Origin of the sequence: Zhongshania guokunii (assembly GCF_040892635.1) — a bacterium.
Taxonomy (GTDB): Bacteria; Pseudomonadota; Gammaproteobacteria; order Pseudomonadales; family Spongiibacteraceae; genus Spongiibacter; species Spongiibacter guokunii.
In genome coordinates this window covers 170,229-216,845 of the sequence record NZ_JBFRYA010000007.1, presented here as the reverse complement: position 1 = coordinate 216,845, position 46,617 = coordinate 170,229, and the positions used below count along the sequence as shown (strand labels likewise).

The 46,617-nt window shown below is 50.9% G+C and carries 38 protein-coding genes (1 of these 38 cut by a window edge); 8 read left to right on the top strand and 30 right to left on the bottom strand.

What is annotated here, in order from left to right; all coding sequences use genetic code 11:
- Positions 1-131 precede the first annotated feature (131 nt).
- From AB4876_RS10235 to ttcA, 26 genes are all read right to left on the bottom strand, one after another.
- On the bottom strand, positions 132-2,099 hold the full coding sequence (locus AB4876_RS10235; protein ID WP_368381562.1) for a helix-hairpin-helix domain-containing protein: 1,968 nt from the start codon (positions 2,097-2,099) through the stop codon (positions 132-134).
- Positions 2,100-2,476: 377 nt separating this feature from the next.
- Positions 2,477-3,508: a hypothetical protein gene (locus AB4876_RS10230; protein WP_368381561.1), complete on the bottom strand. Its 1,032-nt coding sequence runs from the start codon at positions 3,506-3,508 to the stop codon at positions 2,477-2,479.
- Positions 3,505-5,553 carry a tyrosine-type recombinase/integrase gene (locus AB4876_RS10225; RefSeq protein ID WP_368381560.1) on the bottom strand — a complete coding sequence of 683 codons (2,049 nt, stop codon included), beginning with the start codon at positions 5,551-5,553 and terminating at the stop codon, positions 3,505-3,507. Before AB4876_RS10225 ends, AB4876_RS10230 begins: the two co-directional genes overlap by 4 nt.
- Entirely contained in the window at positions 5,550-7,817 is a 2,268-nt protein-coding gene (locus AB4876_RS10220; protein ID WP_368381559.1) for a hypothetical protein, read from the bottom strand. The genes AB4876_RS10225 and AB4876_RS10220 overlap by 4 nt, the downstream gene beginning before the upstream one ends.
- Positions 7,700-8,914, bottom strand: a complete 1,215-nt coding sequence (ligA, locus tag AB4876_RS10215) for an NAD-dependent DNA ligase LigA (protein ID WP_368381558.1) — start codon at positions 8,912-8,914, stop codon at positions 7,700-7,702. The genes AB4876_RS10220 and ligA overlap by 118 nt, the downstream gene beginning before the upstream one ends.
- 47 nt (positions 8,915-8,961) lie before the next feature.
- Entirely contained in the window at positions 8,962-9,912 is a 951-nt protein-coding gene (gene zipA, locus AB4876_RS10210; RefSeq protein ID WP_368381556.1) for a cell division protein ZipA, read from the bottom strand.
- A 153-nt stretch (positions 9,913-10,065) separates the two neighbouring features.
- Positions 10,066-13,578, bottom strand: coding sequence for a chromosome segregation protein SMC (gene smc, locus AB4876_RS10205; RefSeq protein WP_368381555.1), 3,513 nt, complete (start codon positions 13,576-13,578; stop codon positions 10,066-10,068).
- 143 nt (positions 13,579-13,721) lie between these two features.
- The gene (ccmI, locus tag AB4876_RS10200) at positions 13,722-14,945 is read right to left on the bottom strand and encodes a c-type cytochrome biogenesis protein CcmI (protein ID WP_368381554.1); all 1,224 of its coding nucleotides are present in this window, start codon (positions 14,943-14,945) and stop codon (positions 13,722-13,724) included.
- The gene (locus AB4876_RS10195; RefSeq protein ID WP_368381553.1) at positions 14,942-15,445 is read right to left on the bottom strand and encodes a cytochrome c-type biogenesis protein; all 504 of its coding nucleotides are present in this window, start codon (positions 15,443-15,445) and stop codon (positions 14,942-14,944) included. Before AB4876_RS10195 ends, ccmI begins: the two co-directional genes overlap by 4 nt.
- A complete protein-coding gene (locus AB4876_RS10190; RefSeq protein ID WP_368381552.1) occupies positions 15,442-16,011 on the bottom strand; it encodes a DsbE family thiol:disulfide interchange protein in 570 nt (189 codons plus the stop codon). The genes AB4876_RS10195 and AB4876_RS10190 overlap by 4 nt, the downstream gene beginning before the upstream one ends.
- Positions 15,998-17,974 carry a heme lyase CcmF/NrfE family subunit gene (locus tag AB4876_RS10185; protein WP_368381551.1) on the bottom strand — a complete coding sequence of 659 codons (1,977 nt, stop codon included), beginning with the start codon at positions 17,972-17,974 and terminating at the stop codon, positions 15,998-16,000. Before AB4876_RS10185 ends, AB4876_RS10190 begins: the two co-directional genes overlap by 14 nt.
- Positions 17,971-18,474, bottom strand: a complete 504-nt coding sequence (gene ccmE, locus AB4876_RS10180; RefSeq protein ID WP_368381567.1) for a cytochrome c maturation protein CcmE — start codon at positions 18,472-18,474, stop codon at positions 17,971-17,973. Before ccmE ends, AB4876_RS10185 begins: the two co-directional genes overlap by 4 nt.
- 14 nt (positions 18,475-18,488) lie before the next feature.
- The gene (gene ccmD, locus AB4876_RS10175) at positions 18,489-18,677 is read right to left on the bottom strand and encodes a heme exporter protein CcmD (RefSeq protein WP_368381550.1); all 189 of its coding nucleotides are present in this window, start codon (positions 18,675-18,677) and stop codon (positions 18,489-18,491) included.
- 12 nt (positions 18,678-18,689) lie between these two features.
- Entirely contained in the window at positions 18,690-19,457 is a 768-nt protein-coding gene (locus tag AB4876_RS10170; RefSeq protein ID WP_368381566.1) for a heme ABC transporter permease, read from the bottom strand.
- Positions 19,458-19,545: 88 nt separating this feature from the next.
- Positions 19,546-20,232, bottom strand: a complete 687-nt coding sequence (ccmB, locus tag AB4876_RS10165) for a heme exporter protein CcmB (RefSeq protein ID WP_368381549.1) — start codon at positions 20,230-20,232, stop codon at positions 19,546-19,548.
- Entirely contained in the window at positions 20,232-20,909 is a 678-nt protein-coding gene (gene ccmA, locus AB4876_RS10160; RefSeq protein WP_368381548.1) for a cytochrome c biogenesis heme-transporting ATPase CcmA, read from the bottom strand. Before ccmA ends, ccmB begins: the two co-directional genes overlap by 1 nt.
- A gap of 108 nt (positions 20,910-21,017) precedes the next feature.
- On the bottom strand, positions 21,018-21,881 hold the full coding sequence (locus tag AB4876_RS10155; RefSeq protein WP_368381547.1) for an Hpt domain-containing protein: 864 nt from the start codon (positions 21,879-21,881) through the stop codon (positions 21,018-21,020).
- 122 nt (positions 21,882-22,003) lie between these two features.
- Positions 22,004-22,381: a response regulator gene (locus AB4876_RS10150; RefSeq protein ID WP_438273410.1), complete on the bottom strand. Its 378-nt coding sequence runs from the start codon at positions 22,379-22,381 to the stop codon at positions 22,004-22,006.
- Between the two features lie 98 nt (positions 22,382-22,479).
- Entirely contained in the window at positions 22,480-23,325 is an 846-nt protein-coding gene (locus AB4876_RS10145; RefSeq protein ID WP_368381545.1) for a MinD/ParA family protein, read from the bottom strand.
- Positions 23,322-23,876, bottom strand: a complete 555-nt coding sequence (locus AB4876_RS10140; RefSeq protein ID WP_368381544.1) for a hypothetical protein — start codon at positions 23,874-23,876, stop codon at positions 23,322-23,324. Before AB4876_RS10140 ends, AB4876_RS10145 begins: the two co-directional genes overlap by 4 nt.
- A gap of 28 nt (positions 23,877-23,904) precedes the next feature.
- Positions 23,905-24,318 carry a flagellar motor switch protein FliN gene (gene fliN / locus AB4876_RS10135; protein WP_368381542.1) on the bottom strand — a complete coding sequence of 138 codons (414 nt, stop codon included), beginning with the start codon at positions 24,316-24,318 and terminating at the stop codon, positions 23,905-23,907.
- 42 nt (positions 24,319-24,360) lie between these two features.
- The gene (gene fliM / locus AB4876_RS10130) at positions 24,361-25,308 is read right to left on the bottom strand and encodes a flagellar motor switch protein FliM (RefSeq protein ID WP_368381541.1); all 948 of its coding nucleotides are present in this window, start codon (positions 25,306-25,308) and stop codon (positions 24,361-24,363) included.
- Positions 25,309-25,445: 137 nt separating this feature from the next.
- Positions 25,446-25,787, bottom strand: coding sequence for an Hpt domain-containing protein (locus AB4876_RS10125; protein ID WP_368381540.1), 342 nt, complete (start codon positions 25,785-25,787; stop codon positions 25,446-25,448).
- Positions 25,788-25,848: 61 nt separating this feature from the next.
- A complete protein-coding gene (locus AB4876_RS10120; RefSeq protein ID WP_368381539.1) occupies positions 25,849-26,850 on the bottom strand; it encodes a FliG C-terminal domain-containing protein in 1,002 nt (333 codons plus the stop codon).
- The gene (locus AB4876_RS10115; protein ID WP_368381538.1) at positions 26,850-27,500 is read right to left on the bottom strand and encodes a hypothetical protein; all 651 of its coding nucleotides are present in this window, start codon (positions 27,498-27,500) and stop codon (positions 26,850-26,852) included. Before AB4876_RS10115 ends, AB4876_RS10120 begins: the two co-directional genes overlap by 1 nt.
- A gap of 323 nt (positions 27,501-27,823) precedes the next feature.
- Positions 27,824-28,726 (bottom strand): tRNA 2-thiocytidine(32) synthetase TtcA, encoded by a 903-nt coding sequence (gene ttcA, locus AB4876_RS10110; protein WP_368381537.1) that lies wholly within the window; start codon positions 28,724-28,726, stop codon positions 27,824-27,826.
- Positions 28,727-29,057: 331 nt separating this feature from the next.
- Between ttcA and AB4876_RS10105 the strand changes: the two genes are divergently transcribed.
- Entirely contained in the window at positions 29,058-30,038 is a 981-nt protein-coding gene (locus AB4876_RS10105) for a malate dehydrogenase (RefSeq protein WP_368381536.1), read from the top strand.
- Positions 30,039-30,152: 114 nt separating this feature from the next.
- Here AB4876_RS10105 and AB4876_RS10100 read toward each other — a convergent pair whose 3' ends face one another.
- From AB4876_RS10100 to AB4876_RS10085, 4 genes are read right to left on the bottom strand one after another with little or no spacing between them, the layout of a single operon-like run.
- Positions 30,153-31,502, bottom strand: a complete 1,350-nt coding sequence (locus AB4876_RS10100; RefSeq protein ID WP_368381535.1) for an HlyD family secretion protein — start codon at positions 31,500-31,502, stop codon at positions 30,153-30,155.
- Positions 31,503-31,507: 5 nt separating this feature from the next.
- Positions 31,508-32,827 carry a glycosyltransferase family 2 protein gene (locus AB4876_RS10095; protein ID WP_368381534.1) on the bottom strand — a complete coding sequence of 440 codons (1,320 nt, stop codon included), beginning with the start codon at positions 32,825-32,827 and terminating at the stop codon, positions 31,508-31,510.
- A 48-nt stretch (positions 32,828-32,875) separates the two neighbouring features.
- Positions 32,876-34,300, bottom strand: a complete 1,425-nt coding sequence (locus tag AB4876_RS10090) for a TackOD1 domain-containing metal-binding protein (protein WP_368381533.1) — start codon at positions 34,298-34,300, stop codon at positions 32,876-32,878.
- A 28-nt stretch (positions 34,301-34,328) separates the two neighbouring features.
- Positions 34,329-35,735, bottom strand: coding sequence for a TolC family protein (locus AB4876_RS10085; RefSeq protein WP_368381532.1), 1,407 nt, complete (start codon positions 35,733-35,735; stop codon positions 34,329-34,331).
- 587 nt (positions 35,736-36,322) lie between these two features.
- Here AB4876_RS10085 and AB4876_RS10080 point away from each other — a divergent pair.
- The 7 genes from AB4876_RS10080 to AB4876_RS10050 form a co-directional block, all read left to right on the top strand.
- The gene (locus AB4876_RS10080; RefSeq protein ID WP_368381531.1) at positions 36,323-37,072 is read left to right on the top strand and encodes a hypothetical protein; all 750 of its coding nucleotides are present in this window, start codon (positions 36,323-36,325) and stop codon (positions 37,070-37,072) included.
- 231 nt (positions 37,073-37,303) lie between these two features.
- Positions 37,304-39,136 (top strand): glutamine--fructose-6-phosphate transaminase (isomerizing), encoded by a 1,833-nt coding sequence (glmS, locus tag AB4876_RS10075; protein WP_368381530.1) that lies wholly within the window; start codon positions 37,304-37,306, stop codon positions 39,134-39,136.
- A 9-nt stretch (positions 39,137-39,145) separates the two neighbouring features.
- On the top strand, positions 39,146-40,348 hold the full coding sequence (locus AB4876_RS10070) for a hypothetical protein (RefSeq protein ID WP_368381529.1): 1,203 nt from the start codon (positions 39,146-39,148) through the stop codon (positions 40,346-40,348).
- Positions 40,349-40,474: 126 nt separating this feature from the next.
- A complete protein-coding gene (locus AB4876_RS10065) occupies positions 40,475-42,025 on the top strand; it encodes a sensor histidine kinase (RefSeq protein ID WP_368381528.1) in 1,551 nt (516 codons plus the stop codon).
- A gap of 58 nt (positions 42,026-42,083) precedes the next feature.
- Positions 42,084-42,566, top strand: a complete 483-nt coding sequence (locus AB4876_RS10060; RefSeq protein WP_368381527.1) for a hypothetical protein — start codon at positions 42,084-42,086, stop codon at positions 42,564-42,566.
- Between the two features lie 76 nt (positions 42,567-42,642).
- Positions 42,643-44,025, top strand: coding sequence for a sigma 54-interacting transcriptional regulator (locus AB4876_RS10055; RefSeq protein WP_368381526.1), 1,383 nt, complete (start codon positions 42,643-42,645; stop codon positions 44,023-44,025).
- Positions 44,026-44,606: 581 nt separating this feature from the next.
- Positions 44,607-46,617: the 5' portion of an aminotransferase class V-fold PLP-dependent enzyme gene (locus tag AB4876_RS10050; RefSeq protein ID WP_368381525.1), read on the top strand. It continues 464 nt past the right edge of the window; 2,011 of the gene's 2,475 nt are visible here — the first part of the coding sequence; its start codon is at positions 44,607-44,609; the stop codon falls past the right edge of the window.

Here is a 46,617-nt window from a genome sequence, read left to right as displayed (position 1 = left end):
CTGCGGGCAGTCAGGCTCATTAATTTAATCATCTAAATCCCCTAGCTTATCCGTCATAAGTAGTGTGATTTTAAATGAGGCAACGACCCCAAAGTAGTGTGATTTTTAGTGAGTCAATGCGACCGGTCATCCTAATTGTCGCCGAACAGTGGCTTTTTCGACGCTATGTACGTCAAATATTCTAACTCCGATAGTACCTTTACTCCCTTTTTCTTCGCATCATAAATCTTATTCTCACCAACATTTTCACCCGCAATCAAATAAGTTGTATTACCAGATACTGATTTAGCCACCTTTGCGCCGAGAGTTTTAGCCTGTGCTTCCATATCGGTCCGTTTCCCCATTTCCATAGAACCGGTAAATACGAGCACATCGCCGTCTAGTACTGCACTGCCCGCATCTTTTGAACGTGTCGTAACCTTAATATTAAAGCCCAAACCGTATATCTGCCAAAACTGATTTCGTATGCTTTTCAACCCCTCAAAAATACTTGTAGCACTAATCAATGCAAACCCATCCAACTCGGTCATTGCTGAAACGGTTAGATCAAATATTTCAGTAAGGTCATGGTACTGTAATAGTTTTTCGCAATTGCCTTCTCCCAACCGGGGAATGCCAAACGCTGCTAAAAATCGCCAATCATCAATCTCAATAGATCTGCTAGCTCGTAATTGATCTACTAAATTTTCAGCGGTCTTCTCACCAAATCCATATTCAACCAACCGACTAACATCCAACCCATAGATATCATGAAGAGATTTAATACCAAATCCATAAATTTTACTTATGACTTTTGGACCGAATCCATCAACATTTCCTAATGTCTTAAAAAAATGTATTAATGTATTCTCTGCTTGCGCCGAGCATTCAGTCGTATTTGGACAAAATAGGTTATCTCCATCCCAGACAACGTGCGACTTACAGCTTGGACATTCAGCTGGAATCTCAGGTTCCACACGTTCAATTACTCTTTCTATTTTAGGTATTACCAAACCACTTCTAACTAACTCTACTAAGGCACCCTTACCCACCCCAGTTGATTTAACCATACCGTAGTGATGTACAGTTGCTCGACTAATTGTAGCCCCACTTAATTTAGTAGGATTTAATATTGCAACAGGCGTCAACCGCCCTGTTCTAGAGGTTTGCGGGATCACCTCTAACACCCTTACGGTGGCTATTTCTGCATTAACCTTGTATGCAATTTGCCAACGATGGTGCTTCCGGGTTGACCCCATATAATCTTTTAAAACGTCATCAGTAGCTTCAGCAATAATGCCATCGATCTCGTAATCTACCGAGTTCCAAACTCTATCAATTACCTTTTTAAAGTCATTTAAAAAAACATCATAATGGCCAACCCAGTCATCTAATAAGGTAAATGGGTAAAATACACATGCTTCATTAGCGATGGCCTCTGTTATTTTTTCATCGACGTTTTTTTCGGCAATTATTGATGCTTGAATATTCCTCGAGTTTTCATAAAAATCACTTAAATGCTCATCAAAATAGCTTTTTTTAATAACTATCTCTCCTGCACCGGACCCTCGATTCCCATTCTTTACAACTTTAACACCCCGCTCAAAAACGCGAGATATATCTTGCCCTTTTACTCCATCCCCTCGCGTATAAAGCCTCTCGCCGTCATCATAAGCTGCATATCCATCTAACTTTGGTGTAACTCGAACATTCAATTCAGACAAAGCTAGGCCAACCTCACCAGCAGCCTTAACAAGCCGACTCACCCACTTTTCTATTTCTTCATAACTGTAAGCCTTCTCTGTGGAAAGCATTCTTACAGGTAACTTTACAGTCTTAGAATCAAGAATCGGTTCCGGCTCAACTGATTCAAGAAACTCATTTCCAGGGTCTTGACTTTCAAGTTCTCTGACATAAACAAGGTCATATTTAGCGTCAGACATTATTGGGACACCAGCCCTATATGTGGCATTTAACAGACGCAAGATTAAGGCCAAATCTTCTGAAGAAAAAGCCCATAGTTCTTCATTACCTAGTAGTTTCTGGGCCTCTTTTTTATCAATTATAATGCCTGCCGCTTTAATTGCAGTCATCTGTGCTTTATTTAACGCAACTTCCATCTAAACACCTACAAGAACATTAAGAGACAACCAAATCTATTCGATCCGAATATAGCTGACTCATTAAATATAAAATCAATCATCGGGCGGAACCCATTTTCAATCACCCCAAAATGAGAGATTCGGGAATTTACAGCTTTCTAGACAAATTACTTATAAAAAATAGTCTCACCCGATCCATTTTGAACGCGCTATTTCTGAGACAGAAGTTCTTAATAACACATTCACTATTCTACTACGTTCTATAAATTCGCATTTACTAAGCCAAACAATACAGTAAGTCATTTGGCCGATTAAAGCAGCTTCATCTAAACCTTTTGATCCATAGTTTCATACAGCGTCTTTAACCGATACGCTACTTAAGCGCATCCGGGTTCCTACTCAGCTGCGGTACCAGCACCGCTACCTGAGGATTGCCCTGAGCGAATGAGGTGAATTTCATCGAAGCCCTCATCAACAGTGATCTCTTCAAAAACATTAAATACAGTACGAACCAACTTTTCTTGGACATGACGTTCAGGTTCTCGCAACGTACAATTTTTGATGCATTGTTCAAGCGGGGTTAGAAAGCGAATGCAAACAACCTTTACTCCTACTCGACGAGCACGTACGACGAGCGCCGAACGGTCTGCAGAAAAAGGCAACGTCGCATCGAAGTAAAGGCTAATGCCTGGTACCGAGGGACGGTGTTGGGCAGCCCAAGTAGACTTACCAGCGCCCTGAGGCCCGACAAGTACAAGTATAGTTGATGGGACGCGCAATCTCAGTTGTTCATCAACTTCAAGGATTGCCTTCTGCCACGCCTCATTCGCTCGGTGCTTCGAAAAGGTATAAACGCCATTCTCGTCAAGCATGTACGTGTCGGGGGAAATGATAATTTTTTTGCTTAGATGACTCACTTTATAATTATCTTGTCTAGGCTCGTGTCCAGCAGAAAGTAGGCGAAGTGTCGTTTCTAACTCTTTATTGTGTCGTCTACTAGCAGTAACTTCTTCGAGTAGCGCAGCAAGTTGAGATTTTTCCTCACACCGATCCCGATCCTTCTTCCAAAACTGTATGTAATTGTCTAGCAAGCTCCTAAATGTTTTGCTAGACAATTTTTCCAATCGGAGCAACGTATCATCAAACCGCGCGATACGATCATGTAGCTCTTTCAACTCAGCGTCTCGACCCCGAACCCTTGAAAACACCGCCGGTGCACTTGAATTTTCGCTAGCTATTGTCATCGCCCTGACTACCTTGCTCCATCCGTCATTTCGAGCGCCCTCCCGGTGATACAAATTTGACCTCGATATACTTGCACCACGTGCGACCGAACTAGGTGTTACGGAAAGACCAGCAGCATGTAAGCGAGCTACCTCAGCAAGAGCAGCAGATACTGCTTCTGAATGGCTTTTGCGACTTTTCATGACGCCCCGGATAAAGTTAGTCTCTCTGGGCGCAGCTCCGACAAGATTTCATTTCCTCGGTTAATGATTCGTTTCGAAATTTTCCGTTGCGATTCCGATAAGGATTGGCGCTGCAGTAGCCTTACATGAAAATCAATATCCACTCGTACTGACGCTTCATCAGCCGGGGTAAATGCGGCGAAGTTACAATCCCAAGGAGTGCACATTTCAATTCGCGGATGCAATTGCGATTGAACGCTAGGAATCACAGGGTCACACGGTGCCTTCTGCGTTAAACTAGGGGTCTTTGTACAAATGCATAGAGGGGTACGATGGAGCATCGCGACTCCACTATCTAGAAGTGCTTCTACATAGGTTTCCGCGCTCTCCATTACATCCTCTTCACTCAACCCTTTAAAACCTTCGCGGACGATTCTACTGATCTTGTTCCCACCGCGCCCACCTAAACACCCATCCAGAGCACTTTGAAAGAGATCCCCAAGAAGTTCTCGGTTGTTGATAGAGATGTATTCTTTAATTTCGCGCGAGATTGTCTTAATTGACGTTATGTATTTCATTGTCATTCTTAAAGAAGCGTGTGAAAAAAGCCTCTTCAGAAGATATATGTTTTGTGGGTTCTGGTATACGAAGAAGGAAGCGATAGTCTTTCGAAATTGGTGGGAATGGGGCACGTCAGGAATTTCGAGAAATGTGCACAATAAGTCGAGATCATCAATGATATTACCTACGTAACGTTGTCTTCCATGGCGAAGGTTAGTGAAAAGTTTGGTCTCCCCAGGTGCCCGCGTAAAAGACGTAAGACGCTCCAGCGTCTTAACGGCCAAATGTGTGACCGCAGGGCACGGCAACTCCACAGGATCGCCACTAGAGCCTTCTGACGTTTTGAAGATAGTAGCTTTAATCCGGTACTCGTCCATCTGCTCATTTGCTAGGCGAGTGCAGCCGACTTCGAGTTCACACACCTCCGACCTACGGAACCCCATAGGAAATATGATCAGAACCCAGCACGCGGCACTTAGTGCTCTAGCGATTTCGTAAACCCATGCCACCCGAAAATTGCCATAGTGATCCTCCTGTGGAACATCAAGCCAGCGTCGACCGTCTTTATCTTTGAATAGCAGGTCTACTTCCTTTTTTTGCGTCCACTTTTTAACTTCCAAACTTTGGCAGTAACTTCGCGACTTTGCATCGCTGCCTCTTTCTCGCCCGATGGCCCATGCCTCTACGACACTAACGATATCCTCAGCCCGTTCCTCCATGAATCTGAGACTCCCCGTGACTAATGGATAAAGCACATCTGCGGCTATTGGTTGCCACCCCATCGATTGTTCATAGTCCGGTAAAATATCGAAAATACTACGTCCCTTCTTAGCAGAAACAAGTAATGAAAACTCGACCGGCAACATACCCGCCCGCGATAAGTCATACCAATTCTCAAGCATGGCAATAATGCTCTTAGCTTGGCCAAAAGAAAATCCCTCTGGAAGCTTTCTCACAAATTGATCAATCTCTACTTGGCTAATACTTGGTGCCGTTCTTATTTTGGAGTTCTGCCTACTCTCGAAAAGGCCATTACAAATCAACCAACAGGCTATGTGATAGCAATTACTAGCTGCTTTTACCGTCGAGGTATAGCTACTCAATCGATTTCGACTTATTAAATCGTTATGTGGAAGATAATAGTGAATTAATGCTCGGAAAAATAAAGCTAATTGCTCGTTCTTTTGATCAGTCAACAACGACCCATCCGGAAGCTTTTTATCAAATGAGTATCTGAAACAACCTTGATAGGCGACCTCGTCTTGAAAGTCCCAAAATAAATCCATAAAGTAACTGCGGCTCGAGACTTGAATTCTGTGCCATTCAGAGACAGGTAACTTTGACAGGTTTGTGGCGACAAGTAGCGAGTCGTCACTGACTAAATCCGAGTCACACAAGTACTCTCTTTCTGAAAACTCATCCCTCTCGTCCGGCGTTATGGCCTCGATGCTATCTTCAGAGTTGATCGGCTTCGTTTTGTAGCCAAAATTTGCATCGTCATTCATCGAACCATCACCACTGGAATAAGTATTTCTCCCGTTTTAGCCAGGGCCTCAGCGTCTAAAACTCTCTGGCGATTGGTCCAAGTGCCTAAAAGTTCAGACCACGCTGTATATTCCTCTCCAAAGCTGCCCTCCCACTGCAACAATGAAAACAGTGACCTGAGCTCGTCTAATTTTAAAACTCGAGCTGCAATGTATGGTAACGCCTCATCAAAAATCACTACCTGTCGACAGGTAGCACAGCCATTAAAATAACCACAATCTTCCCCCGATGGAACGTAGTTTTCGTGCCCTCGCCAAGTCGGTTTCTTGGGGTTTCGGCAAACAGCAAGATACGTCTCTGCGTCAGGCGAAATGACCCTGTAGACTTCTTCATCCGTCGTGTTGCTGCCCATCTGCTCCTTCATTCGCTTCATTGAAGCGGTACTCAGTGGCAGAGCTTGAGCAAGATTGGACCGAGATTGCCCATCAATGTGTGTGCCTTGAAAGTACCGGACATGCTCGACAACTTCTCGTTGAATAGCTGCAATCGTTTCGTCTTTCCTAGTGAGAGACGCAGTATTCGAATCATAATGGCGGTCTGTCGTCTCCTCAGATGCATGGGACATATCCATGCTTATAGCTCGTAAGTTACCATCCCACTTTGCAGCACGAGCATCCTCATATGTCGTTCGCAGTTGTTCCAAATTGATTGAGGTAACTCTAACCCCCGCCGAATTAAAAATTTCATGTCGCTTAAAAAAGGCTCGAACCGGTTTATGAGCCGAGGGCCGAGTTCGGAGTGATCCAAAGAAGCCGAGCGCCTCCCATACATTACACTGCCGTACGAACTGCCACGGACACGCCGATCCGGTCTCAAATCGAATCGGTTCAGCTATTTTCTTCAGCCATTTTAGTACTGAGTAGACTCCGTAACGGTCGTGCTTGTTTGAACGGTGAATGAGCTGTTTGGGCGCCGGCCTTATCTTAGTGCCAATAATCAGTGCATAGTTTTCTGGATCGAGCGGACAATCAAATATTGACTCGTCATCAAAATCTATACTGATCATCGTCTCAGAGTTCCATCCGGACTGGATTCTACACCAAATAAATATAGACCAAATGACATGCGTCTGCGGGTATATACCGTCAAGTATTCCACTTACGCCCCCCATACCTGTCAATGGACTTGAATATCGCATCACGGATCGACCAAGGTGACCACTGTATCTACTGCTAGCGGAGTTATGACCAAATAGCTCCATCGCCTTCCTTGCCTCCCAGAGTAAAGGCCAACCTGGATACAGCACTCTAATTGTCTTTATAATCGATGCCAGCACAAGGCCGTTTTGTACTTCAATGTGAGTATTATTGCTATACACACGCCGATTCTTTGGCATCCGCCCAAGCGACGCCAGCCGCCTCCCTTCATCTGTGTCAAGCAATTCCCGGAAACTGACCACTGACATGCCATGCCACTTTCTGAGAGCATTGGACAGGTATGACGCCCGCCTTGCAGATTCAACCGACTCAGGATCTTTCCGTTTCGACGCCAATGGGTAATTTCCGTTGCACTCGTCTATTACGAACCATGCAAGGTTCTCAAGGCAGGGGTCTGCATCTACGATGATCTCCGCTGTATCTTCCAATCTAGCACTGCTATCGAAGATTTTTCGAAAATCGTTAATATCCTTCTGACAAGCGCGAATCAAACCAGTATAGGTCAGGTTATCCAGACTCTCGAGGCTAGTCTCAAGATGACGAGGGCCTCGCGGCCACTTGATTGGTTCATTTCCAATATCAGGGCGCGAGTTAAAAGTAGCGTCACTTCTTAAGAGCTGTAGGCTGCGTTCCAAGGTGCGGTAGATCTTTCCGTTCTCGGTCTTACCTGACCGCCACATTTGCAACCAACGTTCGTAAGCTGCACCAGTGAACGGGTCAATATCAACAATGCCATGCAAGCCATTGCCCTGAGCATCAAGGTAGTCAAGAAATTCTGCAAACCACGCAATAGCCCTTAACGTTTTCTCACCATAACCCTTGCTCTTCCTATTGAGCAGGATGGATTGTGCGTCCAACAATGGCTGAATGATGCTTTCACGACCAGGTGCCAGCGATCCCTTGAACGGTAATTGAACCACCTCCCCTTCGGCAGTAGCGTACTGAAGCACTAACGCCAGTAATGGTTGCTCATGCTGATCGGCGATCTCTCTTGATTTACTTGTAGCCAGTTTCGCCCCCGGCCTACCTCGGCGGCTACTACCCGAAATTGCCCTGATTCCCGCCATGCCCTTCGCAATCCTCTTCCAGCCACTCGTTCCTTCTGTCGATTTATTTTATAGACAGTTGTGGACGCGTTGTAAAGGCCAACTATAACGGTACGGCCAACTTGAAACTCCACATCGCGCAATTGCGTAATTTCTTCTTGAGCTGGAAATTTATGAGCAATCGCCCAGCGCGGCGCTCTCGACACAAAGCCCAAATGTTCTTGCAGGGCGAGTGAGTCGACTTTAAAAACAATACCGTCAATATCGTAAGCTAGACCATCACGCCGCGCTAAAAGGTCTTGGTAATAGGCAACACAGCCTTGTATCGAATCCACCACTCGCAATTCTGGACTAACTAAAAAACCCCAGTCCCGCAGCGTTGCTAGCCCCTCACTATGGCTGTAAAACCAAGCTTCACCGTCACCGAGGGCAATGCCGTAGCAACTCATTTCCAGCGGACGAGTAGCAGTAATACGGCTATCTAACTGGCGTAAACTTCCCGCCGCGGCATTGCGCGGATTAACAAATATCTTGCCATCACTGCTGCGGGCCGCGTCGTTGATTCGCGCAAAACCTGCGCGAGGCATATAAATTTCACCCCGCACTTCCAATTCTTCAGGCCAGCCAGTTCCGCGTAATTTAAGCGGGATTGACGCGATGGTTTTCACATTTTGAGTAATATCCTCACCCACTCGACCATCGCCGCGAGTTGCGCCCCTAACCAAGACCCCATCAACATAAAGCAAGCTTACTGCGATGCCATCTAATTTAGGCTCACAGGCATAGCTGAGTTCGGCGCTATCTTTTAAGCGGGTTTTAATACGCTGATCGAAGTCGAGCAACTCCGCCTCAGAAAACACATTATCCAAAGACAGCATGGGCGTTTCGTGGCGAACCTGACTAAACGCCGCCAGTGGTTCAGCACCGACCCGCTGACTTGGCGAGTCGGCGCTTTGCCATTCAGGATGGGCTGCTTCTATTTCTTGCAGCTCCCGAAATAAGCGATCGTATTCCGCGTCGGGGATAGTGGATTCGTTGAGAACGTAATAGTGGTAGCTATAACTATGAAGTTGTTCGCGAAGCGCATTTAAGCGCTCGCGCAGGGAGGGTTCAGCCATTCAAGACGCCGTTGTTATAGTGGATTGCATTAAGCGCCCGCCGGCCCTTACATCAGGGTTAGTTGGCGGCGCTCAAAATCACGGATTCGCTGTTTATAGTGCTCTAGTGTTTGCTTGGTCGCGACACTGTGGGTTTGATCACGCAGCTCGCCTTCTAAATTATTTACCAAACAACGCGCGGTTTCGGCCATGGCTTCATAGGCCTTCATGCTGTCTTTTGGACCGGGCAGATGCATAAAGAAAACCACACCAGGAGTGGTGAATTCGTCGATTTCATCCAGATCAAAATTACCGGGCTCAACCAAATTAGCCACACTGAATTGAATTTCACCGGTGCCATCGGCATTTTCGTAACGATGAAAAATATTCATCTTGCCGTAGCGAACATCGCAAGCCATCAATATTTGCAATAAATCATTGCCCTTAAAAGGCTTTTCAGCAGGCGACATTACGTTGAGTACTATCAACTCCTGATGCGCGGCTGGCGTTGCTTGCGCAGACTTTAAGGACTTCGCCTCAGAATCCACTCGGCTGCTACTCTTTACTGTTGGGCTCACGTCACTTGTAGGTGCCGAGTTAACTGCAACTTCCTCGTGAGCATCTAACTCTCCTTCCCAGCCAGCATCGACATTATGCAGCTCTTCGCGATCTGCTGCAGACTTAGTAGAATACTCATCTGCCGGATCACGAAATAAAATATCGTCGTCTACATCGTCTAGCCCATCTCGCTCCGCCACTGGCTTGCGCGGAGTCGAACTATTCGGCGCACGCTTAACATGAAGGCTCGGAGGAACCTGCTCGCGAACAGCAATAACCCGCGCCGCGCCACCTGGCAACTCGGGATTCACGAGATCGTCGTCTACCTCTCGACGGTTTTTAGGAGTTAAACGGATGGTATCGCTACGGTCTTTGTGCATCCGCCGATAGCCATCGAGCAACACCGCCAGTGCTAGCAGCGCGCCAATTATAATTAACCAATCTCTGACACTGAGGTCCATTACCTAGCCCTTTTTGGCCTTTACGACCGCATTCCCGACAATAATTCGCTGTGGCGTTAGATAAAATTTTGCCGCTATTGTTCCACGCGATTTGTTAAATTTCCATATTTCCGTATCTACACTACTTACCTTAGCGTCAAGTACCGCACTAATCTACATTGCAGCCATTTCAGCTGCTTTTTCTAAGTCTACCGAAACCAAGCGCGACACACCCGGCTCGTGCATAGTTACCCCCATTAATTGGTGCGCCATCTCCATCGCAATTTTATTGTGGCTAATATAAATAAACTGCACTTCAGAAGACATCTCTTTCACCATCCGCGAATAGCGACCAACGTTGGCGTCATCAAGTGGCGCGTCAACCTCGTCCAACATACAGAACGGCGCTGGATTCAATCTGAAAATAGAGAATACCAATGCAATAGCTGTTAGTGCTTTCTCGCCACCCGACAGCAAATGAATGGTGCTGTTCCGCTTGCCAGGCGGCCGCGCCATAATCGAAATACCGGTATTAAGCAAATCATCGCCGGTCATTTCCAAGGAGGCGCTACCGCCACCAAACACTTTTGGAAAGAGGTCTTGTAAACCGGCATTCACGCGATCGAACGTATCTTTAAAGCGATTGCGGGTTTCCTTGTCGATCCTGCGAATTGCTGCTTCTAAGGTTTCCAAGGCTTGAACTAAATCGGCGTTCTGGGCATCGAGGTAGTTTTTGCGTTCAGACTGCTGCTTATACTCTTCAATTGCCGCGAGGTTAATCGGCCCCAAACGGGCAATGCGACGTCCGACTTGTTCTAAAGACTCTAGCCATGCAGCTTCATTTGCGGCTTCAGGTAAACTATCAAGCACCGCTTGCAAGTCGAACTGCGCTTCTTGCAACTGATCTTGCAAGCCCTTGCGGCGCACTTGTAGGCCCTGATTATCGACCCGCGCCTGCTCTAAGCGGCTTCGCACTGCTTGCAAGCGCTGCTCAATTCCGTGGCGTTTCTGCTCGTTTTCGCGCAGCTGATGGTCTACTACTTCCAGCGCTCGGCGCGCCTCCGCCAGCTCTTCTTCCACCGCGAGACGCTGCTCTAGCCGCGCTTCGAGCTCTATTTTTAAATCATCGATGGGCGCATCGTTATCTTCCAAGCTCAGCGCCAATTGCTCTCGGCGCTCCTGCAATTGAGCAAGCTGCTCTTCTGTGCGACTAATATTTTGCAATACCGAGTCACGCTGGGTACGCAGCGACTGATGACGCATGGCCAATTGGTGGGAGTGATCCTTAGACTGACGCGCGGTTTGGCGCGCCGCATCGAGTGCACCGCGATTATTATCCCGCTCGCCGAGTAGCAACTCACGTTTGCCGGAGTCTTGCTCCATCGCTTCGATGGCCTCCTGCAAGGTCATGCGCGCCTCGGCAATAGACTCCTGCTCCATGGCAAACTGATTGCGTAATTCTCTGCCATCACCCTCTAGCTGTTGGCGCCGCGCGCTTAACTGCTCTACTCGCGCTTGCTGCGCACCGAGTTTTGAACGCAACTCACTGAGCTGGCGGTTGAACTGCTGCACTGCGCGGTTAACGGTTTCCCGCTCTTGTTCAAGGGTTTTTAATAACTCGCGGTCGCTGTCGAGATTACCAACAATTTCGCCAACCCGGGCTTCACTCGCAGACATTACCTCGCGCAGCTCCTGCAAGTCTTGCTGACGCTGCAATACTCCGCCTTGCGCGGTATTGCCGCGACTCACCCGCAGCCAGTTACCACCCAACCACAAACCATCGGGGGTAATCACCGATTCATGAGCCGCTAAGCTGGCGCGTATAGCCAATGCTTCATTTAGGTCGCCAGCCAATCTAACAGTCGCCAAGATACCAGACAGCAACTCATTACCGCTGACCTTATCGGCCAACGAGGCTACCGAACTGACCGGTGAAGTTTTATGGGCTCCGCCTTTAGTTTCAACAAAGGCAACACTGCCCTCGGCAAAGCCATTGAGCAAATCAGCAACACCATCGAGGGACTCTACGCATAGCGCTTGCAACTGGTCTGCTAACACGGTTTCTACCGCCAGCTGCCAGCCATCTTCCACCTGTAATTGCTCAGCCAAACGCGCTTTAGTATCAAGGCCGTGACTCGCCAGCCACTGACTCGTGGCTTTGTCGCCCTGGCCCAGCGCCGCTTGTTGTAACGCTTCTAGCGACGCCGTGCGGCCGCGCATACTCTGCAACTCACTGCGCCCACGATCAAGTTCATCATTAGCCTGTTTAATCCGGTCGCGGCATTCACTAATTTGTGGCAAAAGCTGGGCGTGGCGCTCTTGAGCAGCCGACTCCTCCAGTTCCACTTCCGCAACTTCCTGCTGGAGTAATTCAATATCTTCGTCGACGTCCGCTACCGTCAAGCTCTTGCGCTCATGGTCGAGCTTTTCTACTCGCTCCTGTAAACGCTGTAAACTGAGTTCGAGGTGCTGAATTCGCGACTGCTCTACCTCTGCGCGCTGGCGTGGGCCGGCCGCAGTGTGGTTAAACTCATCCCAGCGCTGCTGCCAAGATTGCATGGCCTCTTCGGCGGCGGCCAAGGCCTCGCTGGCACTCTCTTCGGCAGCCTCAGTGAGCTCGAGTTCCGGTTCTATCTCGCCGATTTCTTCTTCCCACAAGGCAATTTTTTCTCGATCACTGTCAAGATGACGAGTGGTTTCCAAAACATTGCCAGCCACCTGCTGAAGGTCGGAGTCTAATTGCCGACGCCGCTCTTGCTGGTGCTGAATCGTTTGCTCTGCACGCGCAATTTCAGTACCAATGCTGTAAAAACGGCCCTGCACTTCATTGAAAGTGTCATTTAGCTGGCTATGCTGATCACGGGCCTGTTCAATCCCCGTATTTAAACCCACCTGCTCGGTGACAATGGCTTCGCGGTCAAGCTCTAAGCGGTTTATATCCTGCTCTTTTTCACTAACTTGAGTGTCGAGCGCCTTCCACTGTAAAACCTGTAGCTGGGCCTTAAGCAGCCGCTCTTCTTGTTTAAATTCAGTGTATTTTTCCGCAGAAGCCGCCTGACGCTGCAAATGCTGCAACTGGCGCTCTAATTCATCGCGTAAATCAGTGAGGCGCTCTAAGTTTTCTTGGGTGCGGCGCATACGGCTTTCGGTTTCACGGCGGCGCTCCTTGTATTTAGAGATGCCTGCCGCTTCTTCGATAAACACCCGCAGCTCTTCTGGCTTGGACTCTATCAGCCGCGAGATCATGCCCTGTTCAATAATTGCGTAACTGCGCGGGCCAAGGCCCGTGCCCAAGAAAATATCGGTAATATCGCGGCGCCGGCATTTACTGCCGTTTAGGTAGTACTCCGACACCGCTTCGCGGGTCACTTTACGGCGTATAGCAATTTCATTGTAAGCCGCGTATTCGCCACCTAATTTCTTGTCGGTATTGTCAAAAACCAGTTCAATAGTCGCCTGACCAACCGGTTTGCGATTGACCGAGCCATTGAAGATAACGTCGGTCATCGATTCGCCACGCAGGTTTTTCGCTGAGCTTTCACCCATTACCCAGCGCACGGCATCAATGATATTCGATTTGCCACAGCCATTTGGGCCGACAACCGCCGACAAATTGGTGGGAAAATGAACGGTTGTCGGGTCTACAAAGGATTTAAACCCCGCCAACTTAATACTTTTAAGACGCATAAACCAATAACCAAGACATATTGCCCTTGCCAACGCATGTGTTGTTATCGTTTTGTGGCAAGCGCAGGATAAATTTGCGCAAAGCGCGATTATAGCCGTCGCAGCGGGGACTAACAGTAGAAATTCCGACTTTAGCGCAATTTCTACTTGGCGCCTTGAGTCCCATTAATATTTAACTCTATTTGCGGCGATTTATCGCCGCTCTGCACTATTTGAATGGGCTCGGCCAGCCAGTCACCTGGGCGACGGATCGCAGTGCCCGCCAAACTAATATGTGCCGACACAATCAACTCGGGGAAATCCGCTAGCACCTTGCCTTGGCGAATCACATCGCCGTCGGTTAAATACAAGGTCAGTGGCCATTCAGGCCCAGCGCTGCCACCCGTCAGCGGCAAGCGTGTTGCAGCCACCGGCATTGGTGTGCCGTCACGGCTCTTCGCCACTACAAATAACACGCCATCGGGCACATCACCCAGCTCGGGACTCAAAGTAACCGTTACCGGCAAACCGCGTAGATTACCGGCCGCAATAGCGCGACGCTTAGCCTCGGCAACACCACCTGCAATTACCCCCGCTTCCGCAGAGTTGGGCGACAAGCCTATTAATAAACGCTGCCAATACCCCAAGGCTTCAACATAACGCGCTGCCGCAAAGGCGTTAATACCCAACACTCCTAATGCGGTGGCCTGCTGAGGATTTATTGCCAACGCACGCTCCAACAACTGCCGTGTTTTTTCATCGACCACACGGTCATTCACAAGGTAGCGCGCTTGAGCTAATTGACCCAGTACATCAGCATCATCAGGATACACCGTTTCTAGACGTTCGTAATAAGGTAGCGCGCCAGCGAAATCGCCCTGCTGACGAAACAGGGTAGCCATCATCACCAAGTGCTCGCCACTGTCGGGACGCTGCGCCAAAATATCAGCAACGATGTCTTGGTAGCGCTGCCAGCGCTCCTCGGTCATGCCCGTTTCAACAATCTCTCTCTGCAAACTGCGCAGCTGTAAATCTTGGCGATAACCGAATTGGCTATATAAAAATAGCGCCGACAGCGGAATCGCAAGCCCGAGAGCCAAGATCAACCAGTAATTTCGACGTCCTTGCTTGCCCTCGGCATTCGTCGCTGACTCGGCCATCAACTGCCGATCTAATTCCCGCTCCAGCTCAGCATACTGCTTGCTGTCGATTAAACCCGCATCGCGATCTGCATTTAATTCTGTTTGGCGCTGCTGATAAAAACGGCGCTGGGCACCACGGTGCAGCTGACTGTCTGCCGGCCGCTCTGACTGCCGACGGGCCGGCAGGTATAAAAATAACAGCGCAATCGTTAGCAATAGCGCTATGCCCAAGTACAAATTACTCACTTGCTGCGCCTCTCACTATCCATCTTAGTATCAAGCTCATCTCGTTCACTGAGCAGACTCTTTAACTGCTGCTGTTCCGCCAGTGTTAGTTCATCTGAAGTGGTCGAGGTGGCCCGCGGGCGCTTCGTCCACATCCGCCACCAAACCCACAAACCAATCAATAGCAAGGCGATTGGCGACAACCACAGTACCGCTGTAGCAGAATTAAACTGCGGCCGGTAGAGAATAAAGTCACCGTAGCGCGCCACCATATACTGGGTGATTTCAATGTCTGACTTATCATCCATAATCATGCGGTGAATCTGCCGGCGTAAGTCTTCGGCAATGGCCGAATCGGAACCAGAAAGATTCTGATTCTGACACTTAGGACAACGCAGCTCCTCAATAAAATGCTGATAGCGGGCGCGCTGAACGTCGGTATCAAACGGGTAGGTTTCGATCACCGCATTGGCAGCGAAACTCATACACAGTAAGTAGGCAGTCAGCATTAAATATCTCATTGCTCTGCCTCAGACGCCTTCAGCTCGCCGCTCAAATTAGCAATCTGCGGCGCAAATTGGCGATCCCAGACCTGTTGATCGAGGGCGCCCTGATAGCGGAAACGGACAATGCCTTCGCCGTCGACCAAATAGGTTTCTGGCGCGCCAGTCACCCCTAAATCGAGACCAAAGCTACCAGCAGCATCAAATATTGTCGCTTTATAGGGATTGCCCTTCTCTGCCAGCCAGCGCTTGGCCGCAAGGGCCTCATCTTTGTAGTCCACGCTATAAATAGCCACGCCCTGCTCCGCAAGGCTTACAAGAAAGGGGTGTTCGTAGTGGCAGGTTGGGCACCATGTTGCCCACACATTGAGCAAAAACCACTCACCTTGAATATCACTATTAGTGAGTATTCTGCCGTCGTCTAAAGCGGGTAAGGAAAATGCGGGCAATGGCTGATTAAGCAGCGCAGAAGGCAGGTCGGTGGGCGCGTAATCACCACCTTGAATTTTACGTTCTACCCCATAGAAAACAGCAGCGAGGGCAACAAATACCAACAGCGGAATAAATAATTTAAACCTTTGCATCATTCACTCCTACATCATTGCGTGGTGCGGTTCCGCGATAGCGTTTATCACAGATCGCCAATAAACCGCCCAGTGCCATTAAAATAGCACCCAACCAAATAAAGCGGATAAAGGGCTTAACATGAATGCGTACCGCCCAAGCATCACTACCCACTGGTTCACCCAGCGCAATATACACATCGCGAAGCAAGCTGGCATCGATTGCCGCTTCGGTCATAACTTGGCTGCTGCGCGCGTGATACCGGCGTTTTTCAGGGTGCATTTCGGCAATGATTTCGCCATTGTCCCACAGTGAAAAACTGCCCCGTTGGCCCTGGTAATTGGGTCCGGTAATGGCTTTCACGCCATCGAAGCTCACTTCATAGCCGGAACCGCTGGCGGCACGTTCGCCGACATGCATGCGAATATCGCGCTCATCATTAAAGCTCACCACCATCGCCACCCCCAGCACACTAGCGGCAAAGCCAATATGGGCCAGTAACATACCGTAATAGGAGGGGGTCAAACGCCGTAGGCCTTTCAGCAACGACGGTGCATTGCGGGTTTTATCGCGCAAATTGGCGAGACTGCTCAGCACGATCCACGCGGTGAGCAACACGCCAATGGTGGCACCGAGCTGGAATTGACCGGCAAACCAAGTCGGTAAGATCGAAGCAATGAGTACGCTGCTAAGGAAGGCGCCGAGCAGTGCTCGCCACCAGCGTTGGGCGCTAGTGCGCTTCCACTGTGACGCAGGGCCAATGCCAATCAACAGCCCCAACAAACACATTAGAGGGACAAATATCGCATTGAAATACGGCGGCCCCACCGAGTATTTGCCAAGGCCGGCAAAGTCCATAATGAGCGGAAACAAGGTACCCAAGAGCACGGTCATCGCGGCGACTAAAAACACGATATTATTGGCGAGTAGTAACGCTTCCCGCGATAGCCAGCCAAAACTCGGCGCAGAGCGAGTGGTGGGCGCCTTTAGGGCATATAAAGTGAGCGAGCCACCCACCACTAAAAACAAGAATGCCAATATAAACATGCCCCGCGTGGGGTCGGCGGCAAAGGCGTGTACTGAGGTTAGCACCCCCGAGCGAACTAAGAATGTACCGAGCAAGCTTAGAGAGAAAGCAAATATTGCCAGCAATAAGGTCCAGCTTTTAAATACACCGCGCTTCTCTGTTACGGCAAGCGAATGAATTAAAGCAGTGCCAACCAGCCACGGCATAAACGAGGCATTTTCCACTGGGTCCCAAAACCACCAACCGCCCCAACCCAGCTCGTAATAAGCCCACCAACTGCCCAGCGCAATACCCACAGTTAAAAACAGCCACGCAGTGTTCGTCCACGGCCGCGACCAGCGCGCCCAGCTCGCGTCCATACGACCGCTGAGTAACGCCGAAATAGCAAAGGCGAAGGCCACTGAAAAGCCAACATAGCCCACATAGAGCATCGGTGGATGAATCACCATGCCAGGGTCTTGCAGAAGTGGATTTAAATCCTGGCCGTCGCTGGGAGTATTGAGTAAATGCCGAGCAAAAGGGTTGGAGGTAAACAGCGAGAAGCTAAAAAAGCCCACCGCAATCATGCCCATTACCGCCAATACACGGGCGAGAATATCGCGCGGCAGTTGCCGAGAAAAAATTGCGACGGCCACCGTCCACAGGGTAAGGATTTCTAGCCACAGCAGCAGTGAGCCTTCGTGACCACCCCACAGAGCACTAAATTTATACGCAGGCGGGAGCAGTGAATTCGACTGGGCGGCAACAATATCCACCGAAAAATCGTCGGTTATAAAAGCGTAAACCAGGCAGCCGGTCGCAATACTGGTAAACACACACTGAGCAAAACTGAGATGGCGCGCTGCAGCCATCGCCAATTGATCACCTCGCTGCACGCCCCACAACGGCAACACTGCAAGCACTAAGGAAAAACAAAAACCCAGTATTAATGAAAAATGCCCTAGTTCGACTATCACAGGCCGGCCTTCTCTGCTGGTGCAGGGTCGCTTATGTTTTGCTCGGCAGTGCTCGCACTCTCCATGTCACGCTTGGCCGCAGAGTCTTCTAAGGCTGCGCTCACCTCCGGTGGCATATACTTTTCATCGTGTTTAGCCAAAACTTCGGTAGCGTAAAAAACGCCGTCTTCAGCCAATTTACCCGACACCACCACGCCCTCGCCCTCGGCAAATAAGTCGGGCAGGATACCCTCGTATTCTACGGTGACCACCGCGGAGTAATCCGTTACCACAAAGCGAATTTTCAAACTGTCACTAGCGCGCTGAACGCTGCCTTCCTGCACCATACCGCCGGCCCGAATCGCCTTACCTACCGGCGCTTTACCCGACACAATCTCGGCTGGCGGGTAGAACAAATTAATATTTTCTTTGAGCGCATAGCCGAGTAAGCCGGCGGCCAAACCCGCAACTATCAAAATAAAAACAATTATCATAAGACGCTGTTTGCGCTGGGGATGCATAGCCATAAGCTTGTTTACTCTTTACCAATACTTGCTTGCTTGCGACGCACCACGGTGCGCACGGCTTGTTCGGCGCTTTGGCGGCGGCGACGCGCCTCCCAAAGTAAGCCACCTAGGACCACGACAGTCACGCCGTAGCAAAACCACACATAGGGCCCGTGGCCGTCCATGGCGATAAGTTCGCCAAGGCTGTCAAAATACATAATTGCTCTCCATCACTTGCTCAGCCTCACGTTGCCGCGCGCAGATTCACCGCAAACAAGCTCTTGCACCCAGCGAGTATTACGTTCGCGGTCGAGAATTTCGGCGCGGGTAAACAACAGCATTGCCCAGGCAAAGAACAGATACATTCCCGACAGCGTCGCCATCAGCGGCCGCAACATGCTCGGGTGAATCGTGGACTCGCCAATAAACCGGATACTTGCGGGCTGATGCAAGCTATACCACCACTCTACTGACCAATAAATAATCGGAATATTCACTGCGCCAACAATCACCAATACTGCACAAGCCTTGGCTGCCGCGTCACGATTATCAAAAGCTTGGTGCAGGGCCATCACGCCCAAATACAAAAAAAACAAAATGAGTACTGAAGTAATTCGCGCGTCCCACACCCACCAAGTGCCCCAGGTAGGCTTGCCCCACACGGCACCGGTTAGCAGCGCTAGAAAAGTCAGCGAGGCGCCAATCGGCGCAATGGCTTTCATGACCATCGCCGCCAACTTCATACGCCAAATTAAGTGAATAGCGCCGGCTATGGCCATGGTCATATAAGCGCCCATAGCTACGGCGGAAGCCGGCACGTGCACATAAATAATACGGAAACTATTGCCCTGTTTATAATCGGCGGGCACCAAAGCCAAGCCCCACAGCGCGCCACCTGCTAACAACAGCAGCGATAAGCCAGCCAAATACGGCAGCAAGCGACCACTAAACTGGTAAAACCAGCGCGGCGAGCCCCATTTGTGAAACGTAGTCCAAATCGACAAAACTCTTCTCTCTCTTCGCTAAAGCCAAGTAGCCGCAAGCTAAACAATCACCGCGCGGCAGTATATCAGAAGCCCTGCATTGCTATTGGTCGACACTGATTCGCAGCGCACCGCATATTGCAAGTGGCGCCAGTGCCAGTGCCAGTAGAAAAAACACGCCTAACATTGCCAGCTGAGGAAGATATGGCCCAGCCTCAACCGCCGCCTTAACCGCGCTACTGCCAAAGATCAGCACCGGAATATACAGGGGTAAAATGATCAGTGACAACAATAAACCGCCTTTGCGCAGCCCCACCGTTAATGCCGCGCCAATCGCGCCAATAAAGCTCAGTACCGCGCTGCCCAACGCCAAGCTCGCCATCAACGCCCCCATACCCGCCATCGGTAAATGCAGGAGCACGCCTAATAATGGCGACAACAAACTGAGGGGCAAGCCGCTTAATAGCCAGTGCGCAATGGTTTTGGCAATAACTTGGGGGTAGAGAGGCTGATGACTTAACAGCATTTGTTCGAGGGTCGCATCGTCATAATCACCGCGAAACACACTGTCGCTGGCCAGTAGTGAAGCCAATAGCGCAACCACCCACAAAATGCCCGGTGCCAATTCTGCCAAACGCGCCGGTTGAGGGCCAATGCCGAGAGGGAACAGCGCGCAGACCATGATGAAGAATACCAGCGGATTAGACCACTCACTGCCCCGCCGCGCCGCCGCACTCAGGTCTCTGCGCAAAACCGCTACAACTAAACTAAACACGCCAGCCGATGCCATCAAAACGCCCCCAAATCGATGACCCGCAGCGGACGCTGCATCGCCAAGGGATGGTGGGTGGTTAATAACACCGCGCCACCGGCATCGGCGAATTCACTGATCCAAAGCTCGATTTCAGCCACGCCACGCTGATCAATGGCGGTAAAGGGCTCATCTAAGATCCAGAGCTGAGCGGGAATACAAAATAGTCGCGCCAAATTAACCCTGCGCTGCTGGCCGGCCGAGAGACTGTAGCAAGGTTGCTGCTCAAACCCCTGCAAACCCACCTTGGCCATGGCCTGAAAAATGGTTTCATCGTTTTGTTTTAGGCCGCGTAGCGCGCAGGACCAGCGTAAATTTTCGAGGGGGCTCAACGCGGCTTTAATACCCGCGCCGTGGCCAATATAGAGTAATTGTTCCAAATAGGCAGCACGCTGCTGATCTAAGGAGTGCGACTGCCAATAAATATCGCCCTCATAGCGACTGGAGAGACCCGCTAAAATTCTGAGCAGGCTGGTTTTTCCGCTGCCATTGGGGCCAGCTATTTGCAGCACATCCCCAGCATTTAATGTAAAGCACAGGTCTGCAAACAGCACGCGGTCATCCCGCTCACTGTAGAGTTGCCTTACCTCCAACCCCTGTTCCGCCAAAATCACTCCCGTTAGCGACTGCCAATAGCCAGTCTCAGCATCAATCAAAACGCCGCCAAGTATATACGATGAAGAGGGGAAATTAGCGTCAAAAAGTAGATTAGCCCGACTCAAAATGCAGTTATTAGCTGATGGCGCGCACTGGCTTTCGCTGGACTACTTGCGCCCAGCCAGCCAAGCTTCCATATCTTGGGTAACCAGATCGAGGTATGACAGCGCTTTATCCAACTCGGCACTTTGCTCAAGCCCCTGGAAACGCAATAAACGGGTGCGCACCCAACTCAACTCCTGAACCAAATTATCAATATTGCCGTCGTCATTATTCGGCGAAAGCACAGGGCTGCGCTGTAGAGCGCGCACGGCAGGCTTGAGCGCAAGCTCGCCAGTGTCGACAACGGCCGGCACGGCTACTCGATGCGGCGTTGGCCCGCGACCCTTGCCGTGGAGGCTATCGAGTAAGTTTTCAAACTCGTCGTCGGTAATTTGTTCGTCCACCTCAGCCTTTGTGCCGCCGGCAAACTTGCCAGCAGCATTGCGCTCTGTAGTACGAGTCTGTAAACGACCGTCGAAGAACAGCCCCATAGAATCCACCGGCGAACGGGGTGCCGGCGCCGCATTCTCGGCCTTATAGCCCTCTTCTGCAGTCCGCATAAGCCGCAGTTTTAAACTGGTACTGATCGGTTCAGGGGGCTGATGATTAATGCGCCGCGCCAGCATCACCTCAATATCTTCAACCGCACTTAAAATTAAAGAAACTGCACTGGGGCTCAAAGACAAGCGCCTAGTTCGCAGGCGCTCCATTAAACGCTCAGCCAGCTGGGCACACTCGGCCAACTCGCTTAACTCGAGTACCGCTGCACCGCCATACAAGGTGTGGAAACCACGGTGAATATCATCGAGGATGCGCTGACCATCATAGCCATAATGTAATTCAGCCAATTGCTCGGAAAGGCGCTGAACAATTTCTTCGGCTTCCGCCAAAAAAATTGCCAAAATCCCTTCGTGTTCTGTTCTGTTCACCGAGTTCTCACTACTGAATGCGCCATACCGGCACAGCAAATTTGTTTTATTATTATCTGAAAATTTCAGCGCAGCTACTGCAAGCTCGGTCACAAACTCGACAGATAGCGACCAAATTCTGCTTATTCGCCACCAAGCCGGCTAAATATTCGCAATATCTTGCTTTCTAACATCGCCGCGGTAAAGGGTTTAACAATATAGCCATTCACTCCGGCCTTCGCGGCTTCAATAATTTGCTCACGGTGGGCGTCGGCAGTAATAATCAAAACGGGAATATGGCAAAGCTTACGGTCGGCGCGAATGGCCCGCAGCAATTCCAAGCCCGACATATGGGGCATTAACAAATCGGTAATAACAAAATCGAAGTGCTGATTGTGCAACATTGGCAGCGCTGCCAAGCCATCGTCCGCTTCGCTGATATAGCGATACCCCAAATCACCGAGCAAATTACGAATAATACGGCGCATGGTCGAAAAATCCTCCACCACAAGTATTCGCATTTCACTGCGCACGAAGGTGTGAGTCGAAATTGGATCCTGCGTATCCAGGCTGTTATTGAATGGATTCGGGGAAGACAAGCCGTCTTTAAACTGATCGTTCACGAACTTTGCTCCGCAGGACTATTTCGCGCGGTATTTGCAGCCAATAGCTGCTCAACAAAAAACAGTAAATGCCCTTCAAGCCGATTAGGCAGCGGCCAGTCCAGCACCCTTGCGCTTAACTCGCGCAAGGCTCGGGCGGAACGACTACTAGGCGCCGTCACCATCACCGGTGCGCGCTGGCGCACCGCCTCGCGCAATTGCTGATCAAAGGGAACCGCTCCGGCGTAAATCAGCGCCACGTCAATAAATTGCCGACACACATTATTCAAGGACTCAAACAATAGTCGTCCCTCGCGCTCGTCCGCTACCATATTGGCTAATACCCGAAAGCGGGTACGCCCAAAATCACGATTCAATAGCTTAATCATCGCATAGGCGTCAGTCATCGACGTAGGCTCATTACACACCACCATCAACACTTCGTGCGCCGCACTAACAAAATTAACCACCGAATCAGAAATACCGGCCGCGGTGTCCACTATCAACACATCAAGCTGATCGCCAATATCGCTAAACGCATGAATTAATCCCGCGTGCTCCAAGCTCGTCAGCTTGGTGAGCTGGCGAGTGCCCGACGAAGCGGGAATTACCTTAATACCCCCCGGCCCTGTCAACATTACATCCTGCAGCGAACAACTGCCGGCCAACACATCTTCGATGGTTTTAGTGGTGTTTAAACCAAGTAATACATCAATATTAGCCAGACCGAAATCGGCATCCAGTATTACGACCCGCTTGCCCGCTTCAGCGAGAGCAACACTGAGGTTAATCGCAACATTGCTTTTACCCACACCGCCCTTGCCACCACTGACCGCGATGACTTGTATCGCCTTAGTATTCACCCGAGCTGCGCCCCCGCTAGGTCTCGCTGCCGCCAGGGAAAACCAGGCAGCAACCGAGAATAATCGGCTATTTGCTCAGCATTGCACATCGCCATAATTTTCTTCAGCAAACGCTGATCAATATCATGTACGTCAACCAACAGAACTAAGCGCCCCTCATCCACATAAGACTGAAAAGCACGTAAATCAGGATTGTCTTCAGTTAAGCCGACAAAGCCGCCCTCCCAAGCGCCAAAACACAAAAAACTTATCGGCAGCGAATAGTTTAAAATTGACCGCGCCACGCCCTCTTCCAAATTAAAGGCCGCGGTAAAAATCAAAACCAACAGGCAGCCCAGCAAAAAACCCCAAAACCCACCACGCCAAGCACGCCCCCACAGATTGCTCAACAGCAATACCGACGCCACCGGTACCCCAAGACGCTGCACATCGCCAATATGTTTGCTCACCACACACCAGCGCCAGCCACTCAAATGAGGCTGCGCTAACATATCGGCTATTTCACGCAATTGCGCCGGCGTTTTACTGAGAAAAACTAAGCGATGCTTCACGTCATTATCTCCGCACTTATCACGACCATCATCGCAGGGACTGCAGCCGCTCAGCAGGGCTAACCACTTCGGTTAAACGAATACCGAGCTTGTCTTCGACTACCACAACTTCCCCGCGGGCGATTAAAGTGCCATTAACTAAAACATCAAGGGCATCGCCGGCTTGACGATCCAACTCAACAATTGCGCCCTGATGCAATTGCAATAAATCCCGAATCGGCATATCAGTACCCCCAACTTCAAGGGTAATACGCACAGGGATGTCTAAGACCATTTCCAGATCTGGCGCAGCGGGACTGCGATCGCGCAACCGCCCGCTTGCGTCTTGAAACGCCTCGCGGTCTTTAAAAGCACCATCATCTTGAAAGGCATTGCGATCCGCGGCTTCGATCTCTTCTTTCAACGCGCGGCGCTGGCGACGCAGCTCTTCTTGATTATCCATAACACCTTTCCCTACCCAAATTAGTCGCTGCTTGTCGTTTCATCATTCAGCTATTTTCAATGCTAACTGACCATTGGTAACACCGAGACTCGCCTTGGCCATCGCAACGCCACCTGCTTTAAGTATTGAGCGCTGCGCAACACCCAAGGGAATAATATCACCCACACTCATACTCGCTACATCTCGCAGGCTAACAGTAGGTTCAGCGATCGTGCAGCGGGTAGGTACCCGCAAATCCAACACTGACTCCCGCAATGCCGCCTGCCAAACTGGATCGTCTACACTCTGAGCGGCAGACTCACTTTTAGCCAAAATATCGCGCATTGGTTCGAGCATGGTTTGAGGTAGGGTAATGTGAAACTCGCCGCGACCACCGCCCTCCAGCTCAATTTGAAAACGGCACAAGACCACCGTTTCTGCCTGAGCAGCAATCGCCGCCATCGCGGGATTCACTTCAACACCAATCGCCTCGCATTGCACTTCGGCCGCCAGCTGCCACGCTTTTTGATAATCGCTGTGCGCGCGGCTCACTAAGCGGCCAATTACCCGTCGTTCCACTGGGCTAAAATCGCGACCATCCGCGCTTCCCTGAGCGCCACTACCACCAAAAAACATATCAACTAAACGAAACACCAACCGCGCATCAAACACCAGCATGGCGGCACCCTTTAATGGGTGCAAGCGCATAAGGTTTAAGCTGGTAGGTACGTAGAGTGAATGCAGATACTCGCTATAAGGTAGAAATTGCAGCTCCAGCGCCACAACATCTACACCCTGGCCTAATACATCAGAAATACTATCGCGAAAGCGCTCGGCAAAGCGTTTATTAATTTGTTCAAGACCTGGCAAACGGCGCTTTTTAAGCTGCTGCCGACTAGCCAAATCGAAGCGTCGAGCGGGCACCACATCACTGTCAGAACGCAGATCCTGAGTTTGGACATTGGCTAATAAGGCATCAATTTCTGCCTGTGAGAGTAAATCTTTCACCATCTGTGAGCGCACCACTTAGCACTAAATGTGAATATTGCTTATTTAATGCAAGGGGTGAGCCAATATTTATTTATTATTAATCAATAACTTACGAAATTAAGGTGCGTCAAAAAAATGACAGCCTTAATTATTACGCATCAAGGCTGCGCCAACCACTTGTTGAGCGATGCCATTGCCTCTTCGAAACTGCGCACGGTATTACTCAGGTCCTGCTCAATACCAGAAAAACTGGCATCCCGACCCCGCAACTCCAAACCTCGAAACTGTTGAGACAAACTCACCGCGCCAAGCGTCGCCGCGCCGCCTTTTAAGCTGTGGGCCACCGAGCGCAGGGTTTCGGTATCGTGGTCATCTATTGCCTGAGCAAGGAAACCCAGGCGCTCGCGGGTATCAGCCTCAAACTCATGAATCAGAATATGTACATCAGATTCCATAAATTCGCGCAGCTCATCCAATAAACTTAAATCTAAAGCGTCCATTATTATGACATCCCTGTATTTTTCAGCAGTTAACTCAGCGTCCACTCATGGACACTCAAGCCTAAAACACGTCTATTTTACGCGCATCCAGAATTATTTCACCCACTGCGGCCATTTGCTTGGCAACACTCACTATCTCAGCTCGGGCAGACTCGCGCTCCACTTGGGTGAAATTCGGCTCAATTGCCGCAAGCGCCGTCTTTTTATCTGCAGGCAAACTTGCGAGCAAACGCGCCCGCAATCTCGACTCCACACCGAGTAAAGCCGGTGCCAAAACTTCAGGCGCTAGCTGGTGCACCAACACCGCCACATCCCGATCCGCCATATTGATAATTTGTGCAAAACCAAACATCAACTCTTCAACTCTGGCCGCACTTTCCGGCTGACTTGCCCGCAAACCATTGAGCAGCGTACTCTCAGCACCAACATCCATTTCATTTAACAAATTCGCCGCCATAGTGTCGCCAGGCAGCGCGCGACCCACTGGCCGACCCAAGTTATTAAAATATTGTTCTAGCAGCCAATCCAACTCTTCTAAAGCCGCCGGCGTCAGGGATTTAAGGCAAGACAAGCGACCAAGGATATCGACACGCTTAGCTTCATCAAATTCCAGTAGCACCTCACTGGCGAGCCGCGACTCCAAGCACGCAATCACAACCACCTGAATTTGCGGGTGCTCGCGGCGAATAATGCCAGCAATGGTCGCAGCATCTAGCCATTTCAATTTCGCGATATGCTTGGCTTGGCCATGAAAGGCGAGACGGTCACTTAATAATTTCGCGCGCTCCTCGCCGAGCGCTTCCTCCAGCAAGCCTTGCACCGCATCACTGGCGCTGGCCTTAACACCAGAGAAACGCTTCACATCCGAGTGGAAACGCTGAAGAATGCCAGTGAACTCACGGCTATCTGGCGCCGACATCGTGGTCATTACCGCCGCCAAACGATGTAAATCCCGCGGCGGTAACGCCCGCATTACCGCCGCGGCGTCGCGCTTATCTAAAGACATTAGCAATGCCGCTGCCTGCTCAGTATTAGATAGCTCTGTTGCTACCGCTCCAGCCATTACTGCGCCTCACCATTAAGCCATTCACTCAACACCCCAGCAATACGCACTGGCTCCTCGCTCGCAATAGCCTTCAACTCCCGCAATTGCTCCCGGTAGTCTTCAATTTGCTGGACCTGAGCGCGCCGGCGCTGCTGAGCGGCACGAGTAAGCAACAGCCCGATCGCCGCTAAAATGAATAAGGCCAGCCCCATCGCCGCCCGCCAGAACATTGACTGTTTAACCAGCACAGACACACTTAAGGGCGCCTGATTAAAAGTGCGAAACTGCAGGTTAATTTGATCACCACGAGACTCGCGCAAGGCCAAGCCCGCCCACAAGACCTCCCGCAACGCTTGCGCCAAGGGCCCATCCGGCGCAGCGCGATTTATTAATAACAATATTTGTCTCGCCTGTGAGCCAGCCTCATCGATGACCACGGAGACTTTCAGATCGCGCTCAAGAATCAAACTCGAGGCTAAATTAAGGACCTGATCTTGAAGATAAGCTTCACGCTGACTCAGGCTGTCAACAGCCGTGGCACGGTGGTAGCTACCACCTGTACTTAGCTGCCATTGCCAGAGTGCCTGTCCAATTAAACCGGCACCAAGCAAAAACAGGACTCCAAACAAAGTAAACCAAGGCTTCCTAGTTGATATATATTCACTCACTACACAGCCTCAACAACGCAACATCAAAAAAAGACAACCGAGACCAACAGAATGGTCAAAAAAATGACAAAATCCATGAGATTGAATTCCATACGGCCATCACAGTCATTTTTTTGACAAAAACCCCAAAATAACGAAGGATTTCATTCGCCTGCGGTACCTTGCTGTAACTCCAGCTATAACTACTGCAGAATTTAGGCCAGCTGCAGCTAGCTAATACTATGGGGAATATAGCGAAGAGAAAATTAAGACTAGCAAACCACCGACTGAAAACCGGAAGTGTATTAGGCTGCAACGGAGAATGTGCTTCCCGGCCGCCAGCATTAATTTATCTGGGTGACTTCAATAAAGTCACTGCGCGACGACAGCGGCTCAGGCACACCACCAGAATCAATGGTCTGGCTAGAATCAAAGCCATACTCTTTGCGCTCGCCAGTGCGGTCAATAGTGAGGTTGGCAAAATCAAATAACTCGGTATCGGCCATTTGCGAGGGCGCAATATTTTGCATAGACGAGAAAATTTTCTCTATGCGACTGCCGTCCTGTTTTTCCCAATCCAGCAGCATTTTACGAATATTCTGGCGCTGCAAATTCTCCTGTGAGCCACAGAGATTACAGGGAATAATGGGAAACTCTTTGTACTGCGAGAACGCTTCAATATCTGACTCGCGGCAGTAAGCTAGCGGCCGAATCACAATATTGCGCTTGTCGTCTGACAGGAGCTTTGGCGGCATGCCCGACAGCCGCGAGCCGTAAAACATATTTAAAAACAGGGTTTGCACGATATCGTCTTTGTGATGACCCAGGGCAATTTTAGTCGCGCCGATTTCTTCCGCAAAGGCATACAAAGTGCCACGGCGCAGACGCGAACACAGCCCGCAGGTGGTTTTACCTTCAGGAATCTTTTGCTTAACAATCGAGTAGGTGTCTTTATTGACGATGTAATACTCAATGCCCAAGGCGTCAAGGTACTCAGGCAGAATATGCTCGGGATAGAACGGCTGTTTCTGATCCATATTGACCGCCACCAGCTCAAACTTTACCGGCGCGCTCTTTTGCAAATTCATTAAGATATCCAGCATGGTATAGCTGTCTTTGCCACCAGACAGGCACACCATCACCCGATCGCCCTCTTCGATCATTTTGTAGTCTTCAATCGCTTGCCCTGCATGGCGACGCAGGCGTTTTTGCAATTTATTGAACTCTAGCTTTGGCAAACTGGACATAGCACTTAAAATCAATCGAGGCTGGGGCTGCGCATTATATAGAAACCATGGATATGCGGCTACAAAGTAGCCAATGGAAAGACCAAGAAACCATAAGTAGCGCCCGGTTCGGCAATGAAAATCAGCCAAAATCCGGCGTTTTTAGCACTCTCAACGGCTCAGCACTGGCAATCCTAGGCCGAGATGACTATCATTAGGCCGCCAAAATCTGCTGGCACGAGGTGTATTGGACACGGCCAGACCCCGGCACGGGTGCATGTCGGACTGTGTAATCCACATCCGATCGCACCCGCTCACAAATCAGCCACTCATTCAGAAAGGGAATCGCCCAATGAAACAACCAGTTCGCGTCACCGTTACCGGTGCAGCCGGCCAAATTGGCTACGCTTTACTTTTCCGCATCGCCTCTGGCGCTATGCTGGGCGACGATCAGCCCGTTATTTTACACCTACTCGACATCACTCCAGCCATGGACGCCCTGCAAGGCGTGCGCATGGAACTGGAAGATTGCGCCTTCCCATTATTGGCTGGCGTAGTTTGCACCGACGATCCAAATGTTGGCTTTAAAGATGCCGACTACGCACTGCTGGTTGGCGCACGTCCACGCGGCCCAGGCATGGAGCGTAAAGATCTGCTCGAAGCTAACGCGGCAATCTTCTCTGTTCAAGGTAAAGCCATTGACCAGAATGCCAGCAAAAACATCAAAGTATTGGTTGTTGGCAACCCCGCTAACACCAACGCCCTGATCGCCCAGCGCAACGCGCCGTCTATCAGCCCACGTAACTTCACTGCCATGACGCGCTTGGATCACAACCGCGCCATGACTCAGATTGCCATCAAAACCGGCAAAACTGTGAACGACGTGACCAACATGACTATTTGGGGCAACCACTCTGCTACTCAGTACCCAGACCTGTTCAACGCCAAAGTCTCTGGCCAGACTGCAAGTGACTTGGTTGACCAAGCGTGGCTCGAAGGCGACTTCATCCCGACTGTTCAGCAGCGCGGTGCAGCCATCATCAAAGCCCGTGGCGCTTCTTCTGCTGCATCTGCGGCTAACGCTGCAATCGGTCACGTGCGCAGCTGGGCACTAGGCACCGAAGGCGACGACTGGGTTTCTATGGGTGTTTACAGCGACGGCAGCTACGGCATTGCCGAAGGCCTGATCTACTCATTCCCTTGCCGCTGCAAAGATGGCGAGTGGGAAATTGTTCAAGGTGTTGAAGTTAACGACTTCAGCCGCGCAAAAATGCAAGCTTCTGAGCAAGAACTGGCTGAAGAGCGCGACGGCGTAAAACACTTACTTCCTTAATATTTAAGGTAGTTAAGTTTAAAAAAACCGCGACATTGTTCGCGGTTTTTTTATGTGTCACTTAACAGAATCCACCGGCCGGCGCTCAAGCCAGCCAGCTTAATCATTAGCCACTTAGCCGTCATCAGCCAAAGACAGCAACTTAACCGTCTTAGACTTTTCTAGCGAACTTGCCGAACCAGGCTTTGTTGGCGATGCATCGGCAGACCGCCCAGCAATACGCTCAAGCTGTTCTCCCAGGTTACCGGGCAAAGACCAACGCGGTATGCGGCCTTCTATTGGCGTACCGGAAGTCATGTCCATCTCAAAAGCTTTGCCGTCTTTGAGGTAGGCCTCCACCACGATTGCAGAACTATTGGGACGATAGCTCTGCTGCAACGCGTCGGGCAGTGCAGACATTGACGGATATACTTTATTAACGACCAGATCTAATTGCGAACCATCTGCGCGCGACACCGAAATCACCATATCCTTCTGCAACTTTCCTTGGGCTGCCGGTGGGAAATAGAGGTAGGCCCGCAGCTGATTTTTATCAACTATTTCAACGGCTGGCTCGCCGGCCCGCAACACATCGCCCTGAGACACCGGTACTCGTGCCACGGTACCCGCCTTCGGCGCACGTAACTCTAAGGCTGCCAGTTGATCTTCGATAGAGGTACGCAACTGGGTTAGCGCCGCGAGGCGTTCCGACAGTTCTGGCGCGTCACTTGGCCCACGACTCTTACGCAAGCTAGACAGCTGGCTTCGGGTCGATCCCAACTCAGCCTCTACGCGGCTGTATTCCGCCCACGTTTTATTGTGCTGGCTCTGCAGTAAATCGAGATTACCACGCTGGGTTGCGCCCGCATCCACCAGCTCACGCAGAGCATTGAGCTGCTGAGTTTCTTGAAAGTACTGAGACTCCAGATACTCCATCTCCGCCTCTAATGACGACAATTGCGCTCTTAGCTGCGACTCATTTCCCGAGCTAGTAACCGAACGCTGCGCTAAATCACTTTGCAGGCGCGCAATTTCCGCCTCATTTTTGGCCAAGGACTGCACCAAAGTCGGCGAACTAAGCGTGGCGAGTAACTGCCCCTCCTCGACAGTGTCCGACGGCGAAACCAAAATTTCTTTAATCGACACGGTGTCCGACGGCGCGACATTGTATTGGGTGCCGTTAATCACACCACTTGCCGAAAACCAAAAGAAATTCAGGTACACAAAGCGCAGCGCGATATAAGCAATGCCCAGTAAAATGGCAAAGTATATCCAGCGCCCCCACTGAGGCTTACGCGGCTGCGCCACCTCCAGTGCCGCAGAGGCCTGCGGGCTTGCCGCAGTGTGCCACTGGCGCCACGGTCGAGCTTGCACCGACGTTCCAGGCCCCTGCTCGCCATAAACGCTTGGCATCCGTCTCTCGGGCACTATTTTTTTAGGGTAGCGCTGCTTGTCAGCATCATCATTGAATTCACTATTAATCATTTTATTCACCATGGATCATACATCCTTGATTGCTTTTGAACGTGTTCTGGCACATAAGATTCGTGGTAAGAGGTGCGCAGCAAATACTCATCCGCATAGGCGATAAGGCGCACTACTCTTAAATAAAAGCCCATAAAAAGTCCGTACAGGGGTATGTAGGGAAACATTTTCAGGTCTACCCACGGCCGCTCACTTAGTGCCAGCGCAACAATGAAATGCAGGTAGTTAATTACCGTATACAGCATTAAAACAACCAGCATCATCGGATAAAAAATATCGTTGTGGTTTAGGTAAAGCCAAACGGTGTAGATCGGATAAGTGATACTCAGCACCAGCTGGTAGACCACGGTATCCAAATTGGCAATGAGGTTGCGCACATCAAAGGGGCGGCGAAACGGGTTAAACAACCAGCCGTATTTGCGCACATGAAAGCGAATCATGCTGCGGTTCCAGCGCAGTTGCTGACGGTAATATGGCCACCACGCATCGGGCGCGTCAGTCATGCACATTGCCTCTGGAGCAAAGGCGACATCGCCGCCAGCTACTCGCGTTTTCACTGTCACATCACCATCTTCACCAGGGCCAGTTTCCCAGCCGCCCGTCGCCAACAAAGTCGAGCGCCGCAGAGCACCAAAGGCGCCGGAGACAATAAACAAAATGCCCAACATCGCTGACACCCGCCGCCCGACCCCAATACTAAAAACATATTGCATCGCTTGTAGGCGGGTAAGTAGGTTGGCGTCGGCATTGCGCACCCGCAAATTTCCGGCCACGGCAGCGACCTCGGGGCGATAAAATTCCACCAGCAGATGCCAAATGGAATCGCTGTCGAAGGTCGAGTCGGCATCGCAAATCACCACATACTCACCCCGCGCCGCATTCAGCGCAAAGTTTGCCGCCGAGGATTTACCGCCGCGCATTTTGTGCTCGAAGTAGCGCACCCAACCTCGGTTCGCCAACTTTCGCCCCACCTCCCCCATGCCATCCGTAGAGCCATCGTTCACCACCACAATCTCTAGATTGGGGTAACTTTGCTCGCGCAATGACAGCACGGTGGTTTCTAAGGTAGTGCACTCGTTGTAGCCAGGCAGTAGCACCGTCACCAGTGGCGGATTGATTTGCAAGCGCTGCCGAAATAGTTTTTTTTCCTCAGGCTCAGCGCGCTGCGCTTGATAGAGGGCAAATATCTCGGTCAGCACAAAGCGTGGCACCGACAACAGTAAGAAGGGCCACAACAACAGCGCCAATTGCTCCGGTGACAAGCTAAACAATATTGCCAAGCTCGCTTCCACATAGCCGACAATACTATTCATCAAATCGTACATATCAGCTCCTCGCCGTATTGCATCGCAAACTTAGTCATCGTCGTGTCCTTACTCGCCAGCGGCGCGGTCTAGTGGCTTGGCACCACTAACCATGACAATTTCGATATTAAGTTGAGCGCGAAGGTAGACGTGATCCTTTATCTCCTTAGGCGACGGCAGTGCACCAGAGTCACTCGCTGGCAACAGAATTAAAAACTCTGCGTCATTGGTATTAACCACCACATCAGAGTCACGCAACACTGCTCGCAACACCTCCCTAGTTTTCGTTAGCAACTCCGGTAATTCTTGCGCCGAAACATTTTTGTCGCGAATAAGGCTGACCTTATAAATAGTTACCGAGCGACCATCCTGCTGAGCCAGTTCAACCACTTTCAAAGCCAGCGCTTTACTGTAATCCTTGTTCAAATTCTCGCCGCCGGCGGAGAACTCCAAGTCGTCCTCTTCCCCGTCATTCCCCAAGGCAGCACCTGGCCCCCAGCGACCGTTACGCGCAACGCTAACCCCGCTCTGCGCTATGACAAAGGTATTGATATTGATCGGCACCAGATCTGCAGGAGAGTGGTATTGATCGCAATTCGCGCACCATGCTGCCAATTCAGGATCTGCCGCCCAAAAATTACATTGGCGGCAAATAGAGAATCGTCCGGGGCGGTTATACTCCACACCGATATGGCGAATGGCAGAAAAACACTTGGGACACTGCTTGGCGCCGTCAACGCTAAAGTCTGACTCGGGGCCAACATAGCCGCAGCGAAAGTGATGAATAGATTCTTCGACGCCGAGGTGGGTAGACTTGCACTCGGGGCACAACTCTTTTACTGGTACTTGATAACCCTGACACGAAGGGCAGGTAAAGACCCTATCAACGTGCCTAGCCTCTAAAAGACCGCGCACAGCTAAGTCTTGGAGCACCGACTGCGTTTCTAATACATCGCACTGCAACAGGCCCTCGGCCAGCGGGAAGCGATAGGCAATAGGACTTTCCGCGTCAACCTTAACCTCAATGTCGCGCCCCCGAGTATACATAAATTGCAACATGGTAAGCCCAGCATCGCGCGGTGAGCGCGGCAAGCGCTCGATATGCGCGGCCAACGTCGCCAGCGTCATCGAAGTGCTTTTCAAGTCGTCTTCACGGGGGTGAGGCGGCAACACAATGTCCGCCAACTGCATAATTGCCGCCGTTAACTTGGGGCCTTCTAGGCCGACCACAGCAATCGGTCGCAGGGCTGCAAAGCCGGCTCGTTGCTCAAGCAATAAGCGCTCAATTTTGCGGTGATCATAGCCAACAATCACCAGCGGAACCTGGCCGGCATCTTGCTCGCCGAGCGTCGTTAACGGTTCACCTAACACTGCCTTAATCGACACCGCTTCGTCGGTACCCCGCTCAAATTCTTTTAATTCGAGCATCTGGTAGTGCTTTAGTCGACCCTCACTTTGGCCGCGTGTCGTTCGCTTGCTTAAAGAAAGATCCATGACAAAATACCTTGTTCTCGTTCAGATTTCACAGGCCTGCAATGTCTTCACAGGCGCCATAGGGAGCACACAGGGTGTAGCTACTTTCGGGTACTGCTACGCGGCCCTTATCACGCAAATAGTCTGGGTCGAGCAGCCCCCAAGCCAAGGCGTTTTGAATCCATTGCGCGCGCTTTTCCCAGACATCTGCGACCGCATTCCAAAACACGGTTTCCTGCATATCTACTTCCCAGGGCTCCGGAGCTTGCCCCGAACTTGGCGACTGCGCTCTGCGCTTAAGCTGCGATAACAGATTGGCTTGCTGGCGCATAAATTCTTGGGATTGATTTAAGCGCGCGACAGACGCCGCCCACTGATCGCGAAGTTTCACTAAGGCCCGCTGACTATTGCGAACCGCTGCATTGGCCGCCAGGCTTGCGGCGTGGGATTGATACTCAGCCGCGCGCCGCTGGTGGTACTGACGACTCCCCAGGGGAATATTCAACTGCACACCGTACTGGGGACCGCTATCTCCCGACGTCGCGTCGTTAGTCAGTGCCGTTGTACTGCGCTCCTGCTCTACGTAGCCGCCAAATACCGTCAGCGCCATGCCGTTGCCACGCAGCGCCTCAGCCTCTTCACCGAAGGCCAGCGAATCCGAGCGCAACATCTGCGCTTTCAGATCCTGATTCGCCAACCTATCAATGTCAGCACCACCTGGCGGCGTCAGCGGCAGCACCGAGAAATCCTTCGGTGGATTGGGAATATTGGGAATCAATCGCGAAATTGCGTCGAGTTTATTTTTCACTTCACTGTGTAAAATAATTGCCTCAGCCACTTTTACAGGGGTCGCCTTCGTAATTTCTGGCATTGCCGCACTTTCCGACAGCCGCAATTTGCGTTTCGCTTTTTCCACTCCGGCGAGGGCATTACTCAATGCCTCACGGCGATAGCGATAGGTCCACGCCGCGATGGCGTCTTCCATATAATTTACTGTCGCCTGATTGGCTTTTATTTTTAACCCGTACTCCGCACTACTCACTCTCGCCTTAGCACCATCAACGGCTGAACCGCGCCGCGCTAACAGGTGCATTAAGTCAAGGGACAAGCGCGCATCGGAATACGACTCTAATGCGCTCGCACCACTATCTAACTGTGAACCCGAGCTGCCCGAAAACCGAGTGTGACTAATACTTAAATCTAGGCCAATATCGCCAGTTTCGGCATAATATTTTTCCTGCTCGGCGGCCAGTAATGACGACTCCGCCATCATCTCTGGCGACGACTTGGCAACCTCGCTAAGCTCGTTAATAAATGCCACCCATGGTGCTTCCGCCTGAATCGCAGCACTGGCCGTTGCCTGCTGCGCAGGCACTTCCTGCGCCAGCGCAGAACTGATTGCAACGCTCAATGTAGCGACCACAAACAGCGACAAGCTTCCATTTACTTTTTTCATTCAAAACTGCTCCCTTACAGAAAATACTTGGTTAATCCTATCTGTGCTCTGGATAGCGCCCCTTCAGTTAAGAAGGCTAATCTGCAGCGACTCAGTGCGAGGACTACATTTTTAAGGATCACGTTCTATCCCGTTTTTTCAACACCGCGCGACGTAGGCTGCGATCACATACAGACACTGAACTATCGCGTTGACCAAGCAATGGCAAACACTATGCCAAGCCGCTGAAAGCCTTTAGCGCTGGGGCCCTGGGCATATACAAGATCACGTAGGCGCAGCTCCTGTATCGCAAGTTGTTGCCGCGGTGTCACACCCCACCCCACCAACAAGGTTAAGTTATTGTTTTTATTAGACTAAATAATGTCGCCTATAAGCGACGTACGCCATTTTAGACAATAACAATGCACGCTCTAAACGCTGAAAAAAGACGCTTCTCACCGCAAATATTGTAAAAAGAAGAGTAAAAAGTGAGCCCGATTTTTGCAGGGCGTACATAGGCGCTTATGGATTGCATGAAAAAGCGATCAGTCACGACGCTTAGCAAGCGTCATTCCGAATACACTTAAACAATCACCAACGAGCTGACAGTGAAATTACAACGCAAACAACTTTCCCATGACAAAGCCCAGTCCTTGCAAGCCCAAACTGGATGGCAAGTGCCGTTATCTGAATTAATGCAGGCACTCGATACTGAAATTAATTTTTTCCGTCACCAGACCGAAATATTGCAAAAACATCAGCCCGCGCGACCACAAGGTAACTACCCCTGCAAAAATCCGTCGCAGGTTTTGTCGGCCGCAGACTGGGCACGGTTAATTCCACTGGCGCAGCGACGCCTGCAAATTGCTGAAGGGCATATGATCTTTGCTCGTGCCAAACTGGCCCGCGTGGTCGCCGACATCGAAGCCTACAATGCAACTGCCGATACCGACGGCCTACTCACCAGCTTGTGGACGTTTCGCCGCATGCGCCAACAAGCCGACGAATTAATACAGCGCAAAGTGCGAGCCGGCCGTCACCTCGACATCACCCAAAGACATCTTGAAGCTGAACTTGTGTGGATCAAGCGACACGGTATTCGGCGCAAAGAAAGCGCCAGTGACTACACCGCCAACAATAGCGACCTAGAGCAAATCACCCGAGATCGACAGTTCGCTATTATGAAAAATTTTAAACACACGGAATTGGCGCTGCGCGAGGATATCCGCGGCCAAATTGAAAATCTCGACGGCAATACCACCCTCCAGGTCAACCACCGCAACCTCGACGACGTTATTAGTGACCATAAATTTAAAGCGCAAATTCGACGTTTAAAAAAGCAATTCCGGACCGATTAAACCCTTACTCTCGCCATTACTCCCAATTTGACCGTTGCTATTCGGCAACAAAATCACCGTGCGCCGACCTCTGCGCGACCAGTAAAAACCCGCAAAATCACGCCAGCCGTGCACTTGCCGAGACTGGCATATCACTTGCGTTGGGGCTTGCCGTCATCGCAATAGCGCCGTGGCTCGATGCAGCAGCAAATTTAACAACGGCATCAACAACAAACTGTGAGGTTTATTTTTATGTGTGGACTAGTAGGTGCAATCGCAAATCGCGATGTCATGTCAGTTTTAGTCGACGGCTTACGCAATCTCGAATACCGAGGTTACGACTCGGCCGGTGTGGCAACCATGAACGGCGACGTATTAAGCAAGCAGCGCGCAGTTGGTAAGGTAGAAGTATTAGCACAGCAACTTGCCGCCTCAGGCATGTCGGGCACAATGGGCATTGGCCATACCCGCTGGGCAACGCATGGCTCACCGGTCGAGCACAATGCTCACCCCCACGTGTCGACCGAATTGGTGGCCGTGGTACACAACGGCATTATTGAAAACTATCAAGCAATGCGCAGCGAACTCATCGACCTTGGTTACATTTTTGAATCCCAAACCGACACCGAAGTCATCGCCCACCGCATTCACTTTCACCTGCTTAAGCATGGCTCACTGCTCGCCGCAGTGCAGGCAACGCTACCCGAACTTGAGGGTGCTTTTGCCATTGCAGCGATTAGCAGTGATGAGCCAACTAGAATGATTGCAGCGCGGCTCGGCAGCCCGCTGGTGGTGGGAATTGGCGACAAAGAAAACTTTGTGGCCTCGGATGTCACCGCGCTAATTTCAGAAACACGCCAGTTCATCTATCTGGAGGAAGGTGATGTCGCCGACATTCGCAGTGATTCAGTAACGGTCTACAACCGCTACAACCGCCAAGCGGAACGGCCAATACAAACCTCTACCATGGAAAAACACGCTGCCAGTAAAGGTGACTACCCCCACTACATGCTCAAGGAAATCCACGAGCAAAGCACGGCGCTGCGCCAAACTCTAAGCATGGCACTAACCGACGAGCGTATCGATGAGAGCTGTCTTGGCGACAATGCAGCAAATATACTCGCGGGAATAGAAGCGGTACAAATCTGCGCCTGTGGTACCAGTTATCACGCCGGTTTGGTTGGCCGCCATCTGATAGAAACTTTAGCTAAGCGCCCTTGCTGGGTAGAACACGCCAGTGAATTTCGCTATCGCGACCCCGTTGTGCCCGCCAACACCTTGTTTGTCGTGCTGTCGCAGTCTGGCGAAACCGCCGACACCCTCGCTGCGCTGCGCTATGCTCGGACCGCTGGCTACGCGGCAAGTCTTGCGATCTGCAACGTGGCCAGCAGCTCACTGGTTCGCGAAAGTGATCTGCAATTTTTAACCCAGGCGGGTCCAGAAATTGGCGTCGCCTCAACCAAAGCCTTTACGACTCAACTGCTAGGATTAGACATCCTGGCACTGCTACTGGCGCGTCACAACGGCATGGATGCAATTACCGAGGCTGCAATTACCAAGCACTCATTGAAGAAAGCCTGCTTTGCGGTAGAGTCGGTACTGTCCCTAGATGAACAGATTCGCGACATTGCCCAACAATTAGTAGACAAGCAGCACACGCTGTTTTTAGGGCGCGGCGTTATGTACCCCATCGCCTTAGAGGGCGCACTCAAACTCAAGGAAATTTCCTATATACACGCCGATGCCTACCCCGGCGGCGAGCTAAAGCACGGCCCGCTCGCCCTTGTCGACGAAGACATGCCGGTCATTGCCACCGCACCTGGCGATAAACTCTTTGCCAAAATTCAGGCGAATTTACAAGAAGTAGAAGCCCGAGGTGGTCAGCTGTTTGTGTTTACCGATAGACCCGAATGCTTCACCGCCAGCGAGCGCTGCCAGGTTATTACCATGCCCCACGTAGACGATATTCTGGCGCCACTGGTGTACACCATTCCCCTGCAACTGCTCGCCTACCACGTGTCTGTAATACGGGGCAATAATGTGGATCAACCGCGCAACCTCGCAAAATCCGTCACCGTAGAATAGGAGATCCCAATGACGTGGACCAAAATCGTCCCTGTATTACTCCGCACCGCGCTTGGTTTAGTGGGTACCGCCTGCGCGTTAGCGCAGGCGGTACCCACGGCGGGGCCAGATTTTAGCGGCCACGCCGCCTGGGTCTACGACAGCCTCAACTTGCCGGGTAAAGCGCGGCAAGTACAGCCCGGTTTTTTCGTTGCAGCAATCAACGACTACAATAGTAAAGCACAGCGCGGCCACCAAATTGAGGCAATTTATAACTATCACGGCAGCATGGAAATGTACTGCCAAAACGGGCCACTGCAAAACTGTAGCGCCGATAAACTGACCCTCAGCTTTGCCACCCCTAGGGGTAAATCAGGTCGTCACGCCACTGGCAGTAGTGTTGCTCGCTATCGCCAAGGTTTAAAAAACGGTGACAATCAACAACGCCTAAAAGCAATTGCCATTATTGATGGTGTTGTAAATGGCCAATACGAAGGCAGCTTAAAAGGCTTTAATGAATTACCACAAAATTTGGCAGAGGGATTTGCCGACAAAGTCACCGCCAGCATATGCGACGACCCTAATATTGACGGCGTGCAGTTTGACCTTGAACCCATCGATATTGAAACCCAAAACGGCCAATACTTTTTCTATCGCCGGATCTCCGAAAATTTTGCCGGAGATCGCGAAATTGACGGCATCAACTGCGTTACCGACAGTCATCCTGTGGGCCGCTTTTTTTCGGTCTTTGCGCCAGTGCGAGCATTGCGCCCGGGAAGCGACAGCGCCGCTCATATGCACGAAATCACCAACGCGCACCGCAATGGCTACATGATTGCGCCAATATACGACCTCGATGGCAGCCCGCTGGGCCACGCCACCCCCGTCGGCCAATACCAGCAAATGGCCCTGCGCCAATTGCAGCAATTAAATGAATGGGCAAGCCAGGCGAAGGTAGCCTTTAAAGTGGGTATTCCGGCTGCCGCGTCGGTCCATGAATATGTTCGCTGTGAAGGGCCGCCATGTCGTAATCACCGCGCAGCACCCGATTCCCAGCTGGCCTACGTGCAAGCCGTTATCAACGCCCAAAGTGAGAGTGGCATTCGCGACAATACGCTGTTTCTCGGCAACGCAATTTGGGCGTGGAGCCGAGGTATAAGCCACGGTGGCGCCCGTTTTTTACCGGAATCCCCCCCAACCGAAGTACTCAACTACCTTGCTGAACACTTATGATTTTGAGCTCTACTATTCGCTATCGAACCAATGTGCAATTGCGGAGTCCAAGATTGTCGGTAAGCCAAGCACACTGGCAAACACACAGCGGCGACGTAGAGGAAAACCGTAAACCGAGACGCCGTTATGATTATTTTTTTTGACCACCACGCTGCACAATTGCCAGCATCACAGGGGGACAATGTGGCCACGCCACGTGATTCACATAAACACCCGTGGCTAACATGGCGGCCAACACGTCGGCTGTCGTTCTACCCAAAATCTCTGACCCAACTTATGTCGGCCGGGCTACTGGTATTAGTTGTGCTGCTAGTCACGGCACTGGCAATCGCCGGACTGTATGTAGAGAAGGCAACATCCAAGGGCCAACAGGCCGTTATCTTTTCAACTGAGGCGGTGCAGCACAGCCTCACCCTGTCTGAATTATTGAAAGATATGGAGCGCAGCGCCAGAATCTATCAAGTACTGGGCAACGAAAGTCTACTCGCCAATTATGCCCAGCTTCGTCAAAAATTAAACGACACCGCGACCAAACTCTCCACCCTCGAATTTGATCATAAAATTAAAAATACCATTAGCCTACTGCTCCAAAAAGAAAAACAGGTTTTTACCGAGTTGGCGACCAAAGGACCAGGTCCTGAACAAGCGGCAAGCACGGTTGAAGTTTATTCTGAACTGCGCGATATCGCCGCAGCCTTAATTGCCCACAATAGTCTAGCGATTGAAACGCGGGTCAAAGAAATGAACGATACCGCGGCCAAAACGCGGCAGGCACTTTTCTGGGAGGCCGGCGTTGCATTAGCACTGGCTATCGCCACCGCGCTGTGGATTATTCCACCATTGTCGCGCTATGTTCACGATCTCGACCAAAGTATTGTCCAAATTGGCAATGGGAATCTCGACAAGAAAATCGCTTTAAAAGGGCCGAATGATATCCGCGAACTCGGCGCCCGCTTAGAGTGGTTACGACAACAACTGCAATTACTCGAAAGTCGTAAACAACATTTTTTACAGCATTTTTCCCACGAACTTAAGACGCCCCTGTCTAGCCTGCGAGAAGGCACTAGCCTGCTTGCCGACGGGGTTATGGGCAAGCTCAACGATGAGCAGCAGGAGATCGCGGTGATCCTCCAGCGCAACTGCGTAAACCTGCAACAACAAATTGATGGCTTGCTGAATTACAGCGTATCAATGCAGCCATTCCAAAGCTTCGATTATCAAAATTTACAACTTGATGAACAAATTTTAGGGGTCACTAGGGAACAACAACTACAAATTCGTGCCAAAGACTTATCTGTAATAACGGCACTTGATAAAGTTTCTATTTTCGCAGACACCGCCCAGATCACCACTGTATTGGATAATTTGATTTCCAATGCCGTGAAATTTTCGCCCTGCGGCGGCTGCATCAACATCACGTTACATACAGACGGGCAGTGGGCAGTTATAGATGTCGCCGACGAAGGCCCCGGAATTTCAGATTCAGAGCACGACCGCATTTTCGAGGCGTTTTTTAAATCGCCATCGACAATGAACGAGAACGCCGAAGGCTCTGGGCTGGGTCTATCCATAGCGAAACAATATAGCAACGCACACGGTGGAAATATTGAAGTCATCAATAGCAACAAAGGGGCGACATTACGCCTCATACTTCCTCTTCAGCCTGGGCTGGCGTAAAACTTGGCGCCAATTGGCCCCTCTGCTGTTTATCGCGCTATTAGCTTCGGGCTGCGCTATGAAAGGCGGCTCTAACTTTAATCTTGGCATGACGCTAACGGCCAGTGGCAAAGCCTTTCCTCGCTCCGAGATCGGTTTGCTGGCGTTTTCTAATTACATTTGCGGCGTCACCGGCACCCAATTAGACACTGAACTCGATCTTGCCGAAAAACAATTTCAAGCCAATCGCGATCGCTACAACACCCTGTGGCTCGCCATCGTATTAATGCAGCCCCATGCGGCGCCGGCGAGCAATCAAATGGCACTGCGCCTATTAAACGACTATGTAAATAATAAGTCCGCCGTAAATCATCGCGCCAGTACGTTTATGCCCAGCAACGACAGTTACGACGTTCTCGCCAAATTTCTACTTGATAGCGCCACGCAGCGTCAACGACTTATTGCCGACAACACATCACTTAAACAGAAAATTGAAAAACTCATGCTTATTGAAAGCAGCCTTAACTATCCCCAAGCACAAACGCAAGTCGGCCCCAAATAATGGGGAATTGTTAGTAACTTATTAGCGCCTTATCAAGCACCTTACGACTAAACACGAAGCACGCAGCGGAGAAAACATGTCGAGAATAATGGTAGTAGATGACAACGCAGATATTCTCCACCTACTCAAACTGCGCTTGCAGTCAGCAGGCCACCAGGTGGAAACAGCAGAAAGCGGCGAACACGCCCTCGCCTATATCCCCAACTTTCAGCCCCAGTTAGTCATTACCGATTTATGCATGGCGGGCATGGATGGCATGGCGCTATTTGAAAAATTAAAATTTAACCAACCGTCACTGCCGGTGATTGTCATTACCGCTCACGGTTCTATCCCTCACGCGATTAAAGCCACTAAACAGGGCGTATTCAGCTACGTAACCAAACCCTTCGACAGCAATGCCCTACTCGAAGAAGTAAACCGCGCGCTCGCCTTATCCTGTAGCGACGAAAGTCAAACCGAGGGCGGTAGCTCGCCGTTTGCAGAAATCGTCACCCGCAACTCCTCGGTACTAGAAACCCTGCAGCAGGCCAGAATGGTCGCCGCTAGCGAAGCCAGTGTTTTAATTCAAAGTGAAAGCGGCACCGGTAAGGAGCTATTAGCCCGCGCCATTCACAATGGCAGCCCTCGGGTAAACAAGCCCTTCATAGCACTTAACTGCTGTTCCGTGCCCGGCTCCCTATTGGAGTCTGAATTGTTCGGCCATGTTAAAGGCGCTTTCACCGGTGCCACCCGAGACCACCAAGGCTTGGTATTAGCTGCTAATGGCGGCACTTTGTTCCTCGATGAAATTGGCGATATGCCTCTGGATTTTCAAGCTAAGCTACTGCGTGTATTACAAGAGCGGGAGGTCCGCCCCGTCGGCGCCACCGAGTCCAAACCTTTCGATGTTCGTGTTATTTGCGCAACCCACCACGACCTCGAAGCCTTAGTGGAAAAAGGCACATTCCGTCAGGATTTATATTACCGCTTGCACGTTGTCCAGTTAGAGTTGCCCCCGCTGCGCAACCGTCGCGATGATATTCCCTTGCTCGCCCAGTATTTTCTCGACCAGCTCTCTGACGGCCGCCATAAAAAACATATTTCTTCCGAGGCGATGGAAGCCCTCGCATCGGCGTCTTGGCCTGGCAATATTCGCCAACTCCGCAATGTTGTTGAGCAAACCATGGTGCTTTCCCACACCGCCGTCATTCCAAACACGCTGGTTAAAAAAGCGCTCAAAAAAGACGAGACCAATATCGTTTCCTTTGTCGATGCCCGCGACCATTTTGAACGCGACTATTTAGTGGAGGTGCTACAGGTCACTGGCGGCAATGTCACTCAGGCCTCGCAACTGGCCGGACGTAATCGCACCGAATTTTACCGCTTGCTGCGCCGCCATCACCTCGACCCACACAGCTTTCGGGGTCAGCCAGGAGATTCGCTGCCCAGCAATAAATCAACTTTAGACGAAACGACTTAACCTTCACCGCCAGTCTCCACCATAAAGTCGACCGCCGCGAATCGCTAGCGTACAAGCAACTTTACTCGCAGGGTCGGCAAGGTCTTGTCCGTACATTTAATTCGCGTGCAAAATGCACCCCCTCGATCCCAATATGCATTGCGACGCTTAAAAGTCAAAATTGATCGGCAACGGCGCGCCGAGTTTGCGCGCCAAATATCCCTAAAGCATCCCCAGCTAGCCTAGTGTCGCTTATTTAGAACAACAGGTTAACGCACTGTCTATGCGACATCTAAAGTCTTGCCGCAAACCACTAAAAGCCCGTTTCACCCTTGTATTTCAGTGTTTGCTGCCACAGAGAGTCAGCCTAGCAATCTCACCGTCAACTAACATCCCGAGCCCACTCATATTCCAAGCGATATAAGTGTTGGATTTCAGCAACAGAATCGCGCTCCGCAACTAGAAGCTTAACCAAAAACAACTATAACCAACTGATTTAAAACAATTTATTTTCTGGCACAGCAATTGCGCTAGCACTCCTAGAACGCCCCACTAAGCAAAATCAAACAAATATCGCGGGCGCACCCACAAGGAGAGTAACAATGGACGAAAAAAACTATTCGCCGATTATCGTGCTTGGCGGCGATGGCTATCTAGGCTGGCCATTAGCACTCAGACTGGCGCGAACCCATCGTAATCGCAAAATTATTATTGCCGATAACCTGTCGCGGCGACGGCTTGTCAAAAGTGTCGGCTCAGACAGCCTTACACCAATCCCTAGCCCGAGCGCGCGCCTTGCCGCCAGCCGCAGCGTACACGGGATAACCAATTTAGAGTTTGTGCACTTAGACGTTAACAGCGACGCCCTTGCAACACTGATTCGCGCCCACCAACCCACCGCCATCTACCATCTTGCGCAGCAGTGTTCTGCGCCCCTCTCAATGCGCAGCAAAGAAGATGCACTGATGACCCTCAGGAACAACGAGGAAGGCAATATGCGCCTGCTGTGGGCGGTAAAAGACCATGTGCCCGATTGTCATATCATTAAGCTTGGCACCTTTGGCGAATACGCCAAGTCTGGCTTAGACATCGCAGAGGGTTATTTCCAGCCTACTTACAAAGGCAAAACGGCCCAGCGCCCCATACCCTACCCTCGGCAGTCAGACGATATTTACCATGCGTCTAAAATCAACGACACCAATTATATTTCTATCGCCTGCCGGATCTGGGGATTGCGTATAACCGACGTAATGCAATCAACCATATTTGGCGCATGGACTGCCGACATTGGCGAGCACGAGTCTTTATACACACGCTTAGACTATGACGAGTACTATGGCACCGTAGTGAATCGTTTTCTCACCCAGGCACTCTGCGGCCAAGCGCTCACAGTGTACGGCAGCGGCCATCAACGCACTGGGCTAATGTCGCTAAACGACTCCGTGTGTTCAATGGCCGAGCTCTGGCAACAAACACCAGACAAACACGAACACCGTGTAATCAACCATCTCACGGAAGAGTCCTTTTCAATTAACGAGCTCGCCACCACCATCAAAGACCTAGCGGAAGGCGAAGGTTTTCCCATCGACATCCAGCACGGCCGCTTCGATCCCCGCGGCGAAAATGAGTCCAGCAAACTAGACTATAAAGTAGAGCGTCACCACGTGGAGTCCCGCGGCCAACACGAAGGACTTGCCGAGGTAGTTGCTAAAACCTTGCGGATTTTGGTGCCCTACAAAGACCGTATTAACAAAGCGCTATTTCGGCCAAGACACTGCTGGCAACAACAGCCAAAAACGACCAAGGCTGGATCCGGCGATGTGGTGCCGCTCATCATCACCCCGCAGAGCGACGACGATGAAGGCCGCTGGCAGCGTTTTCAACAAACTGAATTTGCTTACGACCACATCAATCTAAACCCCGGCACACTTGGCAGCCCAGCAGCATCGGTAATACGTGCCCAACGTGAATTTGAGAACAACGACACCATGGCCTTCCCTATAGGCCAATACGGTGAAGGCCGCAAAGCCTTGTTGGCGGCGCTGACAACAGCCAACGCGCTGTGGCCCAACAACGACCACCAACTACAGATCAGCGCCGGAGCATCGCAATGCTCCAATATTCTCGCCCTGAACCTAGTACGCATGTGCAACGACAAGCAGCGCAAGCTAAAAGTGCTTACCACGCCTCATGAACATATTGGCGGCACCGGCGCCTTTGAGCGCTTACCCGAGTTTGAGGTGAGCTATCTTAGCCCCGGTCAACTCAAGCACCACGATCAATTTGTCGACGCCGTAGCCGACCTTCGCCCCGATATTGTGTTCTTTTCGCATATTGCCTACGACAACGCCCATATATTCCCCGTGTGCGACTGGGGCCGCGCGGTCAAAGAGATCGTTCCGCAATGCTGGGTACTCTATGATGTCTCCCAGTCTTTAGGGCTAATGGCGCCACCCTTAGACTATGCCGACGTGGTGTTCGGCAGTTGTCACAAATGGCTGTTTGGCCCGCGTGGCAGCGGTTTAATGTGGACAAGCACGGCGTTCCGCGAGCAATCTGGTGGCTTAAATTGGTCCGGGCTGCCACTCGTCGACGACAGCAGCTCGGTGGGTT

Excerpts from the sequence above, each read along its gene's own strand:
- AB4876_RS10235 (WP_368381562.1), bottom strand. The coding sequence starts at position 2,099 with ATGGAAGTTGCGTTAAATAAAGCACAGATGACTGCAATTAAAGCGGCA.
- AB4876_RS10055 (WP_368381526.1), top strand. The coding sequence starts at position 42,643 with ATGTCGAGAATAATGGTAGTAGATGACAACGCAGATATTCTCCACCTA.
- AB4876_RS10220 (WP_368381559.1), bottom strand. The coding sequence starts at position 7,817 with ATGGCGGGAATCAGGGCAATTTCGGGTAGTAGCCGCCGAGGTAGGCCG.
- ttcA (WP_368381537.1), bottom strand. The coding sequence starts at position 28,726 with ATGTCCAGTTTGCCAAAGCTAGAGTTCAATAAATTGCAAAAACGCCTG.
- AB4876_RS10150 (WP_438273410.1), bottom strand. The coding sequence starts at position 22,381 with ATGCGAATACTTGTGGTGGAGGATTTTTCGACCATGCGCCGTATTATT.
- AB4876_RS10090 (WP_368381533.1), bottom strand. The coding sequence starts at position 34,300 with ATGGATCTTTCTTTAAGCAAGCGAACGACACGCGGCCAAAGTGAGGGT.
- AB4876_RS10100 (WP_368381535.1), bottom strand. The coding sequence starts at position 31,502 with ATGATTAATAGTGAATTCAATGATGATGCTGACAAGCAGCGCTACCCT.
- AB4876_RS10105 (WP_368381536.1), top strand. The coding sequence starts at position 29,058 with ATGAAACAACCAGTTCGCGTCACCGTTACCGGTGCAGCCGGCCAAATT.
- AB4876_RS10190 (WP_368381552.1), bottom strand. The coding sequence starts at position 16,011 with ATGCAAAGGTTTAAATTATTTATTCCGCTGTTGGTATTTGTTGCCCTC.
- ccmD (WP_368381550.1), bottom strand. The coding sequence starts at position 18,677 with ATGTATTTTGACAGCCTTGGCGAACTTATCGCCATGGACGGCCACGGG.
- AB4876_RS10195 (WP_368381553.1), bottom strand. The coding sequence starts at position 15,445 with ATGAGATATTTAATGCTGACTGCCTACTTACTGTGTATGAGTTTCGCT.
- AB4876_RS10230 (WP_368381561.1), bottom strand. The coding sequence starts at position 3,508 with ATGAAAAGTCGCAAAAGCCATTCAGAAGCAGTATCTGCTGCTCTTGCT.
- AB4876_RS10060 (WP_368381527.1), top strand. The coding sequence starts at position 42,084 with ATGAAAGGCGGCTCTAACTTTAATCTTGGCATGACGCTAACGGCCAGT.
- AB4876_RS10070 (WP_368381529.1), top strand. The coding sequence starts at position 39,146 with ATGACGTGGACCAAAATCGTCCCTGTATTACTCCGCACCGCGCTTGGT.
- zipA (WP_368381556.1), bottom strand. The coding sequence starts at position 9,912 with ATGGACCTCAGTGTCAGAGATTGGTTAATTATAATTGGCGCGCTGCTA.
- AB4876_RS10120 (WP_368381539.1), bottom strand. The coding sequence starts at position 26,850 with ATGGCTGGAGCGGTAGCAACAGAGCTATCTAATACTGAGCAGGCAGCG.
- smc (WP_368381555.1), bottom strand. The coding sequence starts at position 13,578 with ATGCGTCTTAAAAGTATTAAGTTGGCGGGGTTTAAATCCTTTGTAGAC.
- fliN (WP_368381542.1), bottom strand. The coding sequence starts at position 24,318 with ATGGATAATCAAGAAGAGCTGCGTCGCCAGCGCCGCGCGTTGAAAGAA.
- glmS (WP_368381530.1), top strand. The coding sequence starts at position 37,304 with ATGTGTGGACTAGTAGGTGCAATCGCAAATCGCGATGTCATGTCAGTT.
- ccmB (WP_368381549.1), bottom strand. The coding sequence starts at position 20,232 with ATGGCATCGGCTGGCGTGTTTAGTTTAGTTGTAGCGGTTTTGCGCAGA.
- ligA (WP_368381558.1), bottom strand. The coding sequence starts at position 8,914 with ATGGCTGAACCCTCCCTGCGCGAGCGCTTAAATGCGCTTCGCGAACAA.
- fliM (WP_368381541.1), bottom strand. The coding sequence starts at position 25,308 with ATGGTGAAAGATTTACTCTCACAGGCAGAAATTGATGCCTTATTAGCC.
- AB4876_RS10125 (WP_368381540.1), bottom strand. The coding sequence starts at position 25,787 with ATGGACGCTTTAGATTTAAGTTTATTGGATGAGCTGCGCGAATTTATG.
- AB4876_RS10085 (WP_368381532.1), bottom strand. The coding sequence starts at position 35,735 with ATGAAAAAAGTAAATGGAAGCTTGTCGCTGTTTGTGGTCGCTACATTG.
- ccmE (WP_368381567.1), bottom strand. The coding sequence starts at position 18,474 with ATGCATCCCCAGCGCAAACAGCGTCTTATGATAATTGTTTTTATTTTG.
- AB4876_RS10065 (WP_368381528.1), top strand. The coding sequence starts at position 40,475 with ATGATTATTTTTTTTGACCACCACGCTGCACAATTGCCAGCATCACAG.
- AB4876_RS10095 (WP_368381534.1), bottom strand. The coding sequence starts at position 32,827 with ATGTACGATTTGATGAATAGTATTGTCGGCTATGTGGAAGCGAGCTTG.
- AB4876_RS10225 (WP_368381560.1), bottom strand. The coding sequence starts at position 5,553 with ATGAATGACGATGCAAATTTTGGCTACAAAACGAAGCCGATCAACTCT.